The organism is Thermostichus sp. MS-CIW-37, from assembly GCF_054060065.1.
Genome location: NZ_JBSSCV010000008.1, coordinates 56,030 through 109,068, shown reverse-complemented (window position 1 = coordinate 109,068; position 53,039 = coordinate 56,030). Strand labels below are relative to the sequence as shown.

Here is a 53,039-nt window from a genome sequence, read left to right as displayed (position 1 = left end):
AGCTATAGCTGCTGGTAAATACTTGTCTTATCCCATCGAGAGAATCGACAAGTGCGGGGAGTCCATGTATCCCGACGCTGATGCTTTGCATACAGGGCGGGACTTATAGCTCCCCGCGCCCCTCCTTTGTTAACTTTCAGGCATGGGGAGTATGTCAACAAGGCAGGACAAGCCGTCGGCTGCAAAATGGCCAATGCCCTTAACAACTCCACCCTTCTGTCGCTATGATGGTTAGGCTCGGAAGCGGATGTGGCGGAATTGGTATACGCGCACGTTTGAGGGGCGTGTGGCTTTGCCTTGCGAGTTCGAGTCTCGCCATCCGCATCGATCCCTCCCGGAAAGATGTGGAAAGTGGTACACCATTTACCCAAGATTCCATCGCTGGAGTCGCTTGGGAGTCTGGGAGAGAATGTTTCAGTTCTTCATCACAGAACCCGATTGAGAGCATCTTGTCCTGGACTCAACCATCGTTCGTGCTCACCCCTGTGCAGCCAAAGGGGAGCAAGCCTTGGGCAGGAGTCGAGGTGGATACAGCTGGCAAGAAGAACACACGAAAGTGATAGGGGATAGAGGATAGGATTCCCATCGATTTACGCAGAGGATAGGGGAGAGTCGGGTGGTAATTCCTTCTAGGAAGAAGAGGAGGGTGGTGCAAGATTACGACCGGCATGTTTACAGAGAGAGGCACCCAGTAGAGTGCTTTTTTCAGAAGCTGAAGCAGTATCGGCATTTGTTTTCTCGTTTTGACAAGTTGGCCAGGAACTTCTTGAGCTTTCTCGACTTCCCAGGTGCTCTCTTCTGGCTCAAATATACAAATATAAAGACCAACAGAACCTAGCAAGTTTTGGGGCATCCTGTGAACAGCTCTTAGGGTGCCTGCACGGACGGTGGGTTGTTGCGCAAAAAGGGCTGCACGGCTACAAATCCCAACCCAAACGATCCAATGACTAAGACGACTGCAGCGGCCATCCAAAGTACGGCAGAGCCCTGGGATCCGTGATGTTGCTCCCGTACCCGCTGATAAATGCCGGTGGAATAGGCTGAGGAGTCTGCTTCACCGAGATAGGGATCCGGGCCGCTCATATCCTGCATCAACTCGTCCAGGGAAGGAACCTGGTAGCCAGTGCGGGGGTAGGGCTCGGCAGGGGTGTGGGTGGAAGGTTGAGAGCGGCGAAGGGAATCGAAGGGGGAGGGGGCAAAGCCGCTGGATGAGAAGGAGGGGGTCTCGTTGCGGGCCTGTCGGCGCTTGAGGCGATTCAAAAAATCGTAGCTGGGCGGGGCCTCCGGTTGGCCGGGATTGGCAGTCGGGTTGTCCTGTCGGAAAGAGGTTTCAGAGACTGGGGCAGCTTGGCCGCCCGCGTCAGCAAACCGCAGACCGATTTGTTGTAGGCGCTTCAAGGTGTGGCCCAATTGCCCCTGGAACTCTTGGGTGATGGCAGCGATCTCTCCGGACAACTGCTGATGCAGAGCACGCAGGCGCTGGTTTTCGGAGGAGAGCAGGCTTACCTGCTGACGGGCAGACTCCAACTCTTCGGCCACTTGTTGATACACCTGAATTGGCACCACCCCTGGCCCGGTCTCCATTGCGGCAGGGGAGCGAAAGCCACTGCGGGGCAAACCACCGGGGTTACCGTTGCTGTTGCGAGCGCCAGAGGGGTTAGAACCCCGAAAATCGTATTGCATAAATTGGGATCGACTCGGAAGGACAGGGGGCTGGAACAGCTTGACACAGAGGGATCCCAATACGAGGGATCCCCAGGGGTAGTGCTGAACACCGGCAACCTAAAGGTGTGCAGCTCTAGCTTTAGTGTAAGCCGCGATTGCTACCCCAAGCATACCGCTAAGCCTTTGGAATGGGCGATCTCTTCACAGCAATTTTTCCCGCCCACAAGCGCCATTTCCCCGCTGCTTCCAGGGAGGGCCGGCTTGCGCTGTCGTTCCCACGTCACGAATACTCCCCCACCAAGTCCGGGGAGCCTGAAGATTCGGAATCTGAGGCAGAGGAGTCCCGCAGCAGCCGCTCCAGATCCCGTCGCAGCGGTGGTTCCAACTGTTCCAGCTCGTTGACAAAGTCCTTTATACCCTGAAACTGGCGGTAGACAGAGGCAAAACGCACATAGGCCACCTCGCTTAGGTGTTGCAGGCGCTCCAGCACCATCTCGCCGATGCGCAGGGTGGTCACCTCCTGGGCATCTTCCAATTGCAGCTTTTCTTCGATCTCGTTGACCAGCTCTTCCATCTGTCTAACGGTGACGGGGGTTTTTTGGCAGGCGCGCATCACCCCTTGCAGGATCTTGTTTCGGTTGAAGCTTTCGCGGGATCCATCCCGTTTAATGACCATGATGGGCATGAACTCGATGCGCTCATAGGTGGTGAAGCGGTAGCCACAGGACATGCATTCTCGCCGCCGCCGCACACTCTGGCCACCTTCTGCCGAACGAGATTCCAAAACTCGGATTTCTTGTTTGCTGCAGCGGGGACATTTCATGGCTTGCAGTCCTTACAAAGCGACAGGTGGGTAGGAGGGTGCCTCAATTTTACCGGATGCTTAATCTTCTGGTGCTTAGACAGATTGCAAATGAGATGGACTCTGTTCGTCGAGTGCAGATTGCAAGGGATCCCACCAAGCAGCGGCTTGCGCCTGGATCTGGGCCTTCAGCTCCGGTTCCATGCGATCCAAATGGATCAATACCCATTTCATTCTGCCCAAGGGGGCTAAGAGGGATCGCTGACGCAACAGGAAGTCCCAATACAACGTATTGATGGGGCAGGCTTGTTTGCCAACCTTTTCGCTGGGATTGTAGCGGCAATGGCGGCAGTAGTCACTCATTTTGCGGATGTACTGAGCAGAGGCGGCATAGGGTTTGGTGGAGAGCATGCCCCCATCGGCAAAAAGGCCCATGCCGATGACGTTGGGCTGCATCACCCAGTCGTAGCTGTCGATAAACACATCCTGAAACCACGCTTCTACTGCCTGGGGCTGAATGCCACTGATGAGGGCGAAATTGCTGAGCACCATTAGCCGCTGGATGTGGTGGGCATAACCATGACGGCGAATTTGATCCAGGGTGTGCTGCAGACAGGCCATGTCGGTTTTGCCCGTCCAAAAAAACTCTGGCAGGGGTCGCTGGTGGCCAAAAAAGTTGTTCTGGGCATAGCCGTTGGGCATTTGGTATTCGTAGAAGCCGCGCATGTACTCCCGCCAGCCCAGGATCTGGCGGATGAAGCCTTCGGCGGAGGGCAGGGGGATCCCGCCGCGATGGTAGGCTTGTTCGACGGCAGCGATGACTTCGTGGGGGGTGAGCAGGCCCAAGTTGAGGTAGGGAGAAAGCAGCGAGTGGAAAAGGAAGTCTTCCCCGGCTTGCATGGCGTCTTGCCAGGGGCCGAAGTGGGGCAGGCGCTCGTGAATGAAATGATCAAGCACTTGCAGGGCTTGGGCGCGGGTGACGGCCCAGCCAAATCCTTCTAAGGATCCGAAGTGATGGCCGTAGTGTTGCCTAACTTTTGCGATGACAGCCTGGGTAATGGCATCGGGGGAAAAGGTGAGGGGCCGAGGATAGCGCATTCCCGGTTTGGGAGGATGGCGGTTCTCCCGGTCGTAGTTCCAGCGCCCCCCCAGGGGCTTGGGGCCATCCATGAGAATGCGAAAGCGTTTGCGCCCTTCGCGGTAAAAGTCTTCCAGGAGCAGGCGCTTGCGACCTGAGGCCCAGTCGATAAATTGACGAGTACTCCAGAGGAAGTGGTTGTTTTCCACAACCAAGAGGGGGCAGGGGAGGGTGGATCTCAGATTTTCCACCTCCTCCCGGATGGGAATATCAGCTGGCTGCATGAGGCGGATCTGCTGCAGTTGATGCTGCTTGGCCCAGGTTTGCAGCGGCTCGGCAAAGCCTTCCGCTTCCACATAGGTGACCGGGTAGCCCCGCTGTTGCAGTTCTTGGGCAAAGTGACGCATGGCCGACCAGACCAGCACCAGTTTCTGCTGATGGTGGTTGCGGGAGCTGGCCCACCGGTGAGATTCGATGAGAATGACGGGAACTCGGTCTGGGGATAGGGTCGAGAGGGAAGCGAGGGCGGATTGCTGTGGGTGGAGTTGATCCGCAAGGATCCAAACCCCTTCTGGGCCGGCAGATGGAGCGATCATGGGATGCTGAAGCTCTCGGTCTATGGGAGGAGCGCTGAGAATGACACAGGTTGAGTTTAGCTCTGGGGGGCAAGGCCAGGTGGCAGTTGCAAGGGATCCCAATGTCTGCTGAATCTCTGCGGATTGTTTTCAAAGCATGAACGGTACAGACGAGGAGAGAGAGACATTGCCGGAGAGACCCCACAGGCCGGGGATCCCTTTCCTGCGGTGGTGGGCCGGGCTGGGGATGGTGGCCCTGCTGCTGCTGGTGATCTGGAATTGGACGGATCCCTTGCCGCCAGCCTGGGATGAGGCGCAGCATCTGCTGCAGGCGCAGGCTTTTGGGCTTCACCTGGGACGGTTTCGCTGGGATGGGCTGTGGGGGCAGCAGTTTTTGCATTTGAACCAGCGCTACCCCCCTTTGGCCTATTGGCTGGGGATCCCCTTGGCAGTTCTACATCCGTTCAGCCGGGCGGACGGGCAGTTGCTCAACTTGGGGTTGCTGGGGGTGCTGGTTCTGGCAACGCAGCGGCTGGGACAGCGGGTCTATCGCTCTGGGGAAGTGGGCTGGCTGGCGGCGGCGTTGGTGCTCCTCTATCCGGGGATCACGGCTTTGGCCCATGTCTACATGCTGGAGCTGCCGCTGGTGGTGGCGGTGACGCTGGCGTTTTGGGCGCTGTGGGCCTATGGGGAGGAGCCTTCCTGGCGGGGGGCGGTGGGGGTGGGGGCGGGGGTGGCGGCGGTGTTGCTCACCAAGTGGACGGGGGTGCTGTTTTTGCTGTTGCCTTTGCTGGGGATCCCGCTGTTGCCGGGCAAGAGGATCCCTTGGTTGGTGCGGCTGGCCCATCTGACCTTGGGCATGGGCGTGGCGCTGCTTTTGTGCTGGCCTTGGTACAGGGCCAATTGGCTGTTTGTGCTCAGCAATGGCTGGGCTTACGCCGAGACTGCCCACTACTACATCACTTGCCCAGCGGGATCCCTGTGCTGGTGGACCACCTACTTGCGCCTTTTGCCCCTGCAGATGAGCCCTTTTTTGTGTGGGTTGCCGCTGCTGAGCGGGTGGGGATCCCTGGACAGGCGAGAGGCAGTTTTGTGGGCCACCTACGGTTCGGGCTACCTTCTCTACACCCTGGTGGACATCAAAGATGTGCGCTTCACCCTACCCCTGCTGCCTCTCTTGGCCGTGTTATCAGCAGGCGGGATCCAAAAGGCTTGCCGGTGGTTGGGGAAGCGGAGGGATCCTTGGGGCTGGAGAGGGGGAGGCTGGGTAGGCGTAGGTCTGGGATCCCTGGCCTTACTCAGCCTAGGCCAGCCCCTTACCCCAGGCGTGGCTCCTCTGTGGAAGGGGATCCAAATGCATTGGCAGGGGCAGCACCCCACACAGGAGCTGACGCAGTGGATCCAATCCTTGATCCAGCCAGGCTTGACCACCACGTTGGGAGTTCTCCCCAATACAGAGCTGATCTCTTCCGAAACCCTCACCTACTTAGCAGCTCTCCAGCGCTGGCCGGTTACATTCCGCGCTGCCGGGCAAACCCCCTGGCCGGAGTTGGAGCTCTCCTTGCTGGATGGGTTTGTGGATGCGGAAGGGGAACAGGGGATTATCGGCCCCTATGGCCCGACTAAGGAGCAGATCCGGCAGCACCTGCGCAGCAGCCCAGACTGGCGACAAGATCCGGCGGTGGAGTTGCCTACCTTGGGTCGGCTGCACACCTACTTCCCTCGCATGCCAAGAGTGACGGTGCAGAAGTGGCCTCTGGAAGCTGGGGAGGTGGAGCTGGTGGAGGTTGAGACGCTGTCGGAGCTGGGGATCCCGGCCTGGAAGTTGCGCTGGCAAGGCCCAGCTCAGAACTTGACCCAGACGCTGGTTTGGGCGCGGCTGGAAGATGGGCAAGGACGGGTTTTGGAGAAGCGGGCCTGGGTGCTGGGGCAGAATCGCCTGCAGCTCAACTTAACGGGCGGCTGGCTGGTGGAAGAGATCTTGACGCTGCCCACAACCGACTTCCCAAGAGGTGGCCTTCTCCACCTGGAATGGCAGTCGCCCAAAGGGATCCGCCATTCCCTACACCAATCCTGGAGAGGATCCCTGTCGAGCTTCCCGAAGGAGGGATCCCCCCTTGTAACGGATCCCTTGTTTCCTCTCCGCGAGGCGGCCAGAGCTGCTGCCGCTGGGGATCTGCAGGCCCTCTCCCTTTACCTCAATGCCTGGACAACCCTGCAATACCCGACTTTTTTGACGGATCCAGATCGCATCCTGGTACGGCAACTGCTGGAGGGGGAACGGCAACAGGCTGCTGCCCAAGGCCAACCGAGCCAGCAAATCCAAAGCCACTACCAACTGGGCTTGATGTTGGCGGCGCTGTTACAACCAGAAGCAGCTCAGTTGCATTTTCAACAGATCGTCGAGCTGGATCCGGAAGACGAGTGGGCGCGGGCTTACCTGGGGTTTTTGCGAGTATTGTTCACTCACGACTTTGAGGGGATCCGGGGGTTGCGACAAGAGCTCTCGGCTGTGCTTCAGCCTCTTTGCCGGAAAGCGGATTTGGATTGGGATTTGAATTGGATTTGTGCTGCTCTTTAGCCACAAAGTCCAGCTCCATTTGAGAAACCTGGGAAAGAAGAAAGTCGGCAAAAGCTTTGGCCACCACCGAAAGACGTTTAGAGCGCAAATAGACCAAATGCCAGAACCCCCGAATGGGAAACTCTTCCACATCCAAAATAGCCAGATGATGCTGCCACCCCCCCAAGGCCAACACATGCTGAGACAAAACCGAAATGCCCAATCCACCCACAATGCCCTGGCGAATGGCTTCGCTGCTGCCTATCTCCATGCGAATGTTGAGCTTTAGGTTATGCTTCTCAAAAAGCCGCTCTACAGCCATGCGGGTGCCAGAGCCAGGCTCACGGGCCAAAAAAGGTTCTTGGGCAATGCGCGCCAGAGGGATCCCCTTTTGGCCCACCAGGGGATGATGAATAGAGGCCATCACCACCAAAGGATTTTCCAGAAAAGGTTGTGCCACCACGTCCAGATCTTCTGGCGGCATCCCCATCACGTAGAGATCGTCCATGTTGTTGCTCATCCGCTCCAAAACCTGCTGGCGGTTGAGCACCTTAAGAGCTACGTCAATGCCGGGATACTGCTGACAAAATGGCCCCAGCAGACGGGGAATAAAGTATTTGGCAGTGGTGACCACTCCAATGCTCAGCCGTCCCTGCTTTAACCCCTTCAGGTCGGCAAGGGTCATCTCAAATTGATTCAATTGTTCAAAAATCTTCTCGCAGGTTTGGTGTAAAGCTTGCCCCGCTTCGGTGAGATACAGCCGCTTGCCCACCTGTTCAAACAACGGTAACCCCACGGCTTTGCTCAATTGCTTGATCTGCATGGAAATCGTGGGCTGGGTCAGGTAAAGCTCTTCTGCAGCGCGGGTAAAGCTCAGGTGGCGGGCGGCAACCTCGAAGATTTGCAGTTGATGCAGGGTAATGGCCTTCATGGACAATCAAGAAAAGCTAAAGGTTTACTACTAAATCATAAGCGCTAATCTATGCCTTTTGGCGAGATCCCTAGGAGAACCTGGCTGACGGTCACAGTGGCGAAAGGGGCAAAACCGAAGAGCAAACCCCTGCCACTCGGACTTAAGGTAGAGATCGACCAAGGGATTGCGCCGGTGTGGGCACGGGCGGCTGTTTTTTTTCAATAGCCGCTCTCTGGGCAGGAGAAGAGTACGATCGCAGACATTCTCGTGGAGGTTGAGAGTGCTAAGACTGCCGAAAAACAAAAGGAGCCGCTGGCTTGCGGGTGTGCTGGGCGCGCTGATGTTGCTGGGATCCGGAATCACGGCCCAGGCTCAGTTCTTGTGGCCCGGCCATTCCCTTTTCCCCAGCTCTGGTTCCGTAGACAGTGCGGAACAGAGGGGATCCCACTTGGCTGCTCGGCTCGACGCCTACTGCCGACAGCCGCCCGAGGAGGTAGCGCGCAAGGCTCAACTGCGCCAGCAGGCTGCCCAGTCGAATGCTGCTTGGGCCGAGTACACCCAAGTTTTGGCCGAACATGGCGCTGCCTTGATCGCCTGCCGCAGCCAACGCTGGCCCCAGATCCAGGCCATCTGGGTACGTCTGCATCCCTGTGATGCCAATCCGGGCGTGTTGGATCAGGTATTCGACCAAGTGGTAAACCTGGGCTACAACCGCGTTTTTATCGAGACCTTTTACGATGGTCGCTCCATTTTGCCGGATGGCGCAGGGGGGATCTGGCCCAGCTTACAGCCCAACGCCGACTTGTTGGATCTGGCTCTGAAGGCGGCACGACGCCGCGGCTTATCTGCCTATGCCTGGGTGTTTTCCCTCAATTTCGGTTACAGCTACGGACAACGGCCCGATCGACAGGTGGCCCTGGCCCGCAACGGTCGCGGCATAACCACTGTTCTGGATCCGGCAACAGCCCTTGGGGAAGATTTGGGCAGCCCGGATGAGGTGTTTGTGGATCCCTTTCATCCCTTGGCACGGCGGGATTTTGCCGAGTTAGTCCGCCGCATTCTACAGCGACAGCCGGATGGGATCCTTTTCGACTACATTCGCTATCCGCGTGGCTCAGGGGGATCCAGCGTGGCAGCCACCGTCCGAGACTTGTGGATTCACGGAGAGGCCGCTCGGAAAGCCTACCTCGATTTGGCAGAAAATCCAGCGGGTCGGGCGCTGCTGGAGCGCTATTTGAGCCAGGGCTACGTGACGGTGAGGGATGTGCAGCAGTTGGATGCCACCTATGCCGAAGAGCCCAGATGGCGTCAGCCAGGGGATCCCTGGCCCAGCCCGACCGAGAAATGGGCGCTTTCCCCAGAGTTACTGGACTGGGCTGCCCAAGACATGGCCAGCAGGAATTGGCAGGGGGATCAGCTTTCCTCTGCAAAAGATTTACCAGAGAGTCTGGAGAAACCGGCGGATTCCAGTTCTGAGGCAGCAGCACCAACTCCTGCCCCTTCCCCCACCCCCAGCGCCGCCGTTCGCCAAGAACGTTGGCAGCAGCAGCTTTGGCAGCTGAGCGTCGAGTTTGCCCGCTACGGCGTTCTCGATTATCTACAGCAGGCCGCCCAACCCGCCCAGAGGCTGGGGATCCCGGTGGGGGCTGTCTTCTTCCCAGAAGGCAACCAAGCAGTAGGAGAAGGATTCGACGCTCGTCTGCAACCCTGGGACCGCTTTGATCCGGGTATGGAATGGCACCCAATGGCCTATGCCAAGTGCGAGGATAGCTCCTGTGTGGCGCAGCAGGTGGAGCAGGTCCTGGCTGTGGCCTCTCCCCAAACCTTTGTCTGCCCGGCCATTGCCGGTCTATGGGGACAAGCCCAGCGGCAACGCCCCAGCCTGGAAACCCAAACAGCAGAGCTGGCCCGCCGCTTCCCGCAGTTGCCCTGTGTGAGTCACTTCGCCCTCTCCTGGATCGAGCCGGAGCTGGAGCGCAGCCGTCGCACCTGTCAACTCTAACGCCCATCCCAATCTGAAAGTTAGGAATTCTGAACTTATGAGCCCTGAGCAATTTGATCTGATTAACCGCCTGTTTCAACTGACCTTTCAGATCGGGGATCGCTTGGGCTGTGAATCCTCAGATCCTGCTCAATTGTTGCTGACCAACCGGCCCAGCCTGGAATCCAGTTGCACATTCTTTCCTTCCGATTTCACCTACGAAGCCTTGGATCCCCAAGTGTGGGCCGACTACATGGCGGAAGTTCCGGCCTTAGCGCAGATGGCGAATATTTTGCAACCTTATCCTTTCACCTGTGGCATTTATCGCCAAGACGAGGTTTCGTGGTGGATTTGCGCCTTTTGGGCAGCCCAAGAGGACTTGGGAACCAACTTGCTCTTGCGCGCCCACAGAGTCGAAACTTAGGCGCTTGAGCCCTATCTCCTCTCCCTCATCGAGACGGGGATCGGCGTTACCGGAATCAAAGGGGCTGATAGCAGTCGTGGTTTTTATTACCATCTATTTCAACTGATCGCGCTAGCGGGCCAGAGGCCTTAGCAGGAAGCAACCGGTCGTTTGTTTCACCTTGACGGTGAGATAAATGACTATGCGTTGTGGAACGGTTTATTGCAATTGACCTACTCGCGACCGCTATAGCTGGCTTCCGCCCAGAGCGTGAGCTGGGGGCCTTACGGCACTCCTTCGTAAATCACATAGACTCCGGCGCGCTCAGGCCGAGAATGCCGGTGAGGACGTTAAACAAAACCTGCTGCGTGGCCTGCACCAATTGGATGCGGGCTTGGGCCAAAAGGGGATCCTCTTTCAAGAGCGGCAAAATACGGCAGTTGTCGTAAAACTTGTTGAAATCGGCGGCGATGGCTTCCGTGTAGCGGATGATCTTGTGGGGGGCGCGCTCTTCTGCGGCGGCGATCAGCTCATCCGGCAGGGCCAACAAGCGCAGCAACAGGGTGCGTTCTTCCGGCTCTTTGTAGGGCAGTCTGTTTTGTTCATTCAAAGAGACTTTGCTGGTCAGTTGAACCTTTTCTTCTTCCTGTAGCCGCCGCAGCAGAGTGCAACAGCGGGCATGGCTGTAGTGAACATACACGACCGGGTTATCGAAAGTTTGCTTGACGGCCAAATCCAAATCGAAGTTGATGGGGCTGTCCATGCTGCTGCTAAGCAAAAACCAGCGGGCTGCATCGACCCCCACGCCAATTTCTGGATCTTCGATCAGGTCATTGAGTGAGACAAAGTTGCCGGTGCGCTTGGACATGCGCACTTCGGTTTTCTCACCGGTTTGCGGGTCGGTTTTGAACAATTTGACAAATTGTCCAATCAAGATTTCCAGCTTGACATCTGGGCTGAAGGCACCCACCGCCGCCTTTAAGCGGCCGATATAGCCATGGTGATCCGAGCCAAGAATGTTGATCAGCCGGTGATATCCCCGCTGCACTTTATCCCGGTGGTAGGCAATATCGGCGGCTAGATAAGTGAACGAACCATCGGCCTTTTGCACCACCCGATCCTTGTCGTCGCCAAATTCTTGGGTTTTGAAATAGACGGCCTCTTCGGCCCCTGGCTTGGGATCCTCACCCCGGGGAGCCTTGGCCCTGTAGAGAAAGCCGCGTTCTTCCAGCTCCTGCAAAGCTTGCTGGATGGCGCTCAGGCCTGTCTGGGGATCGGGGGTGTGCAGGCGGCGCTCGCTAAACCAGTGATCGAACTCGGTGCGCAATTGCTGGAGAGTTTGCTTCTGCCAGGCCAGCATTTCCCCATAGGCAAAATCGGTGTACTCCTCTAGGGTGGTGGGCAGAGGGCGGATCCCGGCCTTGACCTGACCCAACAGCCGCCGGGCAATATCGACCAAGTAACTGCCATGGTAGGCATCTTCGGGCAGAGCCACCTCTTCCCCCTGCAGTTGCCGCACCCGCACCTCCAGAGACTGGCCCAAGAGCCGCATCTGGTTGCCGGCATCGTTGATGTAAAACTCCCGCTCCACCTGGTGCCCCGTCCAGCGCAGCAGGTTGGCCACTGTGGAGCCGACGGCAGCCCAACGCCCATGGCCCACATGCAAAGGCCCCGTCGGGTTGGCGGAGACAAACTCCAGCAGAATGCGCTCGGGATGGGGGGTGGCTGTTTTGCCGAAGTGTTCTCCCAGATGCAGCAGCTCCTGCAGGCGCTCGGCCAAAAAGGGATCCCCCAGCCGGAAGTTGAGATACCCTCCTCCCGCCACCTGAGTTTCGATGTCCGGCAGATCCAGATGGCTCTGCAGGGTTTGGGCGATCTGGGCCGGTGCTAGGCGGCAGAGCTTGGCCATGCCCAGGGGGGTGGGACAGGCGTAATCGCCGTAGCGAGGGTCGCTGGGGATCTGGATCACGGGGGCAATCGCTGTGGCTTGCTGGGGGGCCAGGGATCCCAGTTGGCCTGCTTCTGCTGCCTGTCGAATGGCCTCAGATACAGCACCGGCGAGAAAGCGAACCAGGGAGGTGGAAGGGGATTGGATGGCCATGGTTGAAGAGGGATACACGTGAGTTAAGAGCAATGGCGATCGGGATCCCTGCGGCAGCAGGAGCACTATCATACCGGCAACGAACCGGCCATGACCAAGGCAGAGTTCTCACCTTGGCTAAAAGGGGATCCCCCAGCAGGTAAAGGTATCCTCAAATACAGAAGTTTGACTCCGCCTTGCTAAGTTGGTTGCTTATAGTCTTCACTCCATTGTTTGCCGCATTCCCGTTTGCGGATCCCTACTGAGCCAGGTGCTGTGGAGCATATAGATATGTCCATCCCGAAATCGTCGCGTCGTCAATTCCTTCAATCTGCTGCTGCGGCTGCCTCTTGGGTTGCCGTTGGAGGGCTAAAGGCGAGGGCTCAGAGCCGCGGGCCGCTTCTGGTTTCCCAGGGACTGACGCCCCTGAAGTTTACCCTCTCTTGGTTGCCCTCTTCGATGGATACCCCCCTTGTAACGGCGATCTTGAAGGGCTACTTCGCCGAAGAGGGGCTGGAGGTCACCTACGAGCGCGGCTATGGCTCCGCCGATTCCATCACCAAGATTGCCGCTGGCCAGTACGACCTGGGGGAAGGGGATCCCTACTCCATGATCGAGTTCAATGCCAAAAATCCGGACGTGCCCTTGGTAGCGATCTATGTCCACTTCAATCGCTCTCCCTTTGGCATCTACACCTTGAAAGATAAGGGCATTGGGGAGCCGGCCCAACTGGCGGGCAAGAAGCTAGGAGCACCGGCAGGGGATGCGCCGCGTCGGCTCTGGCCGGTCTTTGCCAAGCAAGTCGGCATCGATCCGGGGTCGGTGGAGTGGCTGACCATGGAGCCACAGTTGCGCGAACCTTTCCTCATCCAAGGTCGGGTGGATGCCATCAGCGGCTTTATGACCTCAGCCATGCCCAATCTGGTGCGGGGCGGCGTCAGCTTGGAGGACATCACGGCTTTCCTTTACAACGACTATGGCCTTGAGCTGTACGGCAATGCGCTCATCACTCGTGTGCAATTGCTGCGTGAGAAGCCTGAGCAATTCAAAGCTTTCTTGCGGGCCTATGTCAAGGGTTGGCAAGACACTATTCGTGATACCGATGGCAATATGTTGGCCCTTCTGGACAAAGCCAAGGCCGACGGACAAGTGCTGGATACGGCAATTGAGAAATTGCGCCTTACCCTGGCCATGCCGCGCCTGTTTGTTACCGATGAGGTGCGACAAATTGGTTTGGGGGATGTAGTGCCTGCTCGTATGGAAACCTCGATTGCTCAGGTGGTGGATGGCTTTGGCTTGCCCACTAAGCCCTCTCTAGAGCAAGTGTTTGATGGAAGTCTGCTCCCACCCAAGTCTGAGCGGATGATTGGATAATCTGGGTTAGGCCAGCAACGATTTTGAAGCCTCTGTCTATTGGCTTGCCGGTGCAGGCCAACTTATCCTGCTTGCTGGGAGGCTATTTCTGGCTGCAGGTGCGGTCTGCGTCCTTATTGGATCCCTCATCTGCGAAGTATCCCCAAAGCTTTTCGTGGCAGGGATCCCAGGCTGCTCCTGAAAGAGGCCGACGGGAGACCTGTTCGCGTTGGTGGATGGGAGACCGGAAGCGGCATGGAGCAGTAGGGGAGTGTCTCGAACTTTGTTTAGGGTTACCCAAGAACGCCGTAAGGCCCCTGCCTTTGGGCATGGGGAGCATGTCAATGAAATCAAACCTGAGAAACAGATGTATTGGGAAGAGTAGCTTAGGGGTGCTTGAAGTCGAGATAGCTTTTCCGATCCCGAAAAAAAGCTGAATAAGTTTGTGGTGCTCAGGGATCCCTTTTAATCTGGAGGGGATCACTAGGGAGTTTGGGCCCTTGGAAACTTTTGTTCTGATTAAGCAAGTTCCCGATCAAAACGCCAAGGCCGGCATCAACAGTGACGGCACGATCGATCGCGCCAAGGCCAAGCGGATGTTAAACCCTTTTGATCGCTATGCACTGGAAGCAGCTCTGCAAACCAAACGGCAACACGGGGCGAGAGTAACGGCAATTACAATGGGGCCACCCCCGGCCATTGAGGTGCTCTACGAGGCCATTGCCCACGGGGTGGATCGGGGCATTTTGATGACCGACCGCCGCTTGGCCGCTTCCGATACCCTAGCCACTGCCTATACTCTGGCCCAGACGGTTCGCTATGCTGGCCGGCCCGATGTGATCTTCTGCGGGCTCCAGACCACCGACGGCGATACGGCCCAGGTGGGGCCGCAGTTGGCGGAGCGGTTGGGGATCCCTCAGGTCACCTATTGCGAAGCCTTCGAGATTCGGGATGGGATCCTAGTGGCGCGGCGGGCCATCGAAGGGGGATCCCAAATCGTAATGGTGCCCCTGCCGGTTTTGATTACGGTGGCCAATTCCGCTCGGCGTTTGGCCTACCCCACTCTACGGGGTGTGCAGCGGGTGCAGCGGCTGATGCGGGATGAGGTGGCACGGGCCGAGGCGATCCAGATCCTCAACTTGGACGATGTGGGGGCAGACCCGGAGCGCTGCGGTCTCAAGGGATCTCCGACCATCGTGGCTGCCACCGAAAAAGTGGGGGAAATTGGCGGCAACTGTCAGATCTTTCAAGGGCAGTCCGTCCCCCAACTGGTCAACCAACTAACTCAGGCCGTTGACCTCTTCCGCTACGCGGCAACTTCCTAGATCTTCTGCCTTGCATCCCTCTGGCCAATTCTTATCTCCATCACCTTTCAATCCTCATCGTCTCATCTATCGATCCCAGGGTGGCTAGCCGGCGAAAGCTCCCGGTTTTGGGCAGTGAAAAGTTAACTCAGAAAGACTCTGCTGACCTCGTCGCAATTGCAACACCCAAGATTGCCCTCGACCCGATTCAATCCCGATCTCAACTTAGGAGTCACGGTTCTATGGATCGCAAGCGGATATTGGTCTTCGCGGAGCAGGTGAATGGGGAATTGCAGCCCATCGGCTTAGAGTTGTTGGGAGCCGGGCGGCGGCTGGCCGATAAGCTGGGAGCCACCCTGAGTGCCCTTGTTCTTGGACACAACATTGCCCATTTGCCCTCGATCCTGATCGGCCACGGGGCAGATCAAGTCTTCATTGCCGATCATCCGGAGTTGGCCGAATACCGCACCTTGCCCTACCGCCGGGTGATCACGGACTTGATCAAAAGCTGGCCCCAACCACCCCACACCATCCTGCTGGGATCCACCACCACCGGGCGAGATCTGGCCCCTCGCTTGGCCGCCCACCTGGAGACCGGCCTGACGGCAGACTGCACCGAATTGGACATCGGCCCCTTCGAGTACACCAATAGCAAAGATCCGAGCAAGTCTGGCCTCTTCCCCGACTGCCTCTACGCCATCCGGCCCAGCTTTGGCGAATCTCTCAAGGCCCGCATCCTCGGCCCGTGGAAAAACCCCCAAATGGCCACGGTGCGCCCAGGGGTGATGGTGCCTCTGCCCTGGGATGGATCCCGCCAGGGGGACGTGATCCCGGTGCCGGTCAACTTGGATCCCGGCGACCTGAGCCTGCAGGTTGTGGAAACGGTGCGCAACCTGTCCCAGGCGGTGGATCTCACCCGCGCCAAGGTGATCGTTTCCGGCGGCTACGGGCTGGGATCCCCAGAGGGATTTGAGCTGTTGAAGGAGTTGGCCGCTTGTTTCCCCAACAGCGCCGTCGGCTCCTCCCGCAAGGCCGTGGATTCTGGGTGGATCCCCTACGCCCATCAAGTGGGCCAAACCGGCAAGACCGTCCGACCTCAGCTCTACATTGCCTGCGGCATTTCCGGAGCCATCCAGCATCGCGTGGGCATGGACAAATCCCAGACGATCATCGCCATCAACAAAGACAGCTCTGCCCCCATCTTCAAATTTGCCCACTACGGTATCGTCGGGGATCTCTACCAGGTGGTACCCGAACTGATCCGTCAGATCCAGCAGGTCAAGTACCCCCAGCTAAAGGTGGGGGCTTGTGGAAGTAAGGTCTAGCCAGCCTGAAACCCCAAGGGCAAGGAAAGACTAGCCTGCCCAAGCAACCCAGTCATGGAGGGCGATTGAAGGGGACTGAGCCGACTGGGCGTGGCAGCCCACAGTACGTAGCGAATGCTTCCCTAGTTGGCTACCTCTACGTTGGTCAGTGGCGAAGGGACGTACATACTCCGAGTAGGAGACTTACCGCATGTTTGTGCCTGTCGTAGATCACAACCAAAACCCGCTCATGCCGACCACACCCAGTCGAGCCAGAAGGTGGATTAAGACCGGCAAGGCTACTCCCTTTTGGAAGAGAGGGGTGTTTTGAGTCCGGCTTAACGTGGAGCCTTCTGACCGGCAAACCCAACCCATAGCCGTCGGCATTGACCCAGGGAGCAAGAAAGAGGGGTGGTCGGTTAAATCCGCCGCACAGACCTACCTGAACCTCCAAGCGGACGCGGTCACCTGGGTGAAGGAGCATGTCGAACAACGGCGCATCATGCGTCGAGCGCGACGGTATCGCCAAACGCCCTGTCGTCAACCCAGGTTTAATCGCGCCAGGGGTGGGTTGCCCCCTTCCACCAAGGCTCGCTGGCAGTGGAAGCTACGTCTGGCTCGGTGGCTAAGCCAGTTGTTTCCCGTATCCGTATTTGTGGTTGAGGACATTAAGGCGAAGACCCGTGGCAAGCGCCGCTGGGACGTGTCTTTCTCTCCCTCAGAGGTGGGTAAGCAATGGTTCTATCGGCAGCTAGCCAATCTGGGACAGGTACTAACCCGCTCAGGGTGGGAAACCCAGCAGATGCGGGATGCCTTGGGTTTGCAGAAAACCAACAAAAAGACCGCCGAAGTGTTTGCGGCCCACTGCGTGGATGCGTGGGTGTTAGCCAACTCCGTGACCGGGGGGCACCTGCAGCCGGACAATCAGCAGATGCTTATGGTCGTTCCTCTGCGGTTTCATCGTCGTCAACTGCATCGTTTGCAACCGGGCAAAGGTGGGAAAAGACTTTCCTACGGGGGTATGCTGAGCTTAGGTTTGAGGCGGGGTAGTTTAGTGCGCCACCCCAAGTTTGGGCTCACCTTTGTCGGAGGCAGTTCTGCTGGAAGAGTAAGTCTGCATCGGTTGGAGGATGGGAAAAGGCTAACCCAGAGCGCCAGGAAAGAAGACGTAAAGTGTTTGAGCTTCTGTTCTTGGAGGTTCTACAGAAGAAACAAATAAAGCCGACCTAAAGGGCAGGGATTCTTTTCCGGGTTGCAGGATGATTCCCACTTCCTGGGCTACACCACTCTTGCGAGTGGTGGGGGATGCCATGACCCCAACTGCTGGGATGAACTCCCAGATACTTTTCCTGTTGACACTGCGCCATAGCACAAAGCCGCCCTAGTCGCGTCAGCGGGCCGTAGGCCCTAGGGCAGGGCTTGCAACCCAGTTTTCTTGGTCATAGATTGTGTTCATGGGATCCGCATACCGTTGTTGGCTGAGCTTGATCTGTCTGGTGTTGGTGGGATGCTGCTGGGGATCCCCGGCGTTGGCTGCCCATTCGTTGCCCTCCACAGTGGCAGAGGCGGCTCAGGTGTCGCCCCAGCTCGCTCGCGATGGGGGTATAGAGCACCTTTCCCTGACCGTAGCGCGGCAGCGGCTGGAAGCCATTGCCGAGGCCATGCGCTCAATTCGCCTGTGCAACCGGCCCAACTGCCGCTACCGAGATATCGCTGTGGACGTGTGGCCTGTGGACATATCCATCCCCAATGGTGGTGCCGAGCCGTTCTACGAGGGCAGCATCGACGCCATGATCGACCGTCCTTCCGGCAGCTTGGATAGAGCCCACTACCGGCTGCAGTTTCGCCAGGGGCGCTGGCAGTTGCTGGGGGGCGAAGAGGTGTCCGATGTCTCTTCCTTTTTCTTTGAAGGGGATACCTACGAGGTGTTCAGCGCCTACGGCACCCGCAGTCACAAAGCCAAGTTGGCAGATGCCGGCAGTAACCTGCGCGTGGGCTATCGGGAGCTGTATTACCGCGTTTTCGACCGGGGCCAAGAGCGTTTGCACTAGCGGTGCGGAGCATGATGAGAGGCCGGCAACACACCCTAGCCAGCTCTATTTCTCTGGAAGGCGTTGGCCTGCACACCGGCCTGCCGATTCGCTGCAGCCTGCATCCAGCTCCTGTCGGCAGCGGTCGGGTGTTTGTGCGGGTGGATCGACCGGGATCCCCTGAGATCCCGGCCCAGTTGGGATCCCTGGCCCCTGCCCATCTCTGCACCCTGCTGCAGCAGGGATCCCCCCCGGTTCAAGTGCAGACGGTGGAACACCTGTTGGCCGCCCTCTACGTCCTGGGCATTGACAACTGCCGCATCGAGGTGGAGGGGCCAGAGCTGCCGATTCTGGATGGCTCTGCCCTGCCTTTTGTGGAGGCCGTTGCCCAAGCCGGGATCCAAGCCCAAGATCAGCCGGCCCTGCTGGGGGTGATCCAAGAGCCGGTTACTGCCTGGGCGGGGGAAGCTTTCGTCAGCGCTCTCCCCCATCCCACAGCCCGCTTTACTTATGGCATCGATTTCGCCGATTGCCCCATTGGAGAACAGTGGTTGAGCTGGAGGGAGAACGGGCCAGATTTTGTCCAGTCCATTGCACCGGCCCGCACCTTCGCCCGCCAGCAGGATGTGGAGCTGGCCCGGGAACGGGGGCTGATCCAGGGGGGCAGCCTGGAAAATGCCATCGTCTGTAGCCAGACCGAGTGGTTGGGGCCACTGCGCTACCCAGATGAGCCGGTGCGCCATAAGCTGATAGATTTACTAGGAGATCTCAGCCTCCTGGGCTGCCGACTGCAGGGGCATGTTGTGGCCTACAAAGCGGGCCATGCTCTGCACCACCGTTTGGCCGAGCAGTTGCTCAAGAGTGGATCCCTGCTGATCCATGAAGAGCAAGGGGGAGAAAGAGATCCGGTTGCGTAGCCACAACCCTGCCATCCTCAGGTGCGACAGCGGTGCCGAGCACTTGCCTTCAAGGGGATCCGCTCTGTTGGAATCTCTTGATCTCTTCTCCGTAGATCCCTGGGTGCTCTTTTGGCTGAGTTCTGGCCTGCTTCCTCCCCATCCGGGGTTTCAGTTTTGTCTTCTGTCTCCACGGGTTCACCATGGCCTCTGATGTCTCCCCTCCTCCCCTCCTCTCGGCTGAGGCAGCCGCTCAATTGGCAACTGCTCCCCCTGTCTTCACAACGGAGCAGATTTTGGAGATCTTGCCCCATCGCTATCCTTTTTTGCTGGTGGATCGGGTTGTGGAGTATCAACCGGGGCAACGGGCAGTGGGCCTGAAAAACGTCACCTTCAACGAGCCCTTTTTTCAGGGGCATTTCCCCAACCGACCCATCATGCCCGGCGTCCTGATCGTCGAGGCTATGGCCCAGGTAGGGGGGATCGTGTTGACCAAGTTGCCGGACGTGGCCGGGCGCTTGGCCCTGTTTGCCGGGATCGATGGTGTTCGCTTTCGCCGCCCGGTGCTGCCGGGGGATCAACTGCTGCTCTCTGCCGACTTGCTCACCATTCGCCAGAGGCGCATTGGCAAGATGTTCTGCCGCGCTCAGGTGGGAGGACAACTGGTGACCGAGGGGGAACTGATGTTTTCCCTGGTGGATTGAGGGACAAATAGCGGCCATCCGAGAGGCGCTCTGCTGTGGGTCTTCTCACCAATTGAGATAAAGTGTTGGCATAGGGAGATGGCTCGGGGACTGCTTGCGCCTTTCTGTCGGGATACGGTAGACATATTGCTGCGTTGGGGTGGCAGCCTATTGGTCACGATGGCGGAGCGTAGCTCTAAGGTTGATCTCCCCCGGAGTCAAGCCTTGGTGATCCTTCGCGGGGTTGGGAGCGTAACCACAGTTGCTGGCTAGGTTGGAAATGAGTTCGTTCGCTTCAGCGGGATCCACTCCCAACGCCTCTGCAAGTGCGCCGCACCGCTCACGCGAGCGGATTCATCCCACCGCGGTGATCCATCCGAAAGCTGAGCTACACGAGACGGTGCAGGTTGGCCCGTATGCGGTGATCGGCGAGCATGTTCGTATCGCTGCCCATACGGTGGTGGGAGCCCATGTGGTGATCGATGGCTGGACGGAAATCGGCGAGGACAACCACATTTTTCCGGGAGCAGTTGTGGGCACCGAGCCTCAGGATCTGAAGTACAGCGGCGCCCCCTCTCAAGTGGTGATCGGCAGAGGCAATCGCATCCGCGAGTTTGTCACCATCAACCGGGCCACCAATGAAGGGGAAGCCACCCTGATCGGAGATCACAACCTGCTGATGGCCTACACCCATGTCGCCCACAACTGTGTCATCGAAAATCAGGTGGTGATTACCAATGCTGTCTCTTTGGCCGGCCACATCCACATCGAGTCTCAAGCCCGCATTGGCGGCATGGTCGGGATCCACCAGTTCACCCGCATCGGGCGCTTGGCCATGGTGGGGGCGATGAGCCGGGTTGACCGCGACGTTCCCCCCTACATGTTGGTGGAAGGACATCCAGCCCGCATTCGCGGTCTGAATTTGGTGGGGTTGCGGCGAGCCAAAGGGATGGAGGGATCCCTGCCCTTGCTGCGGCAGGTCTACCGATTTTTGTACCGCTCAGGGTTGCCTTTGGAAAAAGCGCTGCAAACGCTGCGCAGCAGCCTGTGTGTTGTTCGTAGCGGCGGTGCGGAGGGAGAGCGCCACATCCTTTCTCTGCAGGGGAAAGAGTGGGTGGACGAGACGGGATCCCTGCAACATCTGCTGCAATTTTTGGAAGACTCCCTCTCGCAGCCGCAACGACGAGGCCCTCTGCCGGCCCTACGCGGGAGAGGGGAAGATTCCTTATCGACAGCGATGCGGAGCACTTCAGAGCTGGATGATTGAGAACTGCGGTCGGGAGTGTAGCTCTGGTGAGCCACCTGTTCATCTGCACGGGCGAGGTCTCAGGGGATCTGCAGGCCGGCCATCTGATTGAAGAATTGCTGCGCCAGCGCCCTCAACTGCGCATCACAGCGGTCGGGGGAGAGCGCATGGCTGCTGCCGGGGCCCGTTTATTGCACCGCACTACCGAGATCAGCTCCGTTGGCATTTTAGAGGCTCTTCCCTTTATCGGCCCCGCCCTCTGGACGGAATGGAAGATTCGCCGCTTTTTGGCCCAAGACCCGCCAGATGTGGCTGTGCTGGTGGACTACATCGGCGTCAACAGCCGCATTGCCCGTCTGCTGCAACGGCGGCAGATCCCTGCTGTCTATTACATTGCCCCCCAAGAGTGGGTGTGGTCGCAGGATGCCCGCCTCACCTACCAACTGGCCCAGCAGATGCGGCTGATGTTGGCAATTTTCCCTGAGGAAGCCCGCTACTACGCGGCGGCAGGAGCCCATGTCCAGTATGTGGGCCATCCCCTGTTGGATATTTTGGCCGCTGTGCCCAGCCGTGCTGCAGCCAGAGCCCAGTTGGGGATCCCTGCCGAGGCTACAGTGGTGGTGGTGGTGCCGGCTTCGCGGCGGCAAGAGCTGCGCTCGGTTCTGCCTGTCCTGCTCAAGGCGGCCCAGTTGCTGCAAGCTCACCTGCCCCAAGTGCAGTTTTGGGTGCCCTTGGCCTCGCCCTGTTTTGCTGCCCCAATCGCGCGGGCTGCCCACCGTCTTGGGTTAAACCTCACCCTTTTGGATCCCCAAGCTCTGCCCTTCTTCTCCCCCCACAAAGCCCATCACCTCGCCTTGGCAGCGGCTGATTTGGTGTTGGCCAAGTCCGGCACGGTGAACTTGGAAACGGCCATCTTAGGGATCCCCCAGGTGGTGATCTATCGCCTTAACCCCCTCACCTTCTGGATCGCCCGCCATTGGCTGAGGGTGTCGGTGCCCTTCATGTCTCCGCCCAACCTGGTGCAGATGCGCCCCATTGTCCCGGAGTTGCTGCAGGAGCAGGCCCAGCCAGAGAAGATTGCCCAACTGGCGCTGGAGTTGCTAACTCGGCCCGAACGCAAAGCCCAACTGCAAGCCGACTACGCCGCGATGCGGGCAGCCCTAGGAGAACCCGGCGTTCTGGCTCGCGCTGCCAAGGCCATCCTAGAGGTGTTGGATGGCGAAGCTGGATCGAAGCAGGATCCCTTCCGCCGCTAACTCCGGCGACCCAGCACCTGGGGCACGGCCCGTCCTCCCGCCAAGGCCGCTGTCGAATCCTCCTCTTCCAGATACTCAGCATCTTGGTTGACCCGCCACCCATCGTAGCGCCGTTCCCCTGCCACAATGTTGCGAGCGGCCAAGAGGCCCGTCATCATGGCGTGATCTTGGTTACTATAGCGGTGCATGCCGTTGCGACCTGCCACCTGCAAATTGGGCAGTGCCTCTTCCAAAAAGGCCCGAATGGTCTGGATGTGAGCTTGATAGCCTTGGTTGTAACCTTGCGATCCAGTTGTACCGGCTGCCCGGCTTCTGCCAGCAAGGTTTGAACGCGCTCCCATATCTGGCCTGGCCCTAGGCGAGGATAGCGAAAGCGATCGATCAGGGTTTTGATCACTCCCCCTCGGCTGGGGAAAAAGGTTTTACGGATCAAAGAAGCCATCGACAGACCCTTGATCCGCTGGGCTGCCCAGTCGGCGCTGATCTCGTGACAAGGGATCCCCCACACCTTCTCGGTGTAGGTCTTAAAAAAAGTGCGGTACAGCCGTTCCCCAAACTGGTTGATGACCCAATCTTCAAAAGATACGGGATTGAGCCTGGGAAAGAGGCGCGCCTTTAGGTAGCTGAGCAGACAGAGACTGGTAAACCCTAGCCCCAGTTTGGCAAAGACATCCGCAGGTCGAATCGGATAGTCGAAGAAAACACCTCGATAAAAAATGCGGGAAAGCCGCCGACAAACCTGCATTTCCGAGCCCAAAATTTCCGTCCACAGGGCCTCAATTTCCGCCGACTTGGAGAAAAAGCGGTGCCCACCGATATCAAAGCGATAGCCTTGGTAGGTTACAGTGCAGGATAGCCCCCCACCTGAACCGGATCCGCTTCCAAAACCGTTACGGCAACTCCTCACACCACCTCGCCGATCCTGACGGAAATAGGTCTGTCCAAGGGATCCCCTCACGCTTTGGGGTTTTAAAGTGCTCCGCACCGCTGTCGCGATAGACTAGGCTGGAGAGGGGTCAGGGATCCCTTTTGCGTGCAAAAAGCCTTAGTGCTCTGCACCGCTGTCGCGAACGGCCAACTCTGTGGAGTGAATTTTGTGCAATCTCCACCTATCCCCAGTTCTGGATATCCGTTGCCAAATGCTTCGCCGACGGTGCTGCTGGCCGATGACGACCCATTCATACGCGGGTACTTGACCCACCTGTTGGTTCATGAAGGCTATCGAGTGGCAGAGGCCGAAGACGGCGACCAAGCCCTGCTGCTCTTCAGTCAAACTCAGCCTCAAATTGCCCTGCTGGATGCCCTCATGCCCGGCATGGATGGGTTCGAGTGTTGCCAACGCTTGCAGGCTCTGGATGCGGATCTACCCTGCTTGATGATCACCTCGCTCGAGGATCAAGCTTCCGTAGACAAAGCCTTTGCTGCCGGAGCCAGCGACTACATTACCAAGCCCATTCACTGGCCGGTGATGCGTCAGCGCATCCGACACCTGCTCAAGGCCCGCCAGAACTTGTTGAACCTACGCCAACAGGCGGCCCGCGAGCAAGCCCTAAACCGTGTCGTCCGGGCCATTCGCACCTTTCTGCAGTCGGATCAGATCTTTGCCGTTGCCACCCGCGAGATTTGCCATCTGCTAGAGGCGGATCGGGTGAGCATCAGCATCTATCGGCCTCAGCAACAGCATTGGCGCATTGTCTCCGAATATCCCCCTCAGCCCGACGGCTATCTGGGTTGTCAGATCCCCGATTCCGAAAGCCCCATTGCCCGGCAACTGAAGCAGGGGAAAGTGGTGTTGCTGGAGGCAGCCGACCAAGCCAAAGGCTGGGTCTACATCTCCGCCATGGCCAAAGCCTATCCTGGCAGTTGGCTGCTGGTACCGCTCTACGGCGGCGAAAGCCCCGAATCTGACTCGGCCCACCCCACCCTTTGGGGCAGCCTGTGCCTGCAACTGAAAACGGCACGTCCCGGTTGGTTGGCCACCAATCAGGATCTGATCTTGGCCTTGGCCGATCACCTCTCCATTGCCATTCAGCAGGCGGAATTGTTCCAACAGGTTCAGGAGCTGAACCGCACCCTGGAAGAAAAGGTACAGGCCCGCACCGCCCAACTGGAGCGCCAGGTACAGGAATTGCAGCGGCTGGATTGCCTAAAAAATGACTTCCTTAGCACGGTGTCCCACGAGCTGCGCACTCCTCTTTCCAACATGAAAATGGCCATCCGCCTGCTCAGCGCCGTTCTGCTGCCTGCTCAGGGCGCTGCCCGATCCCCGGATCCGGCCAAGATCTCTCAGTACTTGAAGGTGTTGGACAACGAATGCGAGCGGGAGATCAAACTGGTCGAGGATCTGCTGGAACTGCAGCAGTTAGAGGTGCTCAAGGGACTCCGTCCCGCTAACGCGAACGGTTCACAGCAGCCCTGCTGGTTGGAGCTGAAAGAGTGGTTGCCCCAGATCGCAGAGCCCTTTGCTCAGGAGGCCCATAGTCACCATCAGCGCTTCAGCCTTGGGATCCCTCCAGAACTGCCTGCCATTTTTACTCTGCCGGGAGTGCTAAAGTCGGTGCTGGCGGAATTGCTGAAAAATGCATGTAAATTCACCCCTGCTGAGCACCTGATCAGCCTTCAGGCCATGTACCATCCCGACCACCTGGACATCCAAGTCCTCAACACCGGCGTAACCATTCCTCCAGAAGAACAAAAGCGGGTATTCGAGAAGTTCTATCGGGTGCCCAGCGTGGATCCCTGGCGGCAAGGGGGGACAGGGTTGGGGTTGGCCCTCGTGCAGCAGCGGGTAAGTCTGTTGCAAGGAAGCATTCACCTCAACAGCGAGGCCAATCGCACCTGTTTTACTTTGCGGCTGCCTCAGGTTCTCCCTGCCTTTGGCCAAGGCAAGCCAGCTCAGCCTAGGGTGTAGGCGTCGGGGTAGCCGGCTTTGGAGAGTTGGAAGCTTCCCCTTCCTGCAAAACTTCTTGCAAGCGCACACGAACCCGCTGGTTGAGGACGGGATTTTCGTTGGCCAAGGTCATCAATTCGCGGTATTGAAGCACCGTCAGCCCTTGCTCTTCAACAATGCGGCTGGCTTGGGTTTCTGTGCGCCGCATAATTTGCTCGTACTCTTCCTCGTTCTGGGTTTCCCGCAGTTGGGCGCTGGCTTCCCGAATCAGGGGATCCAACTCCAACAAAATCCGCACCAACTGTTCCACCTGGGCATCGGTGACTTGCTCTGGGGTTAGAGTCGGAGATGCCAGAGGGCTAGGAGTTGCTGTGGCCGGAGCCTCCCCCGAAGTTGGAGAAGCAGTGGCAGCAGGGCTAGGCAGCGGGGTTGCTCCCTGTGCCCAAACCGGCAGGGATCCCAGGCTGAGTCCCAGACCCATCAGCAATCCAAATTTCATCATGCCCAAAACTCCCTAGACCCAGACAAGATAAACCCAAATAGACTTAAGTCCTTGAGGCGCAGCCAAGCCTGAAGTAAGGCTAGCAAGATGCCTGAATTCCGTCTAATCGGTTCAACGCAGTCCTGAATGCCCATCAAGCCCATTCCAGCTTGCCGGTCACCTGGCGCGGGATCTATCCAATCCCTACGGTACCAGAACTCCTCACTCCAGGGCTCCCAGGATGAACTCGCGAAAGGGCTGTGTGGACATGCTGGGGATCTGCAGTGGATCTCTTGTAGAAACAAGAAGTTGGTTGTACAGTCTTACATGCGCTGTTCAACGGTAGCCCGGCACCGGAGTGCCCCTTTCTCTCCTCGGTTGAGCAGCTCCAGACTTGCAGCATTGGCAATTGACTTAGCACTTCAGCCCAAAGGGGGTTGTCTTGAAGCTGAGCTTAGGTATATGTTCTGTTGAGTATCGTTTTTGTTAATGTTAGGCTAGGGGCCAGATTTGATGCGGATCTCCCACATCGGCATCTGACTTTCTTCGCAGGTGTCAGAGCCCGTGGATCCCCTATCAATATCAGCAGTCAACCTAGCAAACGCCCAATCGCCAGCTCTCTTTGCAGGCGATTGTTGAAGGATTTTTTGTTCGGAGAAAGGTTCCCGATTAGATTTTTTTGGGCGCGTCCATAAGTAACCCTTCAAGGGCTTTGAGGGCGGCTGCTGTCTTTATTGCCTTTGTAAAAGATGATAACAAAAATGGGTAAAAGTTATTGCTTTTCTTAAGCAGCGCTGATATATTCTTTGCGGTTGCGGTTGTTCGGTCATCCTTCTACAGGAGGCTTACATTGGTTAGGAGAAGAAAGCGTAAGAGTCGCCGTCGTCTGGAAGGGCGCAAAATTTTAGATCACATTCCTCAATTTAATCTGGACAGTGGTGAAGAGAAGTCTGTAACCGCTGCTCGAAAGTATATTCAGGAAAAGTCTATTCAGCCCCCCGCGCTGATTTTGGTGCGGCGAAATGAGCATACCGTTGATCGGTTTTTTTGGGCGGAGAAGGGGTTGTTCGGCGCGCAATATGTCGAGGAAAACCACTTCCTTTTTCCCAGCCTGCGAGCTTTGCTAGCGGAGGTTGCGGCTGAGAAGCCGGAGAAAAAATCCTCGAAGGTTCTTGCAACTGCCGCTCGCTAGCCTCTGACCAGCTTTTCCTATTAGCAGGAGCTCAGGAAACAGCCCCCCTACCCTGGGGGGTTTGTTGCAGCCGCTCTCAGAAGATCGAAAGAACTGACCCTGTGTACGGGATCCCTCCCCACGGGTTGAGCTCCTGCTGCCTCACTCGCCATACTCGACCTGCTGGCGGCAGCAAGGGCACCACGCGCTACCCTACAAGGGATCTCGTCGGGAGATGCCGGATGAGCCGACTGCCTCAAACCACTGCCCATGTCCAAATTACCCGCCGCTCTTGGCAAGAGGGGGCCATTGAGGGGGAAGTCAATGCCAATGGTTGGGTTTGGCGCTTTTGCTGGCGCTTTCGGGCCGGGGAACTCAGAGTGGAGCCTTCTGTGGGGCGGGCTTTGATTTGCGAGCCCTTGAGCCGTTTTCTGGAAAAATCGGACTATCTGCTGGAACCGGGCAGCAACTATTCGTTTGTAATTCGCAGCAGCTTGTGAACTCCTCTCAAGCTGCACAGAGCTTTTGCCCAGCACCAAAGACCGGGGCTGAGCATTGGAAGGCACCTGTTAGGGTGACTGGGAATACAGGGATCCCTGAGAATGGACAGGATGGTGGGGAAGGCTGGTCATGATTGAGGCAGGGACAAGCGTCTTGAGGCGGATGTTGGGGGTCTACGGCAGCTCCAAGATGGGCGTCCTGCTGCTGTTGGGATTTTCTTCGGGTTTGCCGCTGCTGTTGATCAACACCACCTTGAATGCTTGGCTGACCCAAGCGGGCTTGACCACCATTGCCATCGGCTTGTTTAACCTGCTCAATTTGCCCTACTCCTTCAAGTTCCTGTGGTCGCCTGTTCTGGATCGATTTCTGTTGCCGGCACCGGGATCCCTGCGGGGCAGTCGGCGGCGGGGGTGGATGGCCCTGACCCAAGTGCTGTTGCTGCTCAGCATAGGGCTACTGGGTTTTCAGGATCCGACCCAAACCTGGCTGGAAGCTCTGGGATGGGAAGAGCTGGCCCAGACTTGGCCGGGAATCACGGTTTTCACCCGCCCGATCTTTCTGGTGGGGTTGCTGGTGGCTTTTTTGAGCGCCTCTCAGGACATCGCGGTGGATGCCTACCGTACCGATATCTTGGCAGAGCGGGAGATGGGGGCAGGGGTAGCGATTTTTGTATTCGGCTACCGCATCGCGCTGCTGGTCAGCAGTGGCGTGAGTTTGATCTTGGCGGACTATTTGCCCTGGTGGCAGGTGTACGGGATCATGGCGCTGCTGATGTTGATCGGGTTGATTACCTCGTTTTTGGCCCCTGAGCCGGAAAACAGCGCCCTCAAGCCTACCTCTTTGCGGTCGGCCATCATCAAGCCGTTTCAATCTTTTTGGCGGCACCGCTTGGCCTGGGCGATCCTGCTGTTTGTGGTCTGCTTCAAGTTGCCGGATAGCTTGGCAGGGCAAATGACCCCCACATTTTTGTTGCAGACGGGGTTTAGCACCAGCGATCTGGGCATTATCCGCAGTTGGATAGGCTTGTTGGCCACCTTGGCTGGGGCTTTTGTGGGGGGGGAGTGGGTCAGCCGCATCGGCACCTACCGCTGTCTGTTCATTTTCGCAGCCTTGCAAGGGATCGGCAATTTGGGCCTGGGAGCGATTGGGTTGGTGGGGCAAAACTATCCGCTGCTGCTGGGGGCAACCATTTTCGACAACATGGCCGGGGGCATGGGCACGGCTGCTTTTCTGGCTTTTTTGATGAGCCTTTGCGATCGGCAATTTAGTGCCACCCAGTATGCTTTGCTCACCAGTGTATTTGCCGTGGGGGGAACCTTGGCCGGGGCCGTGTCGGGCTATTTGGCGGCTGCAGTCAATTGGCCTTTGTTTTATTTGATTACAGCGATGACAGCTGCTCCGGCGATGGTGATCCTGCTGTGGCTCGGCCCCCCTTCATCGCCTGCAACCCCGGCCACAACCGCATCTGAACCGTAACTGCCCCACCGCAAATCCGGTTCTAATAGCCTTGCCTTGAACGCAACGGGGATGGTTACCTACAGCGCAGCCCCGATTTTGGCCGCCAGATCCACCAGCCGCGCGGCATAGCCGTACTCGTTGTCATACCAGGAGAGCACCTTCACCGTGCGATCCCCTAAGGTCATGGTGGATCCCAAATCCACAATGGAAGAGTGGGGATCCCCGACAATATCCGCCGATACGATCTCTGGCGGAGCAATGGCCAGGATGCCGCGCAGCGGGCCTTCTGCAGCCTCGATAAAGGCTTGGTTGACGGCTTCTTTAGTGATGGGCTGCTCGGTACGCACCACAAAGTCCACAATCGAGCCGGTCAAGGTGGGCACCCGCAGCGCCAGGCCATCCATCTTTCCTCTCAGGGCGGGCAAAACCTCGGCCACTGCCGTGGCGGCCCCGGTGGTGGAAGGCACGATCGACACTGCTGCTGAGCGGCCCCGCCGATAATCTTTGGGATCCGGGCGATCCACAATTGCCTGAGTGGCGGTATAGGCATGGCAAGTGGTGAGAAAGCCGGTCTCGATGCCGAAGCGATCCAACAAAACCTTGGCCAGCGGCGCCAAGCAGTTGGTGGTGCAGGAAGCATTGGAGATGATGTGATGCCGCTCTGGGTCGTATTGGTCATCGTTGACCCCCATCACCACCGTCAAGTCGGGGCCTTTGGCAGGAGCAGAGATGATCACCTTTTTGGCCCCGGCCTCCAGGTGTTTGGCGGCCCCGTCTCGTTTGGTGAACAAGCCGGTTGATTCCACCACCAGGTCAACCCCTAGATCTTTCCAGGGCAGTTGCGCCGGATCCCGCTCTGCCAAAACCCGGACTTTCAGGTGGTTGCCGATTTGCAGATGCCCGTCCACCGCGCTCACGGTTTGGGGAAGGCGCCCATAGGCCGAGTCGAACTGGAGCAGATAGGCCAAGTTGTCGGGTTCGGTCAGGTCATTGACTGCCACCACCTCCAGCTCCCGAGCTGGCTGAGACAGCAGCACCCGCAGGAAGGCCCGCCCAATGCGACCAAATCCGTTAATGGCTACCCGTGTGGTCATCGCAATCCTCCGGTATCGGTTTATACGATGGATCAGGGGACGCGGCATGGGAGACGCTACCCCCCTAGGGATAGGGTAAAAGAAGAACGGGATCCCCATCGCTTTTGCACCCAAGATCTCCAGATTTGCCACTGGGACTTGCAAAAGGACTCACCCAAGAAGTTGCCGGCAGAAGGGAAAAGTAGGAATGAAGGTATTGCTGACCAACGATGACGGCATCGAGGCTGCCGGGCTGGCCAACCTCAAGTTGGCCCTCAACTCTCTCATCCCGGAAGAACACTGTTGGATTGTGGCCCCCCACCAACCGATTTCCGGCTGCAGCCACCAGGTGACGACGGGGCGACCTTTTCGAGCCTTGGCCCGCGGCGAGCGCACCTTTGCCGTCGAGGGATCCCCTGCCGACTGTGTGCGAGTGGCCCTATTCAAGCTGGCCCCAGCGGTGGATTGGGTGCTTTCCGGTATCAACGAGGGGGGAAATCTTGGATCGGATGTGTACCTGTCGGGAACGGTGGCGGCGGTACGGGAAGCAGCGATGCGCGGGATCCCGGGAATTGCCATTTCCCAATACCGAGCAGGGGGCCAACCCATCGACTGGGAGCAGGCCCAGCGGTGGACGCGGGAAATCTTGGCGGAGCTGATGGAACAACCTTTGCCCAGGGGGGCGTTTTGGAATGTGAACCTGCCTCACTTGCCCGCCGGATCCCCTCTGCCGGAGCGGGTCTATTGTCCCCTCTGCACCCAACCCCTGCCGCTCGATTATGCGGTGGAAGCCGAGGGAAATGGGGCAGAGTCGCTGTGGTTTCGCTATCAGGGCCGCTATGCGGAGCGCGCTCGGGATCCCCAAACCGATACCGACATCTGCTTCTCCGGTCGGGTGGCCATTACCCAAGTGCAACTGGCCAAGGACTCCGTCCCGCTAACGCGACCAGGCGTTTCCGCTGGGGGGGGTAGAAGCCAGGTTGCGGGCAATGGTTCTCAGCCGTTGCAGCCGTAGCGCCGTCAGGATATCGGTGGGATCCAGCTTCAGAACCTGTTCTATGGCATCTGCCAGGTGTTGAGCGGCCTCTTGTCGGGTGTAGCCGCGAAACTGGGCACGGCGCAGGGCAAACTCATCGGCATCGAAATGGGCGCTCTCCCGGTTCAGGTTTTGCCAGATCTGCCGGACGGAGAGAGCTGTAATGCCACCTGCCAACAGAGCGGAAAAAGGGTGCTGCAAAGAGAGCTCCGCAACAGTGGTGATGCCCCCCATCAAGGCCAGCGATTGGTAAAACCCCGGCTGCAACCAATTGCGGTTGCCCAGCCATCCCACCTCCCGCAGAAACAACAGATCCCGCTGCGGCTGAGGGATCCCTTGCCAACGGCGAAAATCGATGGCAATTGTGCCCTGGGGCTGCCAAGGGGCTTTGCGGCGGGAGATGAGCAGGGCTTCACCCCCGAAGTGGGGAACGACGCTGATCAAGGGTCGGAAGGAAGCGGGGAGTAGATCCCGCAAGCGTTCGGTTTCTTCTTTTTCGAAGGGTTGGAAATCTGGGCGGCTGTTCATGGCCTCACCTGTTGGGGGGGTTGGGGTGGGGAGCCCGCCTAAAAACAGGCCCTGTTCCGGCCCCAGACACCCCAGCCTGTGCAGAACCGATGCGAGGTTAGTCTATCGCATCTCCAGGCTGGCCGTAGAACTCTGGCCGTGGAACTCTATAGGTGGAACCCTGTAGGTTTCAAAGATCCCAATCCTAGGTTGCGTAGACTGGGAAGGCGAGCCTACCCGTCTTACCTACTCGTCTTAAATCCGAGACCATGACCTTCCCAGCTCAGCCAGAACCCCAAGTGCTCCGTACTGCTGACGGGAATGAGCAGAGTATCAACAGCCCCCTTTACACCTACGCCTTCTTCCTGCAGCCAGCGCCAGAGCTTTTGCCCTTCATCCGGCAAACCGAGGGGATCCATCGGTCGGTGCAGGTGTTCTCCCCGACAGGCAGCCGAATTGCCGCTGCTGTGGAGCCGATGCAGGATCCAGAGTCGCTGCAAGTCTCGGATGAGGTGTTGGTGCGCTCTGCCCTGCGCCACGACCAGGTGATCTGCCGACTGTTCGCCCAGATGCCGGTGCTGCCCCTGCGCTTCGGCACCTGCTTCCTCTCAGCAGAAAAGCTGGGATCCCACCTGCTGTCCCGGCAAGCGGAATACGAACAAGCCCTGGCAGCCATTGGGGGGCGGGCCGAGTATTGTCTCAAAGGAAGGGTTCGACCTCAGCCCCAACCGGAGCCACAGTCCTCCCTGAGCGGAACAGCCTATCTTTTGGCCCGCAAGCAAGCTTATCTCCAGCAACGACAAGCCCAAGAGCAGCAAGAGCAGGAGCAGCAAGCCCTACAGCAGCTTTGGCCTTCCACCTGGCCTGTGCAAAGGGTGGATCCCCAACCGGGAGAGGCCTTGCGGCTCTACTTTTTGCTCACTCCTGCCGAGTGGGAAGCCGCCCTTCAGCTCACCCAAACCTGGCTGGCTCAGCACCCCCATTGGCAACTGGATTGGAGCGCCCCTTTGCCCCCTTATCACTTTGTCCGTGCCTTGCGGGATTCTCTGGCGGACAAGTGTATAGATCCCAACTAAGGACGCCGTCCCGCTAGCGCGAACAAAGTGCTCTGCATGCGGATCGTAGTCGCGTTAGCAGAGCGTGGATCCAAGCGTGATAATGGTGAGGGGATCCCGTCCGCTTCCTGTTTGCATTGGCGAGGCGGAGCCCTCACAGGGCAAAGGACTCCGTCCCGCTAACGGGAACAGCAGGCAAAAGGAAGAGTTGTGGTCTAAAGCGCTATGCGCCGCTACCGCGAACGAGTTGGGCTATTGGGGCTGGGCACGGTTGGCACGGGTGTTGTGCAAATTCTGCAGCAACCCCGACATCCTCTCTTGCGAGCAGTCGATATTGCGGCGGTGGGGGTGCGCTCTTTGGATAAGCCGCGGCAAGTGCGGATCCCACCTGAGCGCCTGACCACCGATCTGGAGCAGATCGTGTCGGATCCGGAGATCGACGTGGTGATCGAGCTGATGGGGGGCTTGGAGCCGGCCCGCAGCTTGATCTTAAAAGCCATTGACCACGGCAAACCGGTGATCACGGCCAACAAAGCGGTGATCGCCCGCCACGGAGAGGAGATCTTTCAGGCGGCAGCCCAAGCCAAAGTCTCGGTGCTCCTGGAAGCGGCAGTTGGGGGCGGGATCCCCATTCTGCAGCCCTTGCAACAGTCCCTGCAGGCCAGCCACATCCAGGCGGTCTGGGGCATTGTGAACGGCACCACCAACTTCATCCTCAGCCAGATGACCCAGGCGGCCAGCTCGTTTGAGGAAGCCCTTGCTCTGGCCCAAGCCCGCGGCTACGCCGAGGCGGATCCCAGTGCCGATGTGGAAGGGTGGGATGCCGCCGACAAGATCGCCATTTTGGCCAGCCTTGCTTTCGGGGTGTCTGTGGAGCGGGCAGCCATCCCCTGCGAAGGGATCCGCGGCATCAGCCCTACCGACATTCGCTATGCTCGCGAGTGGGGCTACACCTTCAAGCTCTTGGCCATTGCCCAGTTGCGTCAGCATTGCGGAGCAGCAAGGGCCCATCCTGTTCGCGCTAGCGGGGCGGAGCCCTTGGATGACGGGGAAGGGGCGGTTGCGACAGCGTTGCGGAGCAACACGATGGCCTTGGACATCCGAGTTCACCCCACCCTTCTGCCCTCTACCCACCCCTTGGCCAACATCAACGGCGTGGACAATGCCGTTTTGGTGCAGGGGGATCCCTTGGGTCAGGTGGTGCTGTCGGGGCCGGGGGCGGGGCGGGGGCCGACTGCCAGCGCCGTTGTCGGCGATCTGCTGACCCTGATTGCCCACCGGCAAACGGGGGCTCATACCCCCAATCCGCTGTGGGGATTCCCCTGCTTTCCTGCTGCCGCCTCTTTGATCCCTCTCTCGGAATTGGAGTCGGAGTTTTACGTGCGGGTATTGGCCCAGGATCAGCCGGGGGTGATGGGGGCGATTGGCACCTGCTTTGGCCGCCACCGGGTTAGCCTGGAGAGCATTACCCAAAAGGAATGTCACCAAGAGCAGGCGGAGATCGTCATCCTCACCCACACCGTCCGCGAGGCCGATTGCCGACAGGCGCTGGCCGAGATCCAACAACTGCCCCAGGTGGCCGGGATCCCCAGCCTATTTCGGGTGCTGCGCTAGCTGCTATAGATCCAAAATGCTCCGCACCGCTGACGCGAACGCGCTGGTGGGACGGGGAGCGGCTCAGAGCATAATTGTTTGACTCTTGAGGATTGAAAACCCCGTTGGAACCCAAAAGATGAACTCTTCTGTTGAGCACTTTAGCGGGACGCAGCCCTCGCAGGCCGAGGTGGTGGTGGTCGGGGCGGGCATCAGCGGCCTAACGTTAGCCTTGCGACTGCAACAGGGCCTATCCTCCAGGGATGACTCCACCCAGCCGGTGCTCCTGGCCGAGGCCAGCTCCCGCGTGGGGGGCTGTATCTCCACCCAATCCGGAGGCGGCTATCGCTGGGAAGAGGGCCCCAACAGCTTCACTCCCACCCTCCCTTTGCTCAACCTGATCGCCGAGGTGGGCTTGGCCGGTCGAGACAGCGGGACGGAGTCCTCTCAACTGGTGCTGGCCGATGCCCAGTTGCCCCGCTACATCTACTGGGAAAAAGAGCTGCTGCCGGTGCCCCTGAGCCCTTCTGCGGCAATTGGCTCGCGGCTGTTGAGCGTGGGCGGCAAGTTGCGGGCCTTACGTGGGTTGTTGGGGTTTGTCGCGCCACCGCCGGGCAAAGAGGAAACGGTGCGGCAATTCTTCCAGCGGCAACTGGGATCCGAGGTGGTGGAACGGCTGGTCGAACCTTTCACCTCAGGGGTGTATGCCGGGGATCCGGATCAGCTCAGCGCCTTGGCAGCCTTCCCCCGCATTGCCGGCTTGGAAGAACGCTACGGCAGCCTATTTGCCGGTGCTGTGCAGGCTTTGCGCAGCCGTTATCGCTACGCGACGCTCCCGCGAACCCGTCACCAGGACAGCGCCAACTCCCCCATCCAGCCTTCTCCTAGGCGGGGCCAACTGGGTAACCTGCGGCAGGGGTTGCAGCAGCTACCTGAGGCGATTGCCCAGAAACTGGGCAGTGCGCTGCGGCTGGGCTGGCGGGCTGTGCATCTCAAGCGGGATGAGACGGGCTACCGGGTGGGCTTCGTCATACACGACAGCGGTGCAGAGCACACGGCCCCAGAAGAAATCCACTGGGTGGCGGCTCAACAGGTGGTGCTCACCCTCCCTGCCTACGCTGCTGCCACCCTCCTGCAGGATCTCAACCCCCAGGCCAGCCGGCTGCTGAGGGAAATCCCCTACCCGCCTGTGGCGGTGGTGGCTTTGGCCTATCCAGAAGAAGCCCTTCCCCAGCCGCTGCGAGGGTTTGGCCATCTGATCCCTCGCTCTCAGGGCCTGCGCACCCTGGGCACCATCTGGGCCTCCTCCCTCTTTCCAGAGCGGGCTCCTCAGGGCTATCACTGCCTGGTCAGCTTCATTGGGGGGGCCACCGACGCGGCTTTTGCCTGTCAGAAAGGGATCCCGCCCATCACAGCTCTCTCCCCCGACGAGCGGGCCCAAATTGTGCATGCAGAACTCAGCCAGATCCTGCTCACCCGCCCTGTCGAGCCCATCCGCCTGGGAGAGCGCCTGTGGCCCCAAGCTATCCCGCAATATACGCTTGGCCACCGGCAGCGGATTGCCCAATTGCAGGCCAGCCTGGCCGACCAAACCCCAGGGGTGTGGGTGTGTGCCAACTACCTGGATGGCGTGGCCTTGGGAGATTGTGTGCGGCGGGCCGAGGCCCTAGCCCAGCAGATCCTGTCCGTCCGGCGTTAGCGGTGCGGTTCCCGTTCGCGTGTAGCAGCATAGAGTGCTGTAGACATAGCAGCATGAGCCATCCCTACACCAGCCTCCTGCTCATCCCCACCGGCATTGGTGCCCGCATCGGTGGTTTTGCCGGGGATGCCCTGCCTGTTGCCCGCACCCTGGCAGCAGCCGCAGAGCGGGTCATTACCCATCCCAACGTGTTAAACGGAGCCAGTTTGTTTTGGCCGATGGGGAACGTGTTGTACGTGGAAGGGTACGGCCTGGATCAGTTCTGTGCGGGGGTGTGGAATTTGCGGCCAGTGCGCCAAAACTGTGTTGGGGTGGTGCTGGATGCCGGGATCCCCCCTGATCTGCAACAACGCCACCTGCAGGTGATGCAAGCCGCTCAGGCCACCTTGGGGCTCAACATCGGCCCCTGGCGCTTGACCCGCCAACCCTTGGGCGTTTCCGTCAGCTTCTCCCCCTCCGGGGCCAGCCAGGGATCCCTAGCCCGGCCCGATGCTCTCTTGGAGACTGCCCAGGAGCTGGTTCGCCTGGGGGCAGAAGCCATTGCTGTGGTGGCCCGCTTTCCGGATGACTTGGACTTCAGCCAATACGAGCAAGGAATGGGGGTGGATCCCTTGGCCGGCGTCGAAGCCCTGATCAGCCACCTGGTGGTGCGGGAGTTGCGGATCCCTTGTGCCCACGCCCCCGCTTTCTACCCTGAGACTTTCCCCAAGCCGGTTCACCCCCGCGCTGCCGCAGAAGAGGTGGGGTTTACCTTCCTGCCTTCGGTTTTGGTGGGCCTCAGCTATGCTCCCCAATTTGTCAAGAGCGGGGATCCCGTCCAACCGGGTGACCTGACAGCAGAGCAGGTGGACAGCGTCATCGCCCCGGCCACTGCCTTTGGGGGGCCTGGCTTGCTGCACCTGGCCAGCCGTTATGGCTCCGCAATGCTGTCGCAACCCCACCACAATGCTCCGCCGCTGACGCGAACGGACGGAGTCCTTGCCCGTCCTCCGCTTTTCATTGCCGTCGAGGAAAACACCACCGTGATGCAGGTGCACCCCCGCCAGTTGGGGATCCCTCATGTGTCGGTAACCTCCTATCTGGAGGCGGTTGGAGTGGTGGTGGCCCACCGAGCAGGAGTGGCCTGGTCGTCGCTACGGCTCTCCTCCTCCACCCGGGACAAGCTGGGATCCCACACTTGCGCCGTTATTGCTACGCGACGCTGTTGCGTTCGTGACAGCGGTGCAGAGCACAATAGTGGGACAGAGTCCTTTCGCGATAGCGGGACGGAGTCCCAGTAGGCTACCGGTCGCGTTAGCGGGACGGAGTCCATGAGCAGATGGGAGCCGGCAGGGGATCCGCTGGGTTTAGGCCGGCAAACCACTCGGATAGGGCAGCCGGCAAGCAGAGGCCGGGGTTTCCCTCGATGTGCAGCCGCTCCAGTCGGGGCAGTTCTGCCAAAAAGGTCGGCAATTCTCCCGTGAACTGGTTACGTGCCAAGCGCAGATCCCGCAACTGACTCAGTTGGGCCAGTTCGGGGGGCAGGGATCCGCTGAGGCGATTGTCCGACAAGTAGAGGTTTTCCAGATGGTGCAGTTGCCCCAGTTGAGGGGGGATAGGCCCAGAGAGCTGATTGCGATCCAAAAACAGGCCCTTGAGAGAGCTCATCTGGCCCAGTTGGCCGGGAAGGGTGCTGCTGAGGCGGTTGTTTTGCAGGATGAGGTTTTCCAGATGGTGCAGTTGCCCCAGTTGGGGGGGAATAGGCCCAGAGAGCTGGTTGTGATCCAAAAACAGGCCGCGCAGGTTTCGCAACTGCCCCAGCTCGGCTGGAATGGAGCCGGAGAATTCGTTGTAATCGAGAAACAGGTTTTCCAACTGGCCGAGTTGCCCCAGCTCGGGCGGAATGGGGCCGGAAAGTTGGTTGTGGCTGAGGGACAAGGCTCGCAACCGGCGAAATTGGCCTATTTCGGGCGGCAGGGATCCGCTCAACCCCTGACGATCCAGCACCAGTTGGACAAGGCACTGATCCGAATCAAAAAGGGCCACCTCCTCTACCTTCACCTCCGGGCGGCCCAGAGCTGCCAAGATCTGCCGCAGCAAGAGGGGATCCCGACAAAGGGGAGCAGACCAGGCCCCCACCCCCCAGCTCAGCCAAACCCAGATTGCCAGCAGGCCCACCGCCCACCTCTTGTGCTGAGCCATTCCTCTCTGCTGCCTCATCCTTGCTCTCCAAAGAATCTTTGCCAAGGTAGCATCCTACTCTGTCCTGCCTCTGCCGGAGTTGTTGCTGTGCCTACGGTAGGGCAACGCTAACGCTGTCGCGACGAGGCTGCGAGCAGCAGGAGTAGAAAAGTTCTGTCTCGCTCCGTCCCGCTGGCGCGATAGGACTCCGTCCCGCTGGCGCGATAGGACTCCGTCCCGCTGGCGCGATAGGACTCCGTCCCGCTGGCGCGAGCAGTAGCCCAGGCGTCTCACTCTAGCCTGAAACGACTGCATATCACGTTCAAAATCAAAAGACTGGGATCTCTTGCCATTCCGGTCGGCTGTGGGCGTGAGCTGACTCACCACAAGTGCGGGGGGTGGGAAAGATCTTGCCGGGGTTGGCGATGTGCTGGGGATCAAGCACCTGCCGCACCCATTGCATGCTCTCCAAATCCGCAGGCGTAAACATTTCCGGCATGTAGCAGCGTTTGTCTGCCCCGATGCCATGTTCGCCGGAGATGCTGCCCCCCAAGCGCACGCAGAGCTTAAGGATCTCGCCCCCCAATTTCTCCACCTGCTCCAGGGATCCCGGCACTGACTCGTCGTAGAGGATCAAGGGGTGCAGATTGCCGTCGCCAGCGTGAAACACATTGGCCACCGGATAGCCGTACTCGCGGCTGAGGCGCTCGATTTCCTTCAAGACAAAGGCTAGTCGGCTGCGGGGGATCACCCCATCCTGAACATAGTAGTTGGGGCTGAGCTTGCCCATGGCCGCAAACGCTGCCTTACGCCCTTTCCACACCCGCGCCCGCTCTTCTGGGTCGGATGCGACTTGCACCTGTCGCGCCCCATTTTTGAAGCACAGCGCCCTCACCTGTTGGCTGGCTTCTTCCACCTCCAGCTCTAGCCCATCCACCTCCACCAACAAAATGGCCGCCGCATCCCGCGGATAGTAGCCCAACTGCACCACATCCTCCACGGCATTGATGCTGAAGTTGTCCATAATCTCCAGGCCGGCGGGGATGATCCCGGCAGCAATGATGTCGGAGACGGTGGATCCCGCCGCTTCCACACTGTCAAAGTCTGCCAGCAAAACCTGCACTTGAGCCGGGGCCTTGACCAAGCGCAGGGTAATCTCGGTGGCAATGCCCAGGGTGCCCTCGGATCCCACAAACAGGCCCACCCAATCGTAGCCGGGCATCTCCGGGAGCTTACCCCCCCAGCGCACCACCTCCCCATCCGGCAGCACCACCGTCAGGCCGAGAATGTGGTTGGCTGTTACGCCGTACTTGAGGCAGTGAACACCGCCGGAGTTCTCCGCCACATTGCCGCCGATGGAGCAAACCGACTGGCTAGAGGGATCCGGCGCATAAAAGTAGCCTTGGGCGGCAACGGCCTGGGTAATCCAAGTGTTGATGACCCCCGGCTGTACCACCATGCAGCGGTTGTCCAGATCGATTTCCAGGATCTGCTTCATCAGGGTGGTGGCAATGACGACGCTATTTTCCACCGGCAGGGCTCCCCCTGAGAGGCCCGTACCGGATCCCCGCGCCACAAAAGGCACCCCGTAGCGGCTGCACAGCTTCACCACCTGCGCTACCTCTTCTGTTGTGCGGGGCAGCACCACCAGCGCCGGCCTTTGCCGGTAGCTGACCAGCCCATCGCATTCGTAAACCAGCAGCTCCTCCGGCTTGCTGATCACCCGCTGGGGATCCAGAATCTTTTTGAGCTCAGCCGTCAGCCTGATCCAGTCAAAGGTGAGGCCGGTTTGTAGAGGATGAGAAGAAGAAGCGTTCGCGCTGGCGGTGCGGAGCACTTTCATGACAGTGGGCCCAGTAGGAGCTTTAGGAGGGATATTGTCACTATAGTCTTGCTGGTAACCGAGCCAGCCAACAGATAGCCCATGCAGCCCAACTCCCCCAGCGCCGAACAAGTCCTCAACCAAGTGCGGCAGCTCTACGAGCTCTACCCCTTCCCCCCGCAGCCCGTCGGCACTGTTCCCCCGCCAGGGTGGAATTGGCGCTGGAGCTGGCCCCAGGCCCATGCCTTTTGTACGGGATCCCATCCGGGTCGGCGCAGGGTGCGCATTCTGGATGCCGGCTGTGGCTCGGGAGTGGGAACGGAATACATCGCCCACCAGAACCCCAACGCAGAAATCTGGGCCTTTGATCTGAGCAGCCGCGCCCTGGAAATCGCCGAGGCCCGTTGTCGAGCTTCCCAGGCACCGCCGGTGCAGTTTCGCCAGCTCAACGTCTACGACATCGACCAGCTGCCGGGGCAGTTTGACTTCATCAACTGCGTGGGCGTGCTCCACCACCTGCCCGATCCCGTGGCGGGGCTGCAGGCTTTGGCCGGCAAATTGGCTCCCGGCGGGCTCTTGCACCTGTTTGTGTATGGTGAGCTGGGCCGCCACGAAATCCGCCTCATGCAAAAGGCCATCCGCCTGCTGGTAACAGGTTCTGAACACCAAACCCTCGCCTCGGCGGAGCAATTGCAGAGGGGTCTCCAGGTGGGCCGTCGCCTTTTCGAGATCTTGCCGGAAACCAACCGCATCCAGCAGCAAGAACGTGCCCGCTGGGCCATCGAGAACGTGGACGACGAATGCTTCGCCGATATGTACCTGCACCCCCAGGAAGTGAATTACACCATCGAGACTCTGTTTGAATTAATCCGGGCTTCTGGACTGCAGTTTTTACGCTTTTCCAACCCAGAGTTTTGGCGGCTGGAGCGGGTGTTGGGCCAGGATGAAGCGCTGTTGGCGCAAGCTGCTCAACTGCCAGAGCCGGAACGCTATCGCTTGATCGAGCTGCTGGATCCGGTGGTGGCCCACTACGAGCTGTTTCTCGGTAAGCCCCCCATCCGCCGCTGGGAATGGACAAGCCCGGAAAGTGTAGCATCAGCCATTGCCCACCTCAGCCCCTGTCTGGGCCTGTGGCCGGGGCGGAGCATTTTCAACTATGCTTACGAAGCCATCTCCCTGAGCGAAGAAGCCTTCGCCTTTCTCCAACAGGTGGACGGGATCCGCACCGTCCAAGAGATCCAGGCTGGCCTAGAGTGCCCCCTGAGCTTTGAGCAACTGCAACGCTTGCTGCGCTGGCAAGTGCTGCTGCTGGAGCCTCAAAACTCAGTCTCCTGAGAGTTTCTCGACCCCTTTCCCTTGCCTCAGCGGGACGAACCTTGGCATTTGCCCTCTTGTTCTTCTATGGCTTATCCTAGAAGGCTGTGACCTTTAGCTGTGGCCCCGCATATTCTGGGGTTGTCATCATGCCCAAAATCAAAACCCGCAAGGCAGCAGCCAAGCGCTTCCGCCTGACCGGCAGCGGCAAGTTTATGCGTCGCAGGGCCGGGCACAACCACTTGCTGGAGCACAAAACCAGCAAGCGCAAACGCAAATTGGCCGGTGTGGCCCTGGTGGACAAGCGGGATGTGGTCAATGTGCGCCTGATGTTGCCCAACACCCACTAGCCGGGATCCCGCTCGCGCCGGCAAGAAGATTTCAGAGGCTGGCATTGGCGACAGCAGTTCCGATCCCGTTAGCAGGACGGAGTGCTTCTACCCTTCAGTTTGAGTTTGTTCAAGTTCCTATTGAGTTACTGCCATGAGAGTCAAACGGGGCAATGTCGCCCGCAAGCGCCGCAAAAAGATCCTCAAGCTGGCCAAAGGCTTTCGGGGAGCTGGTTCAAAGCTGTTCCGCACCGCCAACCAGCAGGTGATGAAGGCTTTGCGCAGCGCCTACCGGGATCGCCGCCGCAAGAAGCGGGATTTTCGTCGCCTATGGATTACCCGCATCAACGCGGCCACCCGTGCCCAGGGCCTGCGTTACCACGAGTTCATCGATGGTCTCAAAAAAGCCAATATCCAGCTCAACCGCAAAATGTTGGCCCGCTTGGCTTTCCTGGATCCAGAGGCCTTTACCCAGGTGGTGGAGGCAGCGCGCCAGTCTCGCGCCTCCTGAGGAGGTTCCGACGGCTATCCAGAAGTCCTTCCTGGCAGCCATTCTGGCCCTCGCCTGCCTGGGGAGAGGGATCCCTACTGTGGCTCGTCCTTGGCCGGAGATTGTGGATTCTGGACGGCTGCGCGTTGCCGTAAAAGACAACTTGAGGCCGCTGGGGTTTCGCACTCCCCAAGGGGATCTGCAGGGGTTTGAGATCGAGCTGGCTTGTGAGCTGGGATCCCGGCTGTTGGGCTCGGCAGAGGCTGTGGAGTTGGTGCCGGTCTCGAATGTAGAGCGGCTGCAGGTGCTGGCTGACGGCCAGGTGGATTTGGCCATTGCTCAGATCGGCATTACCCCGGATCGGGCGCGCCAGGTGGAGTTCACTTCTGCTTACTATCAGGATGGCCCCAGCTTGGTTGTGGCTCGTTCCCACAACTGGGAAAGCTGGTCGGACTTGCGGGGCGGTCGCGTTGCAGTCTTGCGCGGTTCCAGCGCCATTCCCCTGCTGAATCGATACCTGCCAGGGGTGGAGTTGGTGCCTGTCGATTCCTACCGAGAAGGGGCGGAACTGCTCCTGAAAGGGGCGGTGCAGGGGTGGGCAGCAGATCGCTCGGTGCTGGCAGGGTGGCTAGCAGAGCATCCCCGTCGCGAAAGCGCTGCGGAGCCACAGTTTCAATTTCTGGGATCCCCCTTGGCAACGGTGGGGCTGGGCATTGCCATGCCCAAGGGGCTGCAGCACGCCGAATTGCGGCTGCGGGTGCGCCGAGAACTGGAGAATTTGCGGGCTGAGGGCTGGCTGGCAGAGCGGGCCAGAGCCTGGGGGTTGCCCTAAAGTTGAGGATACTCCCTACTCTTTGTCTCTCTTGGGAAGATTTCTCTCTTGAGCAGAAAGGCGGGCTCAGTGCAGAAAGTGACGTATGCCGGTGCAAACCATGGCAATACCGGCAGCGTTGGCAGCAGCAATGGAATCGGCATCGCGGATGCTCCCCCCCGGCTGGATGATGGCGCGGATCCCTGCTCGGGCAGTCATCTCCACACTGTCGGCAAAGGGGAAGAAGCCATCGCTGGCCAAAACAGCTCCTGCTGCTTGGGATCCCGCCTGCTGGAGAGCGATCTCCACTGCCCCCACCCGATTCATCTGCCCGGCTCCGACGCCAAGCGTCTGTCCCTGCTTGGCAACGACAATGGCGTTGGATTTCACATGTTTGCAAACTATCCAGGCAAACTCCAGATCCGCCCACTCCTCCGGTGTGGGCTGGCGCTGGGTGACCACTTGCCAAGAAGGGGGGCTGTCGGTTTGCGTCAGTCCCTGATCGCGACAGCGTTGCAGAGCAACAGGTGAATCGGCATCCTGCACCAGAAAGCCCCCGGCCAGGGTGCGGATTGTTTGGGCAGGCCCCACACACAAGTCCGGCAAGACCAAGACCCGCAAGTTCTTTTTGACTGACAGTAGCTCAGCCGCTTCTGGAGTGCAATCGGGAGCCACCACACACTCCAGAAAAGGCTCTACCAGCCGCCGGGCGGTCTCTGCGTCCAAGGGTTGGTTGAGGGCGACGATGCCCCCAAAGGCCGAAACTGGATCAGCAGCCAGGGCAGCCTCGAGGGCGGCAGCCGGCGATGGGCGAATGGCCACCCCGCAGGGGTTGTTGTGCTTAACCACCACCGCCACCGCTTGTTCAGGTTGCAAGAACTCCCTCCGAGCAGAGCCAGAAGACACAGAGCCCTTCCCGTCAGTGGGCCGCGTCGCATCAGCATTGCGGAGTAACAAGGTTAACTCTGCCGCCAGGGCACGGGCCGCCTCCAGATCCAGCAGGTTGTTGTAGCTCAGCTCCTTCCCCTGCAACTGCTTAGCCCGGTGCCAGCCGGGGGCAGCCGGATCCGTCACATACCAAGTGGCAGCTTGATGGGGATTTTCCCCGTAGCGCAAGGTTCGCCAAGGGATCCCTTGCAGTTGAAACCTGTCTTCAGCGGCAGCTGCGGAGGACTGGGAGGGACCTGCTAGCTCCAGGCGAGCCAGGTAGGTGACGATGGCGCGGTCGTAGGCCAGCACCTGCTCAAAGGCCCGACGAGCACACTGGAAGCGAAACGCCAGCCGCTCTGTTTCCCCATAGGCCCCGGAGAGCAGTTGCAAATACTGGGGGTACTGGCTGGGATCCGTCAGCACCGTGACGTGGGGATAATTTTTGGCTGCCGCCCGCGCCAAAGTGGGCCCGCCGATATCGATCTGCTCAAAAGCTTCCTCCAGAGACACTCCTGCCTGGGCCACTGTCTGTTCAAAAGGGTAGAAGTTGACCACCACCAGTTGGATGGGAGGGATCCCCAGCGCCTCTAGGTCTGCCCGGTCTTCGCTGCATTCCAGGCGGGCCAAAATGCCGGCGTGAATGCGGGGGTGCAGCGTCTTCACCCTTCCCCCCAAGATTTCCGGCGCGCCAGTGTGGGCAGAGACAGGGGTGACCGGGATCCCAGCTTCTGAGAGCGCCTTGGCGGTTCCCCCACTGCTGAGCAGTTGAAAGCCATGCTCTTGCACGAGGGACTGGGCCAGCGGGATCAGTCCGGTTTTGTCGGATACACTCAACAAAGCCAACGGTACAGAATCCTGTTCGCGACAGCGTTGCGCAGTAGCAAGGGGCATTGGAGGCGTTATCCAGTAGAGAAGGGCCCAGAGGAAAAAGCTGGCCGGGATACCCAGCCCAGCGCTCTCACAGCATACCCCGAAAGCTGGACCCTCTTGTCCAGCCACCTGGTTCAGCTAGAAATCGCAGGAGCCCCGCACTGTACCCGTAGGGTCAGTGCCGGGAGGAATGCGGAAGTCACAATAGAACCATGACCCAAGTCCTGACCGTCTCCTGCAAGCTCAAGGTGTCCCAGTCGCAAGCCGCCAAATTGGACGCGACTTTGGAGGCTTTTGGCCAAGCCTTGAATTGGGTCAACCAGAACACGCCGGAGAAAGTCGCCAACGCCGTTAAGCTCCAGTCTCTGTGCTACCGCGAAATCCGTGCCCGGTTCGGCTTGTCCAGTAACTTGGCTCAGCAGGTCTGCAGACGGCTGGCCGGCGCCCGTAAAGTTGCCCGACAGAAAAACCGCCCCGTCAAAGCGTTCAAGGGTGGCTTCGCTACCTACGATGCACGTATCTTTTCGTTCCGCGAGAAAGACTGGACGGTGTCGCTGACCACGGTGGAGGGTCGGGAGCGCTTTGAGCTGGCGATTGGCCGCTACCAGAGAGAACGGCTGGCGGGCTCCAATCCCAAATCTGCCACTCTGGTCAAGCGTAAAGACGGCTCCTACTCTATTCAGATCTGTGTGGAAACGGAGCCATCCCCACCGCAACGCACGGGTAGAGTGCTGGGCGTGGATTTGGGCAGGACGGATATTGCTCATACATCGGAAGGAGATAACTGGCATGGACAGCAGTTGAGCAGAGTCCGAGAGCGCTACTCCCGGTTGAGGGCGGTACTTCAACGCAAAGCCAGTAAGGGCACCCGCAGTTCGCGGCGCAGATGCAGAGAACTGTTGCAACGGCTGTCTGGCAAGGAGAGACGCTTTCAGGCGTGGGTCAATCATCGCATCTCCAAAGCTATTGTCTCTAGGGCAAAGACCACAAACAGCGCTATTGCCCTGGAAGACTTGACAGGGATCCGGGAAAGGGTCAATCAACAACCCCGCAGCAAAACCGAAAGGCGCAGGGCCAACAGTTGGGCGTTCTACCAGCTACGTCAGTTTCTGGAATACAAGGCGAGGGTTGCAGGGGTTTCTCTGGTTCTTGTGCCGCCTGCTTACACCTCGCAGACCTGTCACAAGTGTTTACACATCCATCCCGATCCTGCGCAATCCTACCGCAGTGGTAAGTCGTTCAAGTGTGGGCACTGTGGATGGGAAGGGGATGCGGATTTGAATGGTGCGAATGTGATTGCGCTCTTGGGGGCTGCCGTAAACCAGCCTAGAGGTTCGGGCCTGTTTTGTTCTCTGGTAGGGCAGAGCAGGCTCAGGGCTACTGAAAGCCCGCTCCGTACCGCTTAGCGGTCGGAGCCAGGTAGTTTACACAAATCTTCAGATCGTTCGCATCAGCAGGACGGATCAGGAATATTCTGCTTCGCCTCTCACCTGATCCTGCCGGACCTGTTCCCGCTCCCGGTTAAGGCGGGCCACCTGGGCTTCCAGATCTTGGATACGGTGCAGCAACTGTTCGATAGCCCGTCCCACTGGGTCAGGCATGAGATGGTGATCCAGGTCAATGCCATGGGCGGGGATGCGGCGCTGATGGGGCGGGATGACCGCACGGCCTGGGATCCCAACCACCGTCATGCCGGGAGCCACATCCTGAATCACGACCGCGTTGGCTCCGATCCGAGCTTTTTCCCCAATGCGAACCGGCCCCAGAATCTTGGCCCCTGTGCCAACAATCACCCCGTTTTCCAGGGTGGGATGACGTTTGCCCTTGCTCCAGGAAGTACCCCCCAGCGTGACCCCGTGGTAGAGGGTAACATCATCGCCAATTTCTGCCGTCTCACCGATCACCACCCCACAGCCGTGGTCAATGAAAAAGCGCCGCCCAATCTTGGCTGCCGGGTGGATTTCAATCAATGTGAAAGAACGAGCCAAGAAGCTGAGCAGCCGCGCTAGGAAAAACCAGCGCCGTTTCCACAGCCAGTGGGCGATGCGGTGCAAAAACAGAGCATGCACACCGGGATAAGTGAAGATGACCTCCCAGCGATTGCGTGCTGCCGGATCCCGATCGAAGACACAATCAACATCCTCCCAAAATTGCTGCCAGAACCCCAGTTTTGGCTCCGGCTTGCCAGCAGGGAGAGAATTGCCCTCCCCCGTTTTGGGGCTTTCCACCGCCGACTGCTCGGCCTCCGTCAGCATGAATGGTCTCCGTTTAGGAACCTCCACTCCCCTTTTAGCACTTTTTGCCGGCAGCAAGGAGAGATCTCCAATCGCGCCAAGGGAGCTCCGAAGCGCAACTCTCCACTGGGTCGAGCTCAAGCAAATTGCCTTCTGCCCTAGCCTTTACTCAACTGTTGAGCCACCAGTTCTCCAATGGCTTGGGCAGCTCCCGGCTTGCCCCCCAGCCGCTGCAACTCTGCCTGCATTTGCTGACGGCGCTGGGGATCTTCCAGCAGAACTCGCATTTGCTCGGCCACGGCCACCGGGCGCAAATGGCCCCGCAACTCTGGCACCACCTCTCGCCCCGCCCAGATGTTCGGCCAAGCCAAGTGACCCAGCCAACGCAGAGCAATCCTATTGAAGACGCGGGCCAGCCAAGTGCCCAAGCCTGGAAGGCGGGTCAACAGGCCAAGAATCCCATCCCAGGCGCGCATTGCCTCCAGCTTGTTGGTAGGGATCACCACAACCATCGGCACCCCCAAATAGGCCAGCTCGGCGGTGTTGGCGCCAATGGTGGTCAGACAGAGATCACAGTTGGCCAGCACAGAATAGGCAGGGAAGCTTGTCCACAATTGCACCGTGCTGCCAAAGGGGGTAACAAACTGGGATCCCAGATTGGTCTGCTCCAGAATGGCTGAGGTGCCATAGATCAAAGCCATATCGGGATTGAGCTTGGGATGGGCATAGGCTGCCAACGACTGGGGGGTTTGTCCTGGGGCCACCGGGATCACAAAGCGGACATTCGGCAGCATCTGTCGCAGCTCATCGGCCACAGCCAACACCAATGGCACCCCCAAGGAGAGCTTGGCTGGCTTGGAGCCTGGGAGCAGCCCCACCTGATAGTGGGTGCGGTTCTCATCGCTCAGACGCTGCCAGCCGCGCGGTAGCAATTCTTCAAAGGCCTCCGGCCCGCTTACGCGAAAGGCCTCCGGCCCGCTTACGCGAAAGGCCTCCGGCCCGCTTACGCGATCGGTGAAGCGGTTCCCCACTCTCTCTGGCGCAGTTCTTACAGGCTCCCCCTCGCCGATGGAGCTGGGAGATGCATCTTGGAGCAGGCCAAAGGCTTGGGTTGGGGAAGAAAAGCCTGCCGTGGGTTTGGAGGCAGCGGCAGGAGATCTGCTGCCAAGCCAGCCGGAAAGGGGCACCCCCGGCAAATAGACAGCGCTGGCTACGCCATCCGCCATCAAATCCCCGACAACGTGCATTTTGTGGGCCCAAGGGTGGCCCAGCAGCCGTCCGCCATCGTAGCGGCGTTTGATTGCCTCGGTTCGCACGGCGAAAGCATGTACCCAAGGCCGCCAACGGGGTTGATGCTCAGCATAGACCACCAGCCGATAGCGCAAGCGGCGAGCAATCCAGACGGCAAAAAACTGATCTCCCCCCAGGAACAGCACCACCCCTCGCTTGGCCCAATCCCAGGCTTCTTCGGTTTGGCCGGTAAGCAAAAAAGCCAGAAAAAAATCGGGATCCTGCACCCGATCCACGTCGATGAACGCTTGGGCTATCTTCATCTCCTGCCCGGAAGCATGAGGGCAGGGGGAAAGTACCAGAGAAAGGCGTGCCTGAGGCAGTTGCTGGCGCAATTCCATCACCACCGGACGCACCCAGGTGGTCAGCTCTCCAGGGCCGTTTGAGAGGATAAGGATGTCATAGGGAGGCTCACCGCCGCTTAGTGGGGCCATCGGAGGCTAGGATTCTTTAATTTCCTTTAATTATCGACCCATTCTACCGTTTGCCTTTGGCCCTGGGCCGATCCCTGCTACTGGGGATCCCTTCCCAAAGAGGCAGCTCTGACGTAGGTCGAGGGGCAAGGCGCCCCTGTTGGAAGAGACCTCTGGCCCTGCCAAGGGATCCTTTAGGCCAGCAGGGATCCGCCGATCATCCCCGCCAGCAGAATAAACCCTTGCACCACATTTTGGCCGAAGATGGCCGGGTACAGGGTGGGAGAGGCATTCCTTTGGTGGAGCTGCCAGGTTTGCCGGCCCCAGAGGACGCTGGCGATGGCCCAACTGACAAAATAAACCCCATGGAGCTGCAGGCTGATCCCCACCCCCAACAGCGCGATGGCAGTGCCCAAAAAAAATAGCCCTACCGCCATCGGCGTCCGCTGCCCGAAAAAACGGGCGCTGGAATGGATCCCGGCCCGCTCATCGTCCTCCCGATCCGCAAGAGCATAGACGGTATCAAATCCCAGGGTCCACAACACCGTGGCCAGCCACAGCCAGCCCAGCCCCTCCTCCCACAGGGGGGTGTTGGCATCTTGGCCGCTCACCGCCGTCCAACTGATGAGCACGGCAAATCCCCACGCCAGAGCCAGTACCAACTGCGGCACCGGAAACACCCGCTTGGCCCCTGGATAGAGCAGAATTACCGGCACCGCCGCCACACAGAGGGCAAAGCTAACCGGGTTGAGAAACAGCGCCAGCCCTGCCGCACAGGCCAAACTCACCACCGCCATCAGGATCCCGACGCCAACGGTCAACTCCCGACTGGCCAACGGGCGATGGCGGGTGCGCTCCACCAGCGGATCCAAATCTCGATCCCAAAGATCGTTGATGACACAGCCTGCCCCACTGGCAGCCAGGCTGCCCAAAATGATGATCCCGACCAACGGCCAAGGGGGTGTTCCCCGTCCGGCCAAAAAAGCTCCCCACAGAGCCGGGATCATCAAAATCAATCGCCCTGCCGGCTTATGCCAGCGCAACAGCCGCAGAATGGCTCCGCCGGTGGCCCAGAGTGCAGGAGGGGAAGCAGACATAACCGGTTTCCGGCCAATCGCGACAGCGGGACGGGGTCCTTAAAGCGTGAGTTGCCGTTCGCGGGAGGGGTGCAGAGCACCATGAGGCGTGGGTAGGGGCGGCTCCACATTAGAGATCTTAAATCATCCTGAATTAATTGCAGGTTTTTGGAATCCTTTCGGTTCCATTCGCCGTCTCAAGGCCCTGTGCAAGTCAGTCCGCCCCTGTTCTCTTTATTGGCCTGCCCTGGAAGTTTGATATCCTATCGGGGGGCTGCTGTTGACGGTGGCGGCACTTGCCCTTCTCACCCTGTGAGGCTGTTATCGCTACGTGACGCTTCCGCATTCGTGACGGCGGTGCGGAGCACTTGCGTGCAGGCGCGACGGAGTTCTGTATGGAAGCAACCCTCTCCATGACTGGTTCACTTCCTCAAGCCAAGGAAGCTGCTCCCCATCTGGAGACCCTGCTGGTGGTGGATGACGAGGATGCCATTCGGGAAACGGTTGCCCTGGCTTTAGAAGAACAGGGATATCAAGTTTTACAGGCCGCCGATGGTCGGCAAGCCCTTGAGGTGGTACATACGGCTGAGCGGCTGGATTTGATGATCCTGGATTTGATGTTGCCCAGCTTGAACGGTTTGGATCTATGCAGGCTGCTGCGCAGGGAGGGCAACACGATTCCCATCTTGATGTTGACGGCCAAAAGTAGCGAAACCGACCGCGTGGTGGGCTTAGAGCTGGGAGCTGACGATTATCTGACCAAGCCCTTTGGTATGCGGGAGCTGATCGCCCGCTGTCGTTCGGTGTTGCGCCGGCAACAACTGGCCCAAGCCAGCGATGCCACGGTGCTCCGTTACGGGGATCTGTGTATGTTTACCCAGGAGTGCCGCGTGTTGGTGCGGGGCGTTGAGGTGAGTTTTTCCCCCAAGGAATTTCGCCTGTTGGAGCTGTTTATGTCCAATCCCCGCCGCGTTTGGACGCGGGAGCAGCTTCTGGAGCGCGTCTGGGGATCCGACTTCATGGGCGACAGCAAGACCGTCGATGTACATATCCGCTGGCTGCGGGAAAAATTGGAGCTGGATCCCAGCAACCCAGAGTATTTGGTGACGGTGCGCGGCTTCGGCTATCGCTTCGGCTAGTCTTTTTGCTGGCCACGCCACCGGCGGGCAAAAGAGAGCGCCTCGGCACGAGTTTGAATCTGCCCCCAAGCCTGCGCCTCTTGAAGAGCTTGCAGCAACTGACCTACCCAGGGGCCGGGTTTGGCCCCCAAGCTGTGCAGCAGATCGCGGCCATCCAGCAGGGGCACCAGATGGGCCAGGGGATCCTGAGGATCTTCGTAGCGTTTGAGCCAAGACTCCAGCTTTTGCGGTTCGCTGCCCGTAGCCACCGCCAACAGCGCCAGGCCACCGAACAGGGATCCCGCCTGTTGATAAAGCCGCCACTGTTGCGCAGGGGTGGGGGAGTCCGTCAGGAGAAGCTGAAGCTGAGGCAGAAGATGGTGTAGCTTTTGGATGGCCCGCATTTCCGCTCGGCTGAAGCGCAGCCGCTCCAGCTCGGCTTCCACCCTTTCTGCCGTTCGCGTCAGCAAGACAGAGTCCTCAGTTCCCGCTGGATCCCACAATAAAGCCGCCAGCACCACTGCCAACAGCCTGCCGCGCCGCTCGCGTGAGGACGCCAAAGGTTGAGCCAGCTCTGCCAGCGTGCGGGGATACAGCGGTCGCCAGCGTTCGGCCCACTCCCACACCGCCTGAGCTTGAGGGAAGCCCGGACTTTCCGGTTTCAGGTGGGGCAGCCAAGCCTGCAGCAGCCCCGCCGCCACCGCCCCCTGTAGGTGAGCCAGCCCGGGGATCCCTGCCTCCAAGAGGGCCACTACCTCTGCCCGCACTCGTTCTGCCGCCACGTTGGCCAAAAGGGGGGCCCGCTCCCGGATTGCCTCTTGCGTAGCCGGATCCAGCCCAAACCCCAGTTGAGCTGCCTGTCGATAACCCCGCAACAGCCGCACCGGATCGGCGCTGAGGTTGTCGGGGTGGATCATGCGCATCCGGCCCTGGCGAATATCGGCTTGTCCGCCCGTGGGATCCAGCAGTTGCTCCCGTTGCAGATCCAAGGCCAGGGCATTGCAGGTGAAGTCCCGCTGCCTCAGATCCTCCTCAGGGGTGGATCCCGCCTGCAGCCCCACGTCCACGGTCAACTTTGCCAACACAATGCGGGCAATCTGCCGTTCGGGATCCAACACCACAAAGCCCGCCCCCAACCGCCGTGCCACTGCCGCTGCCCAGCCCACGGGATCCACAGCGCACATCAGGTCCAAATCCACCGACGCTGCGGACTCCATCCCACCGTCGCGAGCGGGATCCCCAGCAGCACGGCCCTGCAGCCAAGCCAGGTAAGCATCCCGCAGGGATCCCCCTACCCAATAGCTTTCCTGCGGCAGCCACTCTTGGGGGAAAGGCAGCCATTGGTAGAAATAGGTCAGCAGCCACTTCGTCAGCAAGGCTTTCCTCGGGCCTAGGGTCATTCCTAATCAAGACTTCCTGTTCGCGTCAGCGGTGCGGAGCAACGAGAGGAGTGAGAAGTGAGGATTGAGAAGTGAGAGGTGAGAAGTGAGGATACGCTCTCTTTGCTCTCTGCTCTTTGCTCTCTGCTCTTTTCTCTCTTGAGGGGGGATTGCTTATGGATGTGCAGGCAGCGCCCTCGTCTGGTCGCGTCAGCGTTCATAAAATGTCCGGAGTTTTTCCCTACCGCTCCAGCAGCGAGCTGCCCACAGCAGCAGGGACAAAGGCAGGAGCTGCCAAGCCTGGAGTGAGCAGATGAGTCCGCACCAGCGCCGCCAAGCCAGCAATGAACAGAGGGTCGGTATTTAAGGCGGGCACACGGCGAAAATCGGCAATCCCAGCTCGATGGGCCAGTTCCCGATACTCGATGTCGATCTCCTGCAGGGTCTCGATGTGCTCCGACACAAAGCTAATCGGCACCACCAGCAACTGCTTCACGCCTCGGGAGCCCAACTCCAGGATGACCCGTTCGGTATAGGGCTGCAGCCACCGCACCGAACCCACCCGGCTTTGATAGGAGAGGGTGTGGTCATTGGGGCGTCCCACCTGCTGCCAGATCAGCCGCACGCAGGCTTCCATTTCCTGTTGGTAGGGATCCCCGGCCTCGGTGACATAGCTTTCGGGAATGCCATGGGCGCTGAACAGCACATGCACCCCTTCGGGCTCGGCAAATCCATCCAACTGTTCCCGAATTGCTCTGGCCATCGCCTGCACGTACTGAGGCTGATCGTACCAGGAGCAGATCTGGCAGCGCTCGATGCATGCCAGCTCCGGATCTTCAGCCCAGAGCCGATCCAGCAGCTTAAAGCTGGATCCCGTCGTGCTGATGGAATACTGCGGGTAAAGCGGCAGCACCACCAAGCGGGTGATCCCATCCGACTTGATCTGCTGCACCACCGACTCGATCAACGGATGCCAGTAGCGCATGGCCACATACACCGGCACGTCATAGCCCTCAGCCACCAGGTGGGCCTGCAGTTCTCGCGCTTGCTCAGCAGTAATGCGCCGCAAGGGGGATCCCCCCCCAATGGCCGCATAGTTGCGACGGGATTTCTCGGCCCGCAGCATGGAGATGGCCCAGGCAAAGGCCCGCTGCAAGAAGGGAAATGGCAGGCGGATCAGCTCAGGATCGGCGAACAGATTGTAAAGAAA

Annotated in this window: 44 protein-coding genes, 1 tRNA gene and 2 pseudogenes (1 of these 47 cut by a window edge); 29 read left to right on the top strand and 18 right to left on the bottom strand. The window is 59.3% G+C overall.

What is annotated here, in order from left to right; translation table 11 throughout:
- Positions 1-243: 243 nt before the first annotated feature.
- A tRNA-Leu gene (locus ACVWYZ_RS05665) sits at positions 244-324 on the top strand.
- Positions 320-838 (top strand): annotated as a pseudogene (locus tag ACVWYZ_RS05660) (IS5-like element ISSoc13 family transposase); the annotation flags it as partial. The gene ACVWYZ_RS05665 and the pseudogene ACVWYZ_RS05660, both read left to right, overlap by 5 nt.
- 29 nt (positions 839-867) lie before the next feature.
- On the opposite strand, the gene ACVWYZ_RS05655 reads toward ACVWYZ_RS05660, so the two are convergent.
- The 3 genes from ACVWYZ_RS05655 to ACVWYZ_RS05645 all read right to left on the bottom strand — a co-directional run bounded on the left by ACVWYZ_RS05655 (position 868) and on the right by ACVWYZ_RS05645 (position 4,141).
- Positions 868-1,683: a hypothetical protein gene (locus tag ACVWYZ_RS05655; protein WP_457466462.1), complete on the bottom strand. Its 816-nt coding sequence runs from the start codon at positions 1,681-1,683 to the stop codon at positions 868-870.
- 262 nt (positions 1,684-1,945) lie between these two features.
- The gene (gene nrdR / locus ACVWYZ_RS05650) at positions 1,946-2,488 is read right to left on the bottom strand and encodes a transcriptional regulator NrdR (protein WP_457466461.1); all 543 of its coding nucleotides are present in this window, start codon (positions 2,486-2,488) and stop codon (positions 1,946-1,948) included.
- A gap of 75 nt (positions 2,489-2,563) precedes the next feature.
- Entirely contained in the window at positions 2,564-4,141 is a 1,578-nt protein-coding gene (locus ACVWYZ_RS05645; RefSeq protein ID WP_457466460.1) for a cryptochrome/photolyase family protein, read from the bottom strand.
- Between the two features lie 136 nt (positions 4,142-4,277).
- Between ACVWYZ_RS05645 and ACVWYZ_RS05640 the strand changes: the two genes are divergently transcribed.
- A complete protein-coding gene (locus ACVWYZ_RS05640; RefSeq protein ID WP_457466459.1) occupies positions 4,278-6,701 on the top strand; it encodes a hypothetical protein in 2,424 nt (807 codons plus the stop codon).
- On the opposite strand, the gene ACVWYZ_RS05635 is transcribed toward ACVWYZ_RS05640, so the two are convergent.
- Entirely contained in the window at positions 6,583-7,611 is a 1,029-nt protein-coding gene (locus ACVWYZ_RS05635) for a LysR family transcriptional regulator (RefSeq protein ID WP_414390486.1), read from the bottom strand. The two genes, ACVWYZ_RS05640 and ACVWYZ_RS05635, sit on opposite strands and share 119 nt — an antisense overlap.
- A gap of 307 nt (positions 7,612-7,918) precedes the next feature.
- Between ACVWYZ_RS05635 and ACVWYZ_RS05630 the strand changes: the two genes are divergently transcribed.
- On the top strand, positions 7,919-9,595 hold the full coding sequence (locus ACVWYZ_RS05630; RefSeq protein WP_457466458.1) for a hypothetical protein: 1,677 nt from the start codon (positions 7,919-7,921) through the stop codon (positions 9,593-9,595).
- 37 nt (positions 9,596-9,632) lie between these two features.
- On the top strand, positions 9,633-9,998 hold the full coding sequence (locus ACVWYZ_RS05625) for a hypothetical protein (protein ID WP_011433539.1): 366 nt from the start codon (positions 9,633-9,635) through the stop codon (positions 9,996-9,998).
- A gap of 283 nt (positions 9,999-10,281) precedes the next feature.
- Here the strand turns inward: ACVWYZ_RS05625 and argS are convergent, their stop codons facing one another.
- Positions 10,282-12,078, bottom strand: a complete 1,797-nt coding sequence (argS, locus tag ACVWYZ_RS05620; RefSeq protein WP_457466465.1) for an arginine--tRNA ligase — start codon at positions 12,076-12,078, stop codon at positions 10,282-10,284.
- Positions 12,079-12,348: 270 nt separating this feature from the next.
- Between argS and ACVWYZ_RS05615 the strand changes: the two genes are divergently transcribed.
- From ACVWYZ_RS05615 to lpxB, 9 genes and pseudogenes are all read left to right on the top strand, one after another.
- Positions 12,349-13,431 (top strand): ABC transporter substrate-binding protein, encoded by a 1,083-nt coding sequence (locus ACVWYZ_RS05615; protein WP_457466457.1) that lies wholly within the window; start codon positions 12,349-12,351, stop codon positions 13,429-13,431.
- 479 nt (positions 13,432-13,910) lie between these two features.
- Positions 13,911-14,735: an electron transfer flavoprotein subunit beta/FixA family protein gene (locus ACVWYZ_RS05610; protein WP_457466456.1), complete on the top strand. Its 825-nt coding sequence runs from the start codon at positions 13,911-13,913 to the stop codon at positions 14,733-14,735.
- Positions 14,736-14,956: 221 nt separating this feature from the next.
- On the top strand, positions 14,957-16,039 hold the full coding sequence (locus tag ACVWYZ_RS05605) for an electron transfer flavoprotein subunit alpha/FixB family protein (RefSeq protein WP_457466455.1): 1,083 nt from the start codon (positions 14,957-14,959) through the stop codon (positions 16,037-16,039).
- A gap of 190 nt (positions 16,040-16,229) precedes the next feature.
- A pseudogene (locus tag ACVWYZ_RS05600) lies at positions 16,230-17,237 on the top strand (RRXRR domain-containing protein).
- 235 nt (positions 17,238-17,472) lie between these two features.
- Positions 17,473-18,069, top strand: a complete 597-nt coding sequence (locus ACVWYZ_RS05595) for a hypothetical protein (RefSeq protein WP_457466454.1) — start codon at positions 17,473-17,475, stop codon at positions 18,067-18,069.
- Positions 18,070-18,083: 14 nt separating this feature from the next.
- Positions 18,084-18,965, top strand: coding sequence for a UDP-3-O-acyl-N-acetylglucosamine deacetylase (gene lpxC, locus ACVWYZ_RS05590; protein ID WP_414408679.1), 882 nt, complete (start codon positions 18,084-18,086; stop codon positions 18,963-18,965).
- 182 nt (positions 18,966-19,147) lie between these two features.
- Positions 19,148-19,648, top strand: coding sequence for a 3-hydroxyacyl-ACP dehydratase FabZ (fabZ, locus tag ACVWYZ_RS05585; protein WP_414355588.1), 501 nt, complete (start codon positions 19,148-19,150; stop codon positions 19,646-19,648).
- Between the two features lie 259 nt (positions 19,649-19,907).
- Complete coding sequence (lpxA, locus tag ACVWYZ_RS05580) at positions 19,908-20,894, top strand: acyl-ACP--UDP-N-acetylglucosamine O-acyltransferase (RefSeq protein WP_414355587.1); 987 nt, start codon at positions 19,908-19,910, stop codon at positions 20,892-20,894.
- A 26-nt stretch (positions 20,895-20,920) separates the two neighbouring features.
- Entirely contained in the window at positions 20,921-22,129 is a 1,209-nt protein-coding gene (gene lpxB / locus ACVWYZ_RS05575; protein WP_457466453.1) for a lipid-A-disaccharide synthase, read from the top strand.
- Here lpxB and ACVWYZ_RS05570 read toward each other — a convergent pair.
- Both ACVWYZ_RS05570 and ACVWYZ_RS05565 read right to left on the bottom strand, forming a co-directional pair.
- Positions 22,126-22,287 (bottom strand): hypothetical protein, encoded by a 162-nt coding sequence (locus ACVWYZ_RS05570; RefSeq protein WP_414355585.1) that lies wholly within the window; start codon positions 22,285-22,287, stop codon positions 22,126-22,128. The genes lpxB and ACVWYZ_RS05570 overlap by 4 nt on opposite strands.
- Positions 22,284-23,036 (bottom strand): hypothetical protein, encoded by a 753-nt coding sequence (locus tag ACVWYZ_RS05565; RefSeq protein ID WP_457466452.1) that lies wholly within the window; start codon positions 23,034-23,036, stop codon positions 22,284-22,286. Before ACVWYZ_RS05565 ends, ACVWYZ_RS05570 begins: the two co-directional genes overlap by 4 nt.
- A 225-nt stretch (positions 23,037-23,261) precedes the next feature.
- On the opposite strand from ACVWYZ_RS05565, the gene ACVWYZ_RS05560 reads away from it, so the two are divergent.
- Entirely contained in the window at positions 23,262-25,040 is a 1,779-nt protein-coding gene (locus ACVWYZ_RS05560) for a response regulator (RefSeq protein ID WP_457466451.1), read from the top strand.
- On the opposite strand, the gene ACVWYZ_RS05555 is transcribed toward ACVWYZ_RS05560, so the two are convergent.
- Entirely contained in the window at positions 25,030-25,521 is a 492-nt protein-coding gene (locus ACVWYZ_RS05555) for a DUF4168 domain-containing protein (RefSeq protein WP_414355582.1), read from the bottom strand. The two genes, ACVWYZ_RS05560 and ACVWYZ_RS05555, sit on opposite strands and share 11 nt — an antisense overlap.
- 829 nt (positions 25,522-26,350) lie before the next feature.
- On the opposite strand from ACVWYZ_RS05555, the gene ACVWYZ_RS05550 reads away from it, so the two are divergent.
- The 3 genes from ACVWYZ_RS05550 to ACVWYZ_RS05540 all read left to right on the top strand — a co-directional run bounded on the left by ACVWYZ_RS05550 (position 26,351) and on the right by ACVWYZ_RS05540 (position 28,648).
- Positions 26,351-26,692, top strand: a complete 342-nt coding sequence (locus ACVWYZ_RS05550; protein ID WP_414355581.1) for a DUF3155 domain-containing protein — start codon at positions 26,351-26,353, stop codon at positions 26,690-26,692.
- 221 nt (positions 26,693-26,913) lie between these two features.
- Positions 26,914-27,171, top strand: coding sequence for a DUF3146 family protein (locus tag ACVWYZ_RS05545; RefSeq protein ID WP_457466450.1), 258 nt, complete (start codon positions 26,914-26,916; stop codon positions 27,169-27,171).
- Positions 27,172-27,361: 190 nt separating this feature from the next.
- On the top strand, positions 27,362-28,648 hold the full coding sequence (locus ACVWYZ_RS05540) for an AmpG family muropeptide MFS transporter (protein WP_457466449.1): 1,287 nt from the start codon (positions 27,362-27,364) through the stop codon (positions 28,646-28,648).
- Positions 28,649-28,707: 59 nt separating this feature from the next.
- Here ACVWYZ_RS05540 and gap read toward each other — a convergent pair whose 3' ends face one another.
- Positions 28,708-29,724, bottom strand: coding sequence for a type I glyceraldehyde-3-phosphate dehydrogenase (gap, locus tag ACVWYZ_RS05535; protein ID WP_457466448.1), 1,017 nt, complete (start codon positions 29,722-29,724; stop codon positions 28,708-28,710).
- Between the two features lie 187 nt (positions 29,725-29,911).
- Between gap and surE the strand changes: the two genes are divergently transcribed.
- Positions 29,912-30,718 (top strand): 5'/3'-nucleotidase SurE, encoded by an 807-nt coding sequence (surE, locus tag ACVWYZ_RS05530; RefSeq protein ID WP_414406932.1) that lies wholly within the window; start codon positions 29,912-29,914, stop codon positions 30,716-30,718.
- Here surE and ACVWYZ_RS05525 read toward each other — a convergent pair.
- Positions 30,641-31,267: a DUF3318 domain-containing protein gene (locus tag ACVWYZ_RS05525; protein WP_457466447.1), complete on the bottom strand. Its 627-nt coding sequence runs from the start codon at positions 31,265-31,267 to the stop codon at positions 30,641-30,643. The genes surE and ACVWYZ_RS05525 overlap by 78 nt on opposite strands.
- Before the next feature lie 248 nt (positions 31,268-31,515).
- On the opposite strand from ACVWYZ_RS05525, the gene ACVWYZ_RS05520 reads away from it, so the two are divergent.
- The 4 genes from ACVWYZ_RS05520 to ACVWYZ_RS05505 all read left to right on the top strand — a co-directional run bounded on the left by ACVWYZ_RS05520 (position 31,516) and on the right by ACVWYZ_RS05505 (position 36,873).
- The gene (locus ACVWYZ_RS05520; RefSeq protein WP_457466446.1) at positions 31,516-32,322 is read left to right on the top strand and encodes a GvpL/GvpF family gas vesicle protein; all 807 of its coding nucleotides are present in this window, start codon (positions 31,516-31,518) and stop codon (positions 32,320-32,322) included.
- Positions 32,323-32,526: 204 nt separating this feature from the next.
- Entirely contained in the window at positions 32,527-33,915 is a 1,389-nt protein-coding gene (locus ACVWYZ_RS05515) for a homoserine dehydrogenase (protein ID WP_457466445.1), read from the top strand.
- A gap of 118 nt (positions 33,916-34,033) precedes the next feature.
- On the top strand, positions 34,034-35,593 hold the full coding sequence (hemG, locus tag ACVWYZ_RS05510; RefSeq protein ID WP_457466444.1) for a protoporphyrinogen oxidase: 1,560 nt from the start codon (positions 34,034-34,036) through the stop codon (positions 35,591-35,593).
- A gap of 53 nt (positions 35,594-35,646) precedes the next feature.
- Entirely contained in the window at positions 35,647-36,873 is a 1,227-nt protein-coding gene (locus ACVWYZ_RS05505; RefSeq protein WP_457466443.1) for a DUF3326 domain-containing protein, read from the top strand.
- A 13-nt stretch (positions 36,874-36,886) separates the two neighbouring features.
- Here the strand turns inward: ACVWYZ_RS05505 and ACVWYZ_RS05500 are convergent, their stop codons facing one another.
- Together ACVWYZ_RS05500 and glcD are read right to left on the bottom strand one after the other, a co-directional pair.
- Positions 36,887-37,774, bottom strand: coding sequence for a leucine-rich repeat domain-containing protein (locus ACVWYZ_RS05500; RefSeq protein WP_414355573.1), 888 nt, complete (start codon positions 37,772-37,774; stop codon positions 36,887-36,889).
- A gap of 307 nt (positions 37,775-38,081) precedes the next feature.
- Positions 38,082-39,596, bottom strand: a complete 1,515-nt coding sequence (glcD, locus tag ACVWYZ_RS05495) for a glycolate oxidase subunit GlcD (RefSeq protein ID WP_457466442.1) — start codon at positions 39,594-39,596, stop codon at positions 38,082-38,084.
- 81 nt (positions 39,597-39,677) lie between these two features.
- Here glcD and ACVWYZ_RS05490 point away from each other — a divergent pair, with 81 nt between their 5' ends.
- The 4 genes from ACVWYZ_RS05490 (at position 39,678) to ACVWYZ_RS05475 (ending at position 42,540) form a co-directional block, all read left to right on the top strand.
- Positions 39,678-40,910, top strand: a complete 1,233-nt coding sequence (locus ACVWYZ_RS05490) for a class I SAM-dependent methyltransferase (protein ID WP_457466441.1) — start codon at positions 39,678-39,680, stop codon at positions 40,908-40,910.
- Between the two features lie 128 nt (positions 40,911-41,038).
- Positions 41,039-41,239: a 50S ribosomal protein L35 gene (rpmI, locus tag ACVWYZ_RS05485; RefSeq protein ID WP_011434387.1), complete on the top strand. Its 201-nt coding sequence runs from the start codon at positions 41,039-41,041 to the stop codon at positions 41,237-41,239.
- 133 nt (positions 41,240-41,372) lie between these two features.
- Positions 41,373-41,729, top strand: a complete 357-nt coding sequence (gene rplT / locus ACVWYZ_RS05480) for a 50S ribosomal protein L20 (protein ID WP_011434388.1) — start codon at positions 41,373-41,375, stop codon at positions 41,727-41,729.
- A 79-nt stretch (positions 41,730-41,808) separates the two neighbouring features.
- Positions 41,809-42,540, top strand: a complete 732-nt coding sequence (locus ACVWYZ_RS05475) for a transporter substrate-binding domain-containing protein (RefSeq protein ID WP_414399948.1) — start codon at positions 41,809-41,811, stop codon at positions 42,538-42,540.
- A gap of 66 nt (positions 42,541-42,606) precedes the next feature.
- Here the strand turns inward: ACVWYZ_RS05475 and purH are convergent, their stop codons facing one another.
- A complete protein-coding gene (gene purH / locus ACVWYZ_RS05470; RefSeq protein WP_457466440.1) occupies positions 42,607-44,340 on the bottom strand; it encodes a bifunctional phosphoribosylaminoimidazolecarboxamide formyltransferase/IMP cyclohydrolase in 1,734 nt (577 codons plus the stop codon).
- A gap of 191 nt (positions 44,341-44,531) precedes the next feature.
- Here purH and ACVWYZ_RS05465 point away from each other — a divergent pair, with 191 nt between their 5' ends.
- The gene (locus ACVWYZ_RS05465) at positions 44,532-45,725 is read left to right on the top strand and encodes an RNA-guided endonuclease InsQ/TnpB family protein (protein ID WP_457466439.1); all 1,194 of its coding nucleotides are present in this window, start codon (positions 44,532-44,534) and stop codon (positions 45,723-45,725) included.
- A 57-nt stretch (positions 45,726-45,782) separates the two neighbouring features.
- On the opposite strand, the gene cysE is transcribed toward ACVWYZ_RS05465, so the two are convergent.
- From cysE to ACVWYZ_RS05450, 3 genes are all read right to left on the bottom strand, one after another.
- A complete protein-coding gene (gene cysE / locus ACVWYZ_RS05460) occupies positions 45,783-46,574 on the bottom strand; it encodes a serine O-acetyltransferase (RefSeq protein WP_414343630.1) in 792 nt (263 codons plus the stop codon).
- A 137-nt stretch (positions 46,575-46,711) separates the two neighbouring features.
- Positions 46,712-48,277: a hypothetical protein gene (locus tag ACVWYZ_RS05455; RefSeq protein WP_457466438.1), complete on the bottom strand. Its 1,566-nt coding sequence runs from the start codon at positions 48,275-48,277 to the stop codon at positions 46,712-46,714.
- 173 nt (positions 48,278-48,450) lie between these two features.
- Entirely contained in the window at positions 48,451-49,353 is a 903-nt protein-coding gene (locus ACVWYZ_RS05450) for a 4-hydroxybenzoate solanesyltransferase (RefSeq protein WP_457466437.1), read from the bottom strand.
- A 392-nt stretch (positions 49,354-49,745) separates the two neighbouring features.
- Here ACVWYZ_RS05450 and ACVWYZ_RS05445 point away from each other — a divergent pair, with 392 nt between their 5' ends.
- A complete protein-coding gene (locus ACVWYZ_RS05445; protein WP_457466436.1) occupies positions 49,746-50,471 on the top strand; it encodes a response regulator in 726 nt (241 codons plus the stop codon).
- On the opposite strand, the gene ACVWYZ_RS05440 is transcribed toward ACVWYZ_RS05445, so the two are convergent.
- Together ACVWYZ_RS05440 and hemH are read right to left on the bottom strand one after the other, a co-directional pair.
- Complete coding sequence (locus tag ACVWYZ_RS05440) at positions 50,468-51,826, bottom strand: CCA tRNA nucleotidyltransferase (protein ID WP_457466435.1); 1,359 nt, start codon at positions 51,824-51,826, stop codon at positions 50,468-50,470. The two genes, ACVWYZ_RS05445 and ACVWYZ_RS05440, sit on opposite strands and share 4 nt — an antisense overlap.
- A 244-nt stretch (positions 51,827-52,070) precedes the next feature.
- On the bottom strand, positions 52,071-53,039 hold the 3' portion of the coding sequence (gene hemH, locus ACVWYZ_RS05435) for a ferrochelatase (RefSeq protein WP_457466434.1). Its footprint extends 66 nt past the window's final position; only the last 969 of its 1,035 coding nucleotides appear in the window; the start codon falls outside the window, past its right edge — the gene reads right to left on this strand; its stop codon occupies positions 52,071-52,073.

Coding starts and splice junctions, on each gene's coding strand:
- ACVWYZ_RS05625 (WP_011433539.1), top strand. CDS start 9,633: ATGAGCCCTGAGCAATTTGATCTGATTAACCGCCTGTTTCAACTGACC.
- rplT (WP_011434388.1), top strand. CDS start 41,373: ATGAGAGTCAAACGGGGCAATGTCGCCCGCAAGCGCCGCAAAAAGATC.
- ACVWYZ_RS05605 (WP_457466455.1), top strand. CDS start 14,957: ATGGATCGCAAGCGGATATTGGTCTTCGCGGAGCAGGTGAATGGGGAA.
- ACVWYZ_RS05635 (WP_414390486.1), bottom strand. CDS start 7,611: ATGAAGGCCATTACCCTGCATCAACTGCAAATCTTCGAGGTTGCCGCC.
- ACVWYZ_RS05465 (WP_457466439.1), top strand. CDS start 44,532: ATGACCCAAGTCCTGACCGTCTCCTGCAAGCTCAAGGTGTCCCAGTCG.
- cysE (WP_414343630.1), bottom strand. CDS start 46,574: ATGCTGACGGAGGCCGAGCAGTCGGCGGTGGAAAGCCCCAAAACGGGG.
- ACVWYZ_RS05595 (WP_457466454.1), top strand. CDS start 17,473: ATGGGATCCGCATACCGTTGTTGGCTGAGCTTGATCTGTCTGGTGTTG.
- argS (WP_457466465.1), bottom strand. CDS start 12,078: ATGGCCATCCAATCCCCTTCCACCTCCCTGGTTCGCTTTCTCGCCGGT.
- ACVWYZ_RS05555 (WP_414355582.1), bottom strand. CDS start 25,521: ATGATGAAATTTGGATTGCTGATGGGTCTGGGACTCAGCCTGGGATCC.
- ACVWYZ_RS05640 (WP_457466459.1), top strand. CDS start 4,278: ATGAACGGTACAGACGAGGAGAGAGAGACATTGCCGGAGAGACCCCAC.
- ACVWYZ_RS05505 (WP_457466443.1), top strand. CDS start 35,647: ATGAGCCATCCCTACACCAGCCTCCTGCTCATCCCCACCGGCATTGGT.
- ACVWYZ_RS05545 (WP_457466450.1), top strand. CDS start 26,914: ATGAGCCGACTGCCTCAAACCACTGCCCATGTCCAAATTACCCGCCGC.
- glcD (WP_457466442.1), bottom strand. CDS start 39,596: ATGAAAGTGCTCCGCACCGCCAGCGCGAACGCTTCTTCTTCTCATCCT.
- lpxC (WP_414408679.1), top strand. CDS start 18,084: ATGAGAGGCCGGCAACACACCCTAGCCAGCTCTATTTCTCTGGAAGGC.
- ACVWYZ_RS05450 (WP_457466437.1), bottom strand. CDS start 49,353: ATGTCTGCTTCCCCTCCTGCACTCTGGGCCACCGGCGGAGCCATTCTG.
- ACVWYZ_RS05615 (WP_457466457.1), top strand. CDS start 12,349: ATGTCCATCCCGAAATCGTCGCGTCGTCAATTCCTTCAATCTGCTGCT.
- ACVWYZ_RS05645 (WP_457466460.1), bottom strand. CDS start 4,141: ATGATCGCTCCATCTGCCGGCCCAGAAGGGGTTTGGATCCTTGCGGAT.
- hemG (WP_457466444.1), top strand. CDS start 34,034: ATGAACTCTTCTGTTGAGCACTTTAGCGGGACGCAGCCCTCGCAGGCC.
- ACVWYZ_RS05540 (WP_457466449.1), top strand. CDS start 27,362: ATGGGCGTCCTGCTGCTGTTGGGATTTTCTTCGGGTTTGCCGCTGCTG.
- gap (WP_457466448.1), bottom strand. CDS start 29,724: ATGACCACACGGGTAGCCATTAACGGATTTGGTCGCATTGGGCGGGCC.
- nrdR (WP_457466461.1), bottom strand. CDS start 2,488: ATGAAATGTCCCCGCTGCAGCAAACAAGAAATCCGAGTTTTGGAATCT.
- surE (WP_414406932.1), top strand. CDS start 29,912: ATGAAGGTATTGCTGACCAACGATGACGGCATCGAGGCTGCCGGGCTG.
- ACVWYZ_RS05525 (WP_457466447.1), bottom strand. CDS start 31,267: ATGAACAGCCGCCCAGATTTCCAACCCTTCGAAAAAGAAGAAACCGAA.
- ACVWYZ_RS05655 (WP_457466462.1), bottom strand. CDS start 1,683: ATGCAATACGATTTTCGGGGTTCTAACCCCTCTGGCGCTCGCAACAGC.
- ACVWYZ_RS05455 (WP_457466438.1), bottom strand. CDS start 48,277: ATGGCCCCACTAAGCGGCGGTGAGCCTCCCTATGACATCCTTATCCTC.
- rpmI (WP_011434387.1), top strand. CDS start 41,039: ATGCCCAAAATCAAAACCCGCAAGGCAGCAGCCAAGCGCTTCCGCCTG.
- ACVWYZ_RS05515 (WP_457466445.1), top strand. CDS start 32,527: ATGCGCCGCTACCGCGAACGAGTTGGGCTATTGGGGCTGGGCACGGTT.
- ACVWYZ_RS05445 (WP_457466436.1), top strand. CDS start 49,746: ATGACTGGTTCACTTCCTCAAGCCAAGGAAGCTGCTCCCCATCTGGAG.
- ACVWYZ_RS05500 (WP_414355573.1), bottom strand. CDS start 37,774: ATGGCTCAGCACAAGAGGTGGGCGGTGGGCCTGCTGGCAATCTGGGTT.
- lpxA (WP_414355587.1), top strand. CDS start 19,908: ATGAGTTCGTTCGCTTCAGCGGGATCCACTCCCAACGCCTCTGCAAGT.
- ACVWYZ_RS05520 (WP_457466446.1), top strand. CDS start 31,516: ATGACCTTCCCAGCTCAGCCAGAACCCCAAGTGCTCCGTACTGCTGAC.
- fabZ (WP_414355588.1), top strand. CDS start 19,148: ATGGCCTCTGATGTCTCCCCTCCTCCCCTCCTCTCGGCTGAGGCAGCC.
- ACVWYZ_RS05490 (WP_457466441.1), top strand. CDS start 39,678: ATGCAGCCCAACTCCCCCAGCGCCGAACAAGTCCTCAACCAAGTGCGG.
- ACVWYZ_RS05570 (WP_414355585.1), bottom strand. CDS start 22,287: ATGATGACGGGCCTCTTGGCCGCTCGCAACATTGTGGCAGGGGAACGG.
- purH (WP_457466440.1), bottom strand. CDS start 44,340: ATGCCCCTTGCTACTGCGCAACGCTGTCGCGAACAGGATTCTGTACCG.